Origin of the sequence: Bacillus sp. FSL R9-9492, from assembly GCF_038007365.1 — a bacterium.
Classification (GTDB): Bacteria; Bacillota; Bacilli; order Bacillales; family Bacillaceae_G; genus Bacillus_A; species Bacillus_A mycoides.
This window is the reverse complement of record NZ_JBBOXC010000001.1, coordinates 1174387-1232057: the sequence shown is the minus strand read 5'-3', so window position 1 is coordinate 1232057 and position 57671 is coordinate 1174387. Positions and strand designations below refer to the sequence as shown.

Annotated in this window: 56 protein-coding genes and 4 pseudogenes (1 of these 60 running past the window's edge); 20 read left to right on the top strand and 40 right to left on the bottom strand. The window is 35.2% G+C overall.

Translation table 11 applies throughout. The features are described from left to right. From katB to asnB, 3 genes and pseudogenes are all read right to left on the bottom strand, one after another. A protein-coding gene (gene katB / locus MKY70_RS06210; protein ID WP_341023693.1) for a catalase KatB crosses the window boundary here: on the bottom strand, positions 1–1433 show its 5' portion. It extends 34 nt beyond the left edge of the window; the window shows 1433 of its 1467 coding nt (coding positions 1–1433); its start codon is at positions 1431–1433; its stop codon lies off the left edge, out of view. 59 nt (positions 1434–1492) lie between these two features. After that, positions 1493–2097, bottom strand: a pseudogene (locus tag MKY70_RS30790) (ferrochelatase). Positions 2098–2286: 189 nt separating this feature from the next. Further along, on the bottom strand, positions 2287–4134 hold the full coding sequence (asnB, locus tag MKY70_RS06195) for an asparagine synthase (glutamine-hydrolyzing) (protein ID WP_061675293.1): 1848 nt from the start codon (positions 4132–4134) through the stop codon (positions 2287–2289). 242 nt (positions 4135–4376) lie between these two features. On the opposite strand from asnB, the gene MKY70_RS06190 reads away from it, so the two are divergent. Then, entirely contained in the window at positions 4377–4931 is a 555-nt protein-coding gene (locus MKY70_RS06190; RefSeq protein ID WP_002011254.1) for a DUF2777 domain-containing protein, read from the top strand. 57 nt (positions 4932–4988) lie between these two features. Here the strand turns inward: MKY70_RS06190 and MKY70_RS06185 are convergent, their stop codons facing one another. Continuing rightward, positions 4989–5354, bottom strand: coding sequence for a YisL family protein (locus MKY70_RS06185; protein WP_000233497.1), 366 nt, complete (start codon positions 5352–5354; stop codon positions 4989–4991). Between the two features lie 150 nt (positions 5355–5504). Between MKY70_RS06185 and rocD the strand changes: the two genes are divergently transcribed. Both rocD and MKY70_RS06175 read left to right on the top strand, forming a co-directional pair. Further along, positions 5505–6695, top strand: coding sequence for an ornithine aminotransferase (rocD, locus tag MKY70_RS06180; protein WP_000616665.1), 1191 nt, complete (start codon positions 5505–5507; stop codon positions 6693–6695). A gap of 107 nt (positions 6696–6802) precedes the next feature. Then, complete coding sequence (locus MKY70_RS06175) at positions 6803–7087, top strand: hypothetical protein (RefSeq protein WP_000925332.1); 285 nt, start codon at positions 6803–6805, stop codon at positions 7085–7087. Between the two features lie 34 nt (positions 7088–7121). Here MKY70_RS06175 and MKY70_RS06170 read toward each other — a convergent pair whose 3' ends face one another. Next, the gene (locus MKY70_RS06170; protein ID WP_002125896.1) at positions 7122–8024 is read right to left on the bottom strand and encodes a fumarylacetoacetate hydrolase family protein; all 903 of its coding nucleotides are present in this window, start codon (positions 8022–8024) and stop codon (positions 7122–7124) included. Between the two features lie 243 nt (positions 8025–8267). Here MKY70_RS06170 and MKY70_RS06165 point away from each other — a divergent pair, with 243 nt between their 5' ends. The 7 genes from MKY70_RS06165 to gerPF all read left to right on the top strand — a co-directional run bounded on the left by MKY70_RS06165 (position 8268) and on the right by gerPF (position 10528). Continuing rightward, complete coding sequence (locus tag MKY70_RS06165) at positions 8268–8447, top strand: aspartyl-phosphate phosphatase Spo0E family protein (protein ID WP_002087032.1); 180 nt, start codon at positions 8268–8270, stop codon at positions 8445–8447. A 96-nt stretch (positions 8448–8543) separates the two neighbouring features. Beyond that, the gene (gerPA, locus tag MKY70_RS06160; RefSeq protein WP_001111190.1) at positions 8544–8765 is read left to right on the top strand and encodes a spore germination protein GerPA; all 222 of its coding nucleotides are present in this window, start codon (positions 8544–8546) and stop codon (positions 8763–8765) included. Positions 8766–8779: 14 nt separating this feature from the next. After that, entirely contained in the window at positions 8780–8986 is a 207-nt protein-coding gene (gerPB, locus tag MKY70_RS06155) for a spore germination protein GerPB (RefSeq protein ID WP_001012505.1), read from the top strand. Positions 8987–9053: 67 nt separating this feature from the next. Further along, positions 9054–9668 (top strand): spore germination protein GerPC, encoded by a 615-nt coding sequence (gene gerPC / locus MKY70_RS06150; RefSeq protein WP_001070757.1) that lies wholly within the window; start codon positions 9054–9056, stop codon positions 9666–9668. A 6-nt stretch (positions 9669–9674) separates the two neighbouring features. Continuing rightward, the gene (gene gerPD, locus MKY70_RS06145; RefSeq protein ID WP_001052805.1) at positions 9675–9869 is read left to right on the top strand and encodes a spore germination protein GerPD; all 195 of its coding nucleotides are present in this window, start codon (positions 9675–9677) and stop codon (positions 9867–9869) included. 14 nt (positions 9870–9883) lie between these two features. Then, on the top strand, positions 9884–10270 hold the full coding sequence (locus MKY70_RS06140) for a spore germination protein GerPE (protein WP_002030295.1): 387 nt from the start codon (positions 9884–9886) through the stop codon (positions 10268–10270). A gap of 42 nt (positions 10271–10312) precedes the next feature. Then, complete coding sequence (gene gerPF, locus MKY70_RS06135) at positions 10313–10528, top strand: spore germination protein GerPF (RefSeq protein WP_001141570.1); 216 nt, start codon at positions 10313–10315, stop codon at positions 10526–10528. Between the two features lie 50 nt (positions 10529–10578). Here the strand turns inward: gerPF and MKY70_RS06130 are convergent, their stop codons facing one another. The 8 genes and pseudogenes from MKY70_RS06130 to MKY70_RS30785 all read right to left on the bottom strand — a co-directional run. After that, positions 10579–11286 carry a DNA alkylation repair protein gene (locus tag MKY70_RS06130; RefSeq protein ID WP_016119808.1) on the bottom strand — a complete coding sequence of 236 codons (708 nt, stop codon included), beginning with the start codon at positions 11284–11286 and terminating at the stop codon, positions 10579–10581. A 217-nt stretch (positions 11287–11503) separates the two neighbouring features. Continuing rightward, the gene (locus MKY70_RS06125) at positions 11504–11782 is read right to left on the bottom strand and encodes an RNA polymerase alpha subunit C-terminal domain-containing protein (protein ID WP_088030979.1); all 279 of its coding nucleotides are present in this window, start codon (positions 11780–11782) and stop codon (positions 11504–11506) included. Positions 11783–11805: 23 nt separating this feature from the next. Continuing rightward, positions 11806–15531 (bottom strand): helicase-exonuclease AddAB subunit AddA, encoded by a 3726-nt coding sequence (gene addA / locus MKY70_RS06120; RefSeq protein WP_341023690.1) that lies wholly within the window; start codon positions 15529–15531, stop codon positions 11806–11808. Further along, entirely contained in the window at positions 15528–19043 is a 3516-nt protein-coding gene (gene addB, locus MKY70_RS06115) for a helicase-exonuclease AddAB subunit AddB (protein ID WP_016093092.1), read from the bottom strand. The genes addA and addB overlap by 4 nt, the downstream gene beginning before the upstream one ends. 117 nt (positions 19044–19160) lie before the next feature. Then, complete coding sequence (gene lepB / locus MKY70_RS06110) at positions 19161–19724, bottom strand: signal peptidase I (protein ID WP_002011277.1); 564 nt, start codon at positions 19722–19724, stop codon at positions 19161–19163. Positions 19725–19934: 210 nt separating this feature from the next. Continuing rightward, the gene (locus MKY70_RS06105) at positions 19935–20528 is read right to left on the bottom strand and encodes a TVP38/TMEM64 family protein (protein ID WP_002011278.1); all 594 of its coding nucleotides are present in this window, start codon (positions 20526–20528) and stop codon (positions 19935–19937) included. 335 nt (positions 20529–20863) lie between these two features. After that, the gene (locus MKY70_RS06100; protein ID WP_002011279.1) at positions 20864–21445 is read right to left on the bottom strand and encodes a competence protein ComK; all 582 of its coding nucleotides are present in this window, start codon (positions 21443–21445) and stop codon (positions 20864–20866) included. A gap of 49 nt (positions 21446–21494) precedes the next feature. Next, positions 21495–21581 (bottom strand): annotated as a pseudogene (locus MKY70_RS30785) (RNA-guided endonuclease InsQ/TnpB family protein); the annotation flags it as partial. 293 nt (positions 21582–21874) lie between these two features. Between MKY70_RS30785 and MKY70_RS06095 the strand changes: the two are divergent. Beyond that, the gene (locus tag MKY70_RS06095) at positions 21875–22060 is read left to right on the top strand and encodes a hypothetical protein (RefSeq protein ID WP_002011281.1); all 186 of its coding nucleotides are present in this window, start codon (positions 21875–21877) and stop codon (positions 22058–22060) included. 49 nt (positions 22061–22109) lie between these two features. Here MKY70_RS06095 and MKY70_RS06090 read toward each other — a convergent pair. Together MKY70_RS06090 and cspA are read right to left on the bottom strand one after the other, a co-directional pair. After that, positions 22110–22362 (bottom strand): annotated as a pseudogene (locus MKY70_RS06090) (hypothetical protein); the annotation flags it as partial. 26 nt (positions 22363–22388) lie between these two features. Then, complete coding sequence (gene cspA / locus MKY70_RS06085; protein WP_002011282.1) at positions 22389–22592, bottom strand: RNA chaperone/antiterminator CspA; 204 nt, start codon at positions 22590–22592, stop codon at positions 22389–22391. A gap of 276 nt (positions 22593–22868) precedes the next feature. On the opposite strand from cspA, the gene MKY70_RS06080 reads away from it, so the two are divergent. Then, positions 22869–23363, top strand: coding sequence for a DUF6584 family protein (locus MKY70_RS06080; protein ID WP_002011284.1), 495 nt, complete (start codon positions 22869–22871; stop codon positions 23361–23363). A gap of 136 nt (positions 23364–23499) precedes the next feature. Here MKY70_RS06080 and aceA read toward each other — a convergent pair whose 3' ends face one another. From aceA to MKY70_RS06035, 9 genes are all read right to left on the bottom strand, one after another. Beyond that, positions 23500–24777 (bottom strand): isocitrate lyase, encoded by a 1278-nt coding sequence (gene aceA / locus MKY70_RS06075; protein WP_002125874.1) that lies wholly within the window; start codon positions 24775–24777, stop codon positions 23500–23502. A gap of 25 nt (positions 24778–24802) precedes the next feature. Next, entirely contained in the window at positions 24803–26392 is a 1590-nt protein-coding gene (gene aceB / locus MKY70_RS06070; protein WP_088030984.1) for a malate synthase A, read from the bottom strand. A gap of 179 nt (positions 26393–26571) precedes the next feature. Next, positions 26572–27249: an S-layer homology domain-containing protein gene (locus MKY70_RS06065; RefSeq protein WP_088030985.1), complete on the bottom strand. Its 678-nt coding sequence runs from the start codon at positions 27247–27249 to the stop codon at positions 26572–26574. 348 nt (positions 27250–27597) lie between these two features. Next, positions 27598–28254, bottom strand: coding sequence for an S-layer homology domain-containing protein (locus tag MKY70_RS06060; RefSeq protein ID WP_088030986.1), 657 nt, complete (start codon positions 28252–28254; stop codon positions 27598–27600). Between the two features lie 401 nt (positions 28255–28655). Continuing rightward, positions 28656–29552, bottom strand: coding sequence for a DMT family transporter (locus MKY70_RS06055; protein ID WP_078184071.1), 897 nt, complete (start codon positions 29550–29552; stop codon positions 28656–28658). 96 nt (positions 29553–29648) lie between these two features. Then, the gene (locus MKY70_RS06050) at positions 29649–30914 is read right to left on the bottom strand and encodes a M48 family metallopeptidase (protein ID WP_002188715.1); all 1266 of its coding nucleotides are present in this window, start codon (positions 30912–30914) and stop codon (positions 29649–29651) included. A gap of 222 nt (positions 30915–31136) precedes the next feature. Next, the gene (locus tag MKY70_RS06045) at positions 31137–31436 is read right to left on the bottom strand and encodes a hypothetical protein (protein WP_001006056.1); all 300 of its coding nucleotides are present in this window, start codon (positions 31434–31436) and stop codon (positions 31137–31139) included. Positions 31437–31519: 83 nt separating this feature from the next. Further along, entirely contained in the window at positions 31520–31657 is a 138-nt protein-coding gene (locus MKY70_RS06040) for a hypothetical protein (RefSeq protein ID WP_002140784.1), read from the bottom strand. A 234-nt stretch (positions 31658–31891) separates the two neighbouring features. Further along, entirely contained in the window at positions 31892–32740 is an 849-nt protein-coding gene (locus MKY70_RS06035) for a CPBP family intramembrane glutamic endopeptidase (RefSeq protein ID WP_341023686.1), read from the bottom strand. 139 nt (positions 32741–32879) lie between these two features. On the opposite strand from MKY70_RS06035, the gene MKY70_RS06030 reads away from it, so the two are divergent. Then, the gene (locus MKY70_RS06030) at positions 32880–33581 is read left to right on the top strand and encodes a response regulator transcription factor (protein ID WP_002011226.1); all 702 of its coding nucleotides are present in this window, start codon (positions 32880–32882) and stop codon (positions 33579–33581) included. Positions 33582–33590: 9 nt separating this feature from the next. Further along, positions 33591–35333, top strand: a complete 1743-nt coding sequence (locus MKY70_RS06025) for an ATP-binding response regulator (protein ID WP_113733995.1) — start codon at positions 33591–33593, stop codon at positions 35331–35333. 153 nt (positions 35334–35486) lie between these two features. Here MKY70_RS06025 and MKY70_RS06020 read toward each other — a convergent pair whose 3' ends face one another. Beyond that, positions 35487–36389 carry an AraC family transcriptional regulator gene (locus MKY70_RS06020; protein ID WP_002030329.1) on the bottom strand — a complete coding sequence of 301 codons (903 nt, stop codon included), beginning with the start codon at positions 36387–36389 and terminating at the stop codon, positions 35487–35489. Between the two features lie 136 nt (positions 36390–36525). Between MKY70_RS06020 and MKY70_RS06015 the strand changes: the two genes are divergently transcribed. Together MKY70_RS06015 and MKY70_RS06010 are read left to right on the top strand one after the other, a co-directional pair. Further along, positions 36526–37011 (top strand): RNA polymerase sigma factor, encoded by a 486-nt coding sequence (locus MKY70_RS06015; RefSeq protein WP_341023682.1) that lies wholly within the window; start codon positions 36526–36528, stop codon positions 37009–37011. Between the two features lie 5 nt (positions 37012–37016). Then, the gene (locus MKY70_RS06010; RefSeq protein ID WP_341023680.1) at positions 37017–38141 is read left to right on the top strand and encodes an anti-sigma factor; all 1125 of its coding nucleotides are present in this window, start codon (positions 37017–37019) and stop codon (positions 38139–38141) included. A gap of 75 nt (positions 38142–38216) precedes the next feature. Here MKY70_RS06010 and MKY70_RS06005 read toward each other — a convergent pair whose 3' ends face one another. Continuing rightward, the gene (locus MKY70_RS06005; protein WP_341023678.1) at positions 38217–39152 is read right to left on the bottom strand and encodes a helix-turn-helix domain-containing protein; all 936 of its coding nucleotides are present in this window, start codon (positions 39150–39152) and stop codon (positions 38217–38219) included. Between the two features lie 106 nt (positions 39153–39258). Here MKY70_RS06005 and MKY70_RS06000 point away from each other — a divergent pair, with 106 nt between their 5' ends. Genes MKY70_RS06000 through MKY70_RS05990 form a run of 3 tightly spaced genes read left to right on the top strand, consistent with a single transcriptional unit; the run spans position 39259 to position 42026 of the window. After that, positions 39259–39867, top strand: a complete 609-nt coding sequence (locus MKY70_RS06000) for an MptD family putative ECF transporter S component (RefSeq protein WP_341023676.1) — start codon at positions 39259–39261, stop codon at positions 39865–39867. Positions 39868–39882: 15 nt separating this feature from the next. Further along, positions 39883–40554 carry an energy-coupling factor transporter transmembrane component T gene (locus MKY70_RS05995; protein WP_341023674.1) on the top strand — a complete coding sequence of 224 codons (672 nt, stop codon included), beginning with the start codon at positions 39883–39885 and terminating at the stop codon, positions 40552–40554. A gap of 11 nt (positions 40555–40565) precedes the next feature. After that, positions 40566–42026, top strand: coding sequence for an ABC transporter ATP-binding protein (locus MKY70_RS05990; protein ID WP_341023672.1), 1461 nt, complete (start codon positions 40566–40568; stop codon positions 42024–42026). A 316-nt stretch (positions 42027–42342) separates the two neighbouring features. Here MKY70_RS05990 and MKY70_RS05985 read toward each other — a convergent pair whose 3' ends face one another. Together MKY70_RS05985 and MKY70_RS05980 are read right to left on the bottom strand one after the other, a co-directional pair. Then, positions 42343–43320, bottom strand: coding sequence for an HD domain-containing protein (locus MKY70_RS05985; RefSeq protein ID WP_088030994.1), 978 nt, complete (start codon positions 43318–43320; stop codon positions 42343–42345). A 133-nt stretch (positions 43321–43453) separates the two neighbouring features. After that, on the bottom strand, positions 43454–44560 hold the full coding sequence (locus MKY70_RS05980) for a metallophosphoesterase (protein WP_341023670.1): 1107 nt from the start codon (positions 44558–44560) through the stop codon (positions 43454–43456). A gap of 34 nt (positions 44561–44594) precedes the next feature. Here MKY70_RS05980 and MKY70_RS05975 point away from each other — a divergent pair, with 34 nt between their 5' ends. Then, positions 44595–44786, top strand: coding sequence for a TetR family transcriptional regulator (locus MKY70_RS05975; RefSeq protein ID WP_341023669.1), 192 nt, complete (start codon positions 44595–44597; stop codon positions 44784–44786). Between the two features lie 913 nt (positions 44787–45699). On the opposite strand, the gene MKY70_RS05970 is transcribed toward MKY70_RS05975, so the two are convergent. The 12 genes and pseudogenes from MKY70_RS05970 to MKY70_RS05910 form a co-directional block, all read right to left on the bottom strand. Continuing rightward, positions 45700–46548 carry a hypothetical protein gene (locus MKY70_RS05970; protein WP_341023668.1) on the bottom strand — a complete coding sequence of 283 codons (849 nt, stop codon included), beginning with the start codon at positions 46546–46548 and terminating at the stop codon, positions 45700–45702. 154 nt (positions 46549–46702) lie between these two features. Beyond that, entirely contained in the window at positions 46703–47140 is a 438-nt protein-coding gene (locus tag MKY70_RS05965; RefSeq protein WP_341023667.1) for a WapI family immunity protein, read from the bottom strand. 252 nt (positions 47141–47392) lie between these two features. Then, complete coding sequence (locus tag MKY70_RS05960; protein ID WP_341023665.1) at positions 47393–48322, bottom strand: hypothetical protein; 930 nt, start codon at positions 48320–48322, stop codon at positions 47393–47395. Between the two features lie 135 nt (positions 48323–48457). Next, positions 48458–48922: a DUF6882 domain-containing protein gene (locus MKY70_RS05955; protein WP_341023664.1), complete on the bottom strand. Its 465-nt coding sequence runs from the start codon at positions 48920–48922 to the stop codon at positions 48458–48460. A 288-nt stretch (positions 48923–49210) separates the two neighbouring features. Further along, positions 49211–50137: a hypothetical protein gene (locus MKY70_RS05950; RefSeq protein ID WP_341026362.1), complete on the bottom strand. Its 927-nt coding sequence runs from the start codon at positions 50135–50137 to the stop codon at positions 49211–49213. 82 nt (positions 50138–50219) lie between these two features. Next, the gene (locus MKY70_RS05945) at positions 50220–51893 is read right to left on the bottom strand and encodes an outer membrane protein assembly factor BamB family protein (RefSeq protein ID WP_341023663.1); all 1674 of its coding nucleotides are present in this window, start codon (positions 51891–51893) and stop codon (positions 50220–50222) included. Further along, a complete protein-coding gene (locus MKY70_RS30780; protein ID WP_445662062.1) occupies positions 51881–52012 on the bottom strand; it encodes an HNH endonuclease in 132 nt (43 codons plus the stop codon). Before MKY70_RS30780 ends, MKY70_RS05945 begins: the two co-directional genes overlap by 13 nt. A 248-nt stretch (positions 52013–52260) precedes the next feature. Next, positions 52261–52585, bottom strand: a pseudogene (locus MKY70_RS05930) (RHS repeat-associated core domain-containing protein); the annotation flags it as partial. 176 nt (positions 52586–52761) lie between these two features. Further along, positions 52762–53190: an Imm44 family immunity protein gene (locus tag MKY70_RS05925; protein ID WP_341023662.1), complete on the bottom strand. Its 429-nt coding sequence runs from the start codon at positions 53188–53190 to the stop codon at positions 52762–52764. 345 nt (positions 53191–53535) lie between these two features. Next, positions 53536–54069: a hypothetical protein gene (locus MKY70_RS05920; RefSeq protein ID WP_341023661.1), complete on the bottom strand. Its 534-nt coding sequence runs from the start codon at positions 54067–54069 to the stop codon at positions 53536–53538. Positions 54070–54288: 219 nt separating this feature from the next. After that, positions 54289–54750: a hypothetical protein gene (locus tag MKY70_RS05915; RefSeq protein WP_341023660.1), complete on the bottom strand. Its 462-nt coding sequence runs from the start codon at positions 54748–54750 to the stop codon at positions 54289–54291. 541 nt (positions 54751–55291) lie between these two features. Next, a complete protein-coding gene (locus tag MKY70_RS05910; protein WP_341026360.1) occupies positions 55292–56800 on the bottom strand; it encodes an RHS repeat domain-containing protein in 1509 nt (502 codons plus the stop codon). Between the last annotated feature and the right edge of the window lie 871 nt (positions 56801–57671).

The following is a 57671-nucleotide window of genomic DNA, read 5'->3' as shown; positions in this document are numbered from 1 at the left end:
TCAACATTTAACGCCCCTGCTAAACGCATTCCGTAGTCATGATCTGCGCGGAAGAAGTTGCAAATAGCTAGTAATTTCGTTTGCTCATTTACGCCTTTTAAGTCGTTTGTTAAGTTCGCAATTAAGTTGTCTTGCTCTTCTTTAGAGAATGAACGGTAACGCTCACCCGCTTGTTTGAAGTCATTTGGTTTTTCAATTTTTTCACGAGATACGTAGCCTTCTACTTTCATAGTTGAATCGCGGTAAGCTGGATCCTCAACTGGATTTTCAGTATGACGGCTCGGTTCGTAGTTTATTGTAGATGGGTTTTGATCCACTTGCATCGCACCATCACGTTGTTGATTACGAACAGCAGCGTATGGGCAGTTTACAGGAATTTGTAAATAGTTTGCACCAAGGCGATAACGCTGCGTATCTGGGTAAGAGAATAAACGACCTTGTAATAATTTATCTTCAGATGGTTCAATACCATTTACAGTTGCACTTGGAGTAAACGCCGCTTGTTCTACTTCCGCAAAGAAGTTTTTCGGGTTACGATTTAACGTCATTGTCCCTACTTCAATTAATGGGAAGCGATCTTCTGGCCATACTTTCGTCGGATCTAGTGGATCGAAATCTAAAGAATCCGTTTCATCTAGTTGCATTACTTGTACGTGTAAATCCCATTTCGGATAGTTTCCTTTTTCGATTGCATCGAATAAATCACGAGTTGCATGATTGAAGTCTTTACCTTGCACTTGCTCGACTTCTTTTGCACTTAAGTTACGTACACCTTGCTGTGGCTTCCAATGATACTTAATGTAAACGATTTTACCTTCTGCATTAATCCATTTAAATGAATGTACGCCGAAACCTTCCATTTCACGGTAGTTTGCCGGTGTACCATAATCAGAAAATACCCACGTCATCATATGTGTAGATTCTGGAGTTAACGTCATGAAATCCCAGTAACGATCTGGCGTTTGAACATTTGTATCAGGTGCTGGCTTTAAAGAATGCACCATGTCAGGGAATTTAATTGCGTCACGAATGAAGAAAACTGGTAAGTGGTTACCTACGACATCGTAGTTTCCTTCTTCTGTATAAAATTTAACAGCGAACCCACGCGGATCACGAGCTGTCTCTGGAGAACCTTGACCATGAATAACCGTTGAGAAACGAACGAATACAGGTGTTTCAGTTCCTTCATTTTGTAAAAACGCTGCTTTCGTATATTGCTTCATGCTGTTTTTCGTTACGAATACACCGTGAGCACCTGCACCACGTGCATGCACAACACGCTCAGGAATACGTTCACGATCAAAGTGAGCAAGTTTTTCTACTAAATGATAGTCTTCTAACAATACCGGTCCACGGCGACCAGCTGTACGAGAGTTTTGGTTATCTCCAACTGGAGCACCTTGGTTTGTTGTTAAGCGCTTATTTGGATTCATCAAGGGTGATCCTCCTCTTTTCTTCATAGTAATTATTATTTATTTAAAATTATTATAAACTAATTATTATTCAAAATTAAATCCTTGTCAACTATTTCCTTCATTTTTTTGGAAGCAATTTCAGCTAAACAATCAATAAATACAGATTGTGAATTGGGCATATTTAGTCTAAAATATGCGGCATTTAATTCATCAGTTACAACTTTACATTCATAATCGGTGTCATATAAAGTGAAACTTTAATCAGTGGGGGGTGTTCATCCCACACTGATTATTAGTTGAACCAATCGGGCATTTACGGGCAGTTGATCTCCCACCTAACTTCCTTGCTCCAGCTGAATTTTGAGGTGGCAGTTTTACTGCCCACAAATAGCGGGATAAAACTCCTAAATCGAGCAATGTGTTTTAAACCTAAGTAACAAACAAATTCATACTCTGTAAACATTTTATTCATTGAATCTGTTAATTTATGCGCCTGCTCTTTCATTATTTTCCCAAGCGGTGAAATTCCACCAATCGCTTTATACCGTCCGATTAAATTTTGGAGCGCTTCTTCAGATGGCTTACGGCCATGACGAATGTGAGTATAATAAGCTTCTACATCATCTAATGACTCCGGTGTTCCATATGCCATTACAAGCAAACCTATTTTCTTCTTCGTCATCTATATAGCACCTCAATTTTGGAAATGAGAATCTTTTTCAAGAACATTTGTTTCCAATTATAACAAGCAATAATAAGTACGTCAAAATAATAATTCTAAATAAGTATTATTTCTAATATGATTTCGAATTTTATATGACAATTTATTTAAGAAAAAGAGCGGCTCACATAAATATAAGCCGCTCTTTCCCTATTCCTTAATATTTACCCCATACTCTTTAAACCAAACATGAATTTGCGCTAAATGAGCTAAAAGCTGCGGCCCAGTCATTAATTGACCAAACCATGGTTTTTGAAATGCACTGCCGCCAGACTGGATCAATCCGCTCAATTGCTCCTTATCGAACAATTCATGCAAAATTGAGCCTTTATCCGTTAATAAATCTTGGAGCCATACTGTGACTGCTTTCGTATAGTGCGGGTTATGCGTTTTCGGATACGGACTTTTCTTTCTATACAATATATCATTTGGAAGTAATCCTTCTAAAGCCTTACGCAATAGACCTTTTTCGCGGTTTTTATACATTTTCATTTCCCAAGGAATATTCCACGCATATTCGACAAGTCGGTGGTCCGCAAATGGAACGCGTACTTCTAAGCTTGCCCCCATACTCATACGGTCTTTTCTGTCTAATAATGTTGTCATAAACCATACCATGTTTAAATAAAATAATTGTCGTCTCTTCGCTTCTAATGGGCTTTCTCCCTCTAAAATAGGAACTTCTTGAATGGATTCTTCATAGCGTTGTTGTACATATTGTTGTAAATTTAATTTATTTCTCCATTCTTTCTTCAGAAGTTGTTCACGCGCTTCTGTAGAACGCATCCACGGAAATGCACTTGATTGTAAATCATCTTCTCTATAAAACCACGGATAACCTCCGAATATTTCATCTGCACATTCTCCAGATAGACCGACGACAAAATCTTGTTTTATTTCACGGCAAAACCATAATAATGAAGAATCAATATCTGCCATACCAGGCAAATCGCGAACGAGTACTGCTTCTGTTAAATACTGTGCTAGTTGTTCATTAGAAATGACGCAGCGATGATGAATTGTTTGAAATGTCTCTGTCATTAAATTAATAAATGGTGCATCTGAATTTGGCTGAAACGCATTCGCTTTAAAATATTTGTCGTTATCTTCATAGTCAACAGAATACGTGTGCAATTGACCTTTCCCTGATCTTTCATACTCTTTCGCGGCAATTGCTGTGATAGCACTTGAATCTACACCTCCCGATAAAAAAGTGCATAGTGGTACGTCAGAAACTAATTGTCTCGTAATCGCATCTTGTAATAAAAAACGAGTTTTCTCTACTGTTTCTTCAAATGAATCTTCATGTTTTTTACTTTCTACATTCCAATATCTCCATATGCATAAACCGTCTTTTGAGAACGTCATTGCATGACCCGGACGCAGTTCTTGAATACCAGCATATACACCGTGACCAGGCGTTCTAGATGGTCCGAGGCCAAATATTTCTGACAACCCTTCTAACGTTACTTCCGCCTTCACATCTGGATGCGCTAGTATCGCTTTTAACTCTGAACCAAATAATAATCGTCCGCTATCATATTTATAAAAAAGCGGTTTTACACCTAATCGATCTCTGGCAATAAAGACTCGTTCATTTTTCTCATCCCATACTGCAAACGCATATATACCGTTTAAATGATCGACACATTCTTCTTTCCATTCAATATAAGATGCCAATAGTACTTCTGTATCGGAATGCCCTTTAAATGTATAACCTCTTCTTAATAACTCTTTGCGAATATCTTCTGTATTGTAGAGCTCTCCGTTATAGCAAATCGCATAACTCGTTTCGTCTTTTAAACAAGTCATGGGTTGTTTACCACCTTCAGGATCTACAACGATTAACCGTTTATGCCCAAATGCGACGTTCCCTTTAATCCAAACTTTATTATCATCTGGACCGCGTTTCGCTAGCGTTTCCGCCATCTTCGTCACGATGTCCCTTTCCCCTTCTAATGAGCGTTTATAATCCACCCATCCTGTAATCCCGCACATAAGAATCATCCTTCCTAATCTAATATCTGTTTCTGAACGTGCAGTAATCCCCACCCTATGAGTGCGGATACATAAAAACAACAAACTTGACGATAACTAACTATCCACATATGGAATAGCAGTTTCACAGTGTAAAGCGTGTTTTATTGTATGCCCATCTATCTTTAGGTGTGTCTAGTTATAAAGAACGTACGAACTGTCCATAACAAGAATAACTATTTCTATAAAAGGAGAAATGAACTATGATACAACGCAAACATATTTTGTATAACCAACCGCGTGCTCATACAGTCGGTAATGTAGAATATATAAACAAAGAATGGGTATTCTTTGATGATGAAAATGATGAGGCTTTTCTATTAGAAGATATTGCTGAAGATGGTTTTGAAATTTTATATAACAACAATTGGCTACCAGCTCGTTTTTATGAACAAGACATATTACAAATTGCAAATGAACAACATTCTCTCCAAAACGGGGAAATGATACGAATTCGAAAAAAATTACTTCTTAGCTATAATGAATGGCTTGAGGAATTACCTGACTCTGTCTTTACATTATTAACCGAATCATTGCAATCACTTAATTACTCTTTATATGATTGCATGTATTGTCATAATTATTTATCATTCTTGCCAAAAGAGGAAGCATGCGAAGGAGTAAATATTCTTTTATTTGATAATGAAGAGATGATTTGTACATTGCAGCATCATTTTGTACGCCACTCTTCCTCTAATAAAAATATTTTGCGATTTACGAAAGTAAACGGAGAAGAGTTGCATATTGATGCGACATAAAATAAAAACCACCTTATCTCCCAAATATTTGAGATCATAAGGTGGTTTTATTTTTTATTAGAATACTTGCCAACCAATCGGTAATTTCAGTCCAAGGTAAAATACCGCTACTAGTGCAACAATAAATAATCCCCAAAATGCCCCTGTTGCTTTGTTCTTGCTCATTTTCACAAGAACCATTTCCATTCCAGCGATTACTAATATACCAGCTAGCATTTTCATGCCGTACCACATGTGCATGCTACCTGTTGCCGTCTTCACAATACTCATGTACAACATGAAACCTGTCACAATAATGATAATGTACATAAGGCGAAGCCCCATATGTACACCTTTACCTTTTCTTCCTGCTGAATAAAGTGAATACGCAACGAAGAATAAAATTAATCCTAACGCCCATGCTGTAATATGCATATGTACCATCGTATCCCTGCCTCCTCTTTTTCACACTTTTTCACTCTATATGATAACATGTTCATATATTTTCAGGAAATGTTTCGCTTTTTTATATTTAAATGCTATAATATTTAGAGTATTTACAAACTTCTTGTAATAACAAAAGGGGGAACAATCATGATTCAAACTAAGGATATTATCGAACTTACAGACACATACGGGGCAAATAACTACCATCCACTTCCAATCGTTATTTCTAAAGCAGAAGGCGTTTGGGTAGAAGATCCTGAAGGAAACCGCTATATGGACTTATTAAGTGCATATTCTGCAGTAAACCAAGGTCATCGTCATCCAAAAATCATTAACGCTTTAATTGACCAAGCTAATCGAGTGACGTTAACTTCTCGTGCTTTCCATAGCGATCAATTAGGTCCTTGGTACGAAAAAGTTGCGAAACTAACAAATAAAAATATGGTACTTCCTATGAATACAGGTGCAGAGGCTGTTGAAACTGCAATTAAAACAGCTCGTCGCTGGGCTTATGATGTGAAAAAGGTAGAAGCAAACCGTGCAGAAATCATCGTTTGTGAAGATAACTTCCACGGACGTACAATGGGTGCTGTTTCTATGTCATCAAACGAAGAGTACAAGCGCGGCTTCGGTCCAATGCTTCCTGGCATTATTGTAATTCCTTATGGTGATTTAGAAGCGTTAAAAGCTGCGATTACACCAAATACAGCTGCATTCATTTTAGAGCCAATCCAAGGTGAAGCAGGAATTAACATTCCACCAGCTGGTTTCTTACAAGAAGCTTTTGAAGTATGTAAAAAAGAAAACGTTTTATTCGTAGCAGATGAAATCCAAACAGGCTTAGGCCGTACGGGTAAAGTATTTGCTTGCGACTGGGACAATGTAACTCCTGACATGTACATACTTGGTAAAGCACTTGGCGGCGGCGTATTCCCAATCTCTTGTGTTGCAGCAAACAGCGACATTTTAGGTGTATTCGAGCCTGGTTCTCACGGTTCTACATTCGGTGGTAACCCACTTGCATGTGCTGTTTCTATTGCAGCTCTTGAAGTATTAGAAGAAGAAAAATTAACAGAGCGTTCTCTTCAATTAGGAGAAAAACTAGTTGGGCAATTAAAAGAAATTGATAACCCAATGATTACTGACATTCGCGGTAAAGGTTTATTCATCGGTATCGAATTAAACGAGCCAGCTCGTCCTTACTGTGAACAACTAAAAGCAGCTGGTCTATTATGTAAAGAAACACACGAAAACGTAATTCGTATTGCACCACCTCTAGTAATCTCTGAAGAAGATTTAGAGTGGGCGTTCCAAAAAATTAAAGCTGTACTATCTTAATCATAGTGAGGTTGTCCTAAATATAGGACAACCTCTTTCTTTTTTTAGTAATTTATCGTAAAATAAAATTGAATATTCTGTTTTTTTGTTAAAAAGGGGGTAACTGTATGCTATTGAAATACGGTAAACACATTAATAATTTAGCTACAATTTTTATTTCTATGACATTCATCGGCTTCATATTATCTACAACTTTACTCAGTCATTATTCAACTCCTAATACATTCACACTACTCAAAACATCATTTTGGGCTGCTGTTTTCCTTACAATTATCGGTTTTGGCCGTGAGAGAAGCGCACTTGCAGTTATGCTAATTGGAATTTGTACTTTAGCATTAATCGGATTGTATATTTTCGCCATCATAGATTACTCCGTTAATCCACGCCCATAGAAAAGAGCTATCTTTTCACAAGATAGCTCTTTTTTCATTTCACTATATTTCTTAACGTACCAATTCCCTCTACTGTAATAACAACTTCATCACCAGCATGTAAAAACTTCGGTGGTGTAAAACCTTTACCAACACCAGCTGGTGTCCCTGTTGCAATGATATCTCCTGGCTCTAATGTCATGCCTTTACTTATAGTTGAAATAATTTCTTCTACTGAAAAAATCATTTCTCTCGTATTTGAAGTTTGCCTTACTTCTCCATTTACCACTGTTTCAATGTGTAATGCATTCGGCGTTCTAACCATCGATTTATGAATTAAATACGGTCCCATCGGACAAAATGTATCGAAACTTTTCCCTAGGAAAAATTGTTTATGTTTTCTTTGAATATCTCGAGCAGTTACATCATTTATAACTGTATATCCAAAAACATGATCAAGAGCTTTTTCTATTTTTATTTGTTTCCCTCGCTTACCGATAACGATTGCTAGTTCACCTTCGTAATCAAGTTCATTCGTCGCGTGAGGGTGACCATTAATTTGCTCATCAATTCCAATCACTGTTGTTGGCGCCTTTGTAAAAATCATTATATTTTCAGGGATAGACTCTACTCCGCCCATTTCTACCGCATGCTCACGATAGTTCTTTCCAACACAAAGAATATTTTTTCTCGGCCTTGGAATCGGTGCTAATATTTTCACCTCTGCTAACGGATAATACGCCGATCCCGCATTTTCCTTCGCCCAATTTACAATATCGTACACTTTCTCAAGACATTCGCTTCCTCTTTCAATACACTCTAACATGGTAATTGGGATAGTAACCTTTTCCCCTTTTTGTCTTTGCGCTTCTCTTAAATGTAATACCTTTTCTTCCTCTTCATCCACAATACCTACAAATACTTTTTCTTCTTTCTTCGCCGTTACAAAACGCAACATTTCCACTCTCCATCCTAAAACTCATACCCTATAATTGTATTCGCATCCTTAAGAAAAAAACCTTCTTACACACGCTAATTTTTACAATATTCAACCATTCTTACATTTGTTCCTCATCCGTTATTTGACATAAAATGTAGAAATTATACTTTTTTTAGCGAAGATGTTTCTTTTTTATGGAATTTTTGTATAATATGTACTACATATATACATAAAATTTATTGAGAGATGGAGCCGATTTCAATGTTTGAGCAAGCTATCGAAAAAAAACGCGAAAAAATGATCTATTTTGCTGAACGCTACGGAATGACTTCTCAAAAAACAGTAGATTGTAGCCAGGAATTGGACAGGCTCTTAAATGTTGTTTGGCCTATACATACAGATTGCACACATACTCAAATGTTCGAAACACATACGCAATAACGTATGTGTTTCTTTTATTTCGAAAAAATACACATTTTATTGAAAACGCCCATACAATAGTAGAAAAGAAAATTTTAAAAACGAAAGGTGTTTTGTATGCCAGCTATGGTCGGACATATTCGTATCGTTAACATTGGATCAAGTGGTATTTTTCATATTGGAGATGTATTTGCGATTAGGCCTATTAGTTATTCACGCGCTTTTGCCGGAGCCGGTTCATTTAATGTTGGGGATAACGTCTCTGTCTACAATTATCAAAGCTCAACGACCGTCAATGATTCAGATGTAATTGATCAAGCAATAATTGGTTCGAACTAAAGGGGGCGATTGCATTGAATTTTTATGTGAACCAAAGTATCATCATTAACAGCATTAAAATCGATAGCATTACGACCTCTTCCGTTTTTCAAATTGGAACTGCAGGTAGTATTAAGGCTCTTTCTAAATTCTCAAATTCTGGCGGATTTACAGAACCGCTTCGCCCTTTACATGCGAAAGGACAAATTATTTCCATCAAACCATCAACTAGTTCTTCTTAAGGTATCCTTGTCATAAATATATAGCAGGAATATATTTCCCCTCCCTATTGAAAAGGAGGTTTCACAAATGAATCAAGATATATATACTTACCTACACCAACTTCAACAAGCTCTCCAAATACAGCAGCAAACTATTCTAAACCTTGAAGAGCAAGTTCGCCTACTACAAGAAGAGCTTAATGAGTTAAAAAGTCGTCCCTCCTCTTCTATAGGAAAAGTGGAATATAAATTCGATCAATTAAAAGTAGAAAATTTAAACGGCACTTTAAATATTGGCTTGAATCCATTTTCAACAAAAGGGCAACAAATTGAAGATTTTCAAGTGGATACAGAAACATTAAAAGTAAATCCTGAAACAGAAACAAATCCAGACTTTTATCAAGGTATCCTCCAAGAAATGCATCGCTATTTAGATGAAGAAGCGTATAGTCGAATTCTCCATTTTGAACAAGAAGAGAGAACGCCGCTTGATGAGATGTATCGACAAATGATGGTGGATGACATAAAAAAACAGATGGAACATAGACTTCCATATTATTTATCACAAGTTCAATCGTATGAGGGTATTTCCACAGATCCCGATTATTTACGAGACATCATTATTCAAGCGATGAAACAAGATATTGACAAGGCGTTCCTTTCCTTTATTCAACACATACCGGGCAATTTCCGAAAGGAGTGAGTATGTATGAATTTAAATGTTGTAAACCGCGAGTTAAAAGTAGGCCAGATTAAAATGAACGGGGTTTCTTCTTCCGCATTATTTTTAATTGGAGATGCAAACCTTCTCATCCTTTCTTCTATTCTTGATACGCCATTCGAATCTGTTACAGAGGGACCATTTGTACCATTAGTAACAGATGTCCCTCCGACTCCAGGTTGAGGAGAGGAAAAATTATGCTCCGTCATACTTCAATTGTACAAAATGTTTCTATCGTTTCTATGGGGGTTGCAGCTGTCTTCCAGGCCGGGGATTCTAATCAAATAGAATTAAAAAATAGAGCACTTATCGTTCATCGAGAAATCCCTTGTTATATAAAAGGTGAAGGTCGTTTTGATGCGTTTGAAATCTTTACAGATGAATACATTACAATTCCAAAGCGAACAACAGATGTAAAAATGAATATTGTAAATGAGTGCCCTTTTATTGAAGTAAATGATGTTCACTTGCGAACCCTTTTAAATTCCGCGTGCTTCCAAATCGGCAATGTTGACTATGTTTTTAATAATTCTCGTACGCTACAAATCCGCCAATTTATTACTGATGAACCTTCCTCTAAATAATTCATATAGTAATTAAAAAGCTTAGTAAAGTAGGTGGATGGTATGCCTTCGGTTGTAGGAAATCTCGTCGTTCAAAACAGTAACGGCTCTTTCAACTTAGGAGATTTTTATAACGTGTCTCCGAAAGAAAATACGAAAGCTTATAACGGATCTGGGGCTTCCAATGTCGGATTTGTCGTTAACACTTTTAGCGGCGTTAGTGCAACAAATACATTCGATTCGGACGTTGCAGACCAAGATCAAATTGGAACAGCGTAAAAAAAGCATTAGCTCTTCTTGTATAGAGCTAATGCTTTTCCTTCTGTTTTTTAACACCTTACATATTTACGTTTGAACCCCAGTCTTCCTCTATCAAGTCCTTTATGAATACTTTCGTAAGCGTTTAGAAAACTGCTTTTCTTGTTGTCCCGTTTTAGTTCTACTATGCCTACTTCCTTTGCGGTTTCAACTGCCTTTTCATGTAGCGGCACATATGAAATCCCCACGGTGTTTAGAAAATTATTCATAGCGGATTTCGTTCGTTCTGGCGCATCGTGAATTGTATTTTTCACAACTTCTAGCATATTGGTAATCTTACTTTCGGAAAATTCATGGTCTTTTCGATTCCCTAAAAGCCAGCAGTAGCAACTCCAGCCCGCGGACATTCTTAGCTCGTCACCACTTGCAATCCATTTATCAGCAACGTCTTGTGCAAAATCTGACTCTGATAAAGTTACTGCTACCACATAATCGGACAGCATATAAAAGTACGCCCCATCCATCCAACGATCAAAATCCGATTCTTTCATAGTTTTTGGATCTGCAATAATGCCTGCAAAGTACATCGCATCATAGTTACCTGTAGCATAAAGCTCTTCAGCTAAACTTTGATTGATTTTTATTTTCTTCGCGATTGGTTTCATAGCACCTGTAGCTACGCCAAAAAGTGGCTCCTTTGCACCATTAGATATGTATATTTTTTTAGTTCGTTCCTTGCCGAGAATTTCAAGCTCTTGCATTACTGTTTCAAAATCCATCGTGTTGCACTTCCTTCCTTACTATTATAATCAATTCACTTATATTCTTTATCAAGTTCTCTACACTTCATAAATTCATCTGTTAAAGCGTTTTGTCCATCGATTTAAGATTTTCAAAATGAGATTTCGTTATATGCGTTTATCCAGCTAATTAATACCGATTATATAAACTAATCATTAGTTAAGATGCCACTCCTCGCTAATGATTAGTTTTTCTTTATTTAAATGATAATCCCTTATCTTCTAAAGCCGCTCTCAATTTAGGTAAAGATGCTGGCCCTATACCGTGCAGTTTCAAAATTTCTTTTTCACTATTCTTTGAAAGTTCTGCTTCAGTCGTTATTCCATGGTGCTCTAACGCTCGCCTTGCTGGTGCTGAAAGAAGAGAAAGAAAGCCTTCTTTTGGCTTTCTCTCTTTCTCACAGGTTGGGCAAGTTGGACAATCGCTACTTTTGTAGTACTCGTGTCCTTGATCACAAGTTCTTAACGTCGCCATAATCCATAACCCCTTTCTAAGCTCTATTCGTCAATATTTACAACATGATTTCCATCAAAGAAATATAAACATTTCTCTTTCACAGGATGTTTTAAGCTTTTCTCGAGTGCTTTTGCATATAGTGAAAGCTGTACTTTGTATCGGTCTTCTAAAATTGGTTTCGCTTGATCAAATCCGCCTGGGAACTTTCCTTCAATCGTATCTGTTTTAAAGTCGATTAAAGTAATTCCGTCTTCCTCTTCGATCATGCAGTCGATAACCCCTTGGACAAGTATTGATTCGCCTTTCTTCCCTTGCCAATCTTGATACGCTTCTTCTGCTGAAAGCATCATCGTAAATGGTACTTCGCGCTCAACACTTTTTGCTGCTAATACCCTTTTACCTAAGTCACTGTCAAAGAATGAAATTACCTTTTCAATCGCTATTTCTTCAGCTTGTTCAAATGTTAATAGTTCTTTATTTACCATTCTTGCAATTTGTTCTTGAAGAACTTCAATCGTAATTGGTTTCTTCAAATCTACATGCTGCATAACGGCATGGACTGCTGTCCCTCGCTCTGCGTATGTTAGCCCTTTTTTCTCCATAAAGCGCGGACGTGTTTTAATTGGTGCACGAAGTTTTTTAATAAAGGCGTTATCGCTACCTTCTTCAGATTGATAATTTCTCTTTATTTCTGTAACAGACTGTTTCGCACGGTGAGATGTCGCGTCCGTATACCCGTATTCCCACATCAATCTGTCGTACACTTCTTCTTTCCGTTCACTTTCTAACGGAACAGCTTTTTTATCACGAAGCGCTTCTAATAACTCTTGTTTCTCTTCTTGAACTGGTTCTGGTGCAAGTAAATCTTTCCCTTCAACAACTTCTACTTTCCAGCTAGCACTATATTCATAAATTTCGCCTGGAATATTTCCTTGTCCTAATTCAAGAAGCATTTCACTATCACGGTGTCTATATAAGGAAGGTGCAATCCAGTCTAAGTAGCAAGACGCTCCGGCACGAATATGGTCTGGTAATAACCATTCACTATGCTCTCTTGCATCGAGCCATTTTTCTATTTCTTTATTTGCATCTTTAACTGTTCCAATTAAAATCAACTTCTCTTTTGCACGTGTTAATGCTACGTATAGTACGCGCATTTCTTCCGCAATTAATTCCATCTTCATTTTACGCTTAATCGCTAGTTGCGATAATGTCGTATATTTAATTCGTTTACGAGGATCGATAAATTGTGAACCGAAACCGAAATCTTTATGAAGTAAGAAACGCTTCATTAAATCTTGTGTATTAAAACGGCGACCAAGTCCAGCTACAAATACGACTGGGAACTCTAGCCCTTTACTTTTATGAATCGTCATAATGCGAACAACATCTTCTTGTTCTCCGAGGGCTCTCGCCGTTCCCATATCATCTCCGCGTTCTAAAATACGCTCAATAAAGCGCAAGAAGCGGAATAATCCTCTAAACGATGTTGCTTCATATTGTCTTGCACGGTCATATAGTACGCGTAAGTTTGCCTGCCTTTGCTTTCCGGCTGGTAAACCGCCGACAAAGTCGTAATAGCCTGTCTCACCGTACACTTTCCAAATTAAATCAGAAAGAGATTGTTGACGCGCAAATTCACGCCACCCTTGCAGTAAGTTATAAAACCACTCTAATTTATCATGCAATTCTTGTTCTTCTTCAAGCGGCGCTCCCTTTAAGAATGAGCTCATCACTTCATAAAACGAGCCTTTCTTTCCATGAGCACGAAGCGTCGCAAGTTCTTCGTCATTTAGTCCAACGATCGGTGAACGAAGTACAGCTGCAAGCGGAATATCTTGCATCGGGTTATCAATGACGCGGAATACGTTCATCATAATATTTACTTCTGTCGCTTCAAAGTAACCAGTCGCAAGGTCAGCATATACCGGAATTCCTTGTAGTTTTAACTCTTCCATAATTTGCGGCGCCCATGGCATGGAGCGAAGTAAAATAACGAAATCACGATATTGCACTGGGCGCATACTATCAGTTTTACGATCATACACTGCATAGCCTGAATCGACCATTGCTTTAATACGCTGCGCCATAAGACGAGCTTCAAGCTGCGCTTTTTCTACTTCGGCACCTTCTTCACCGTCTTGCACTTCTTCCTCAGTTTGCTGAATACATAATAGCTCTGCCGCTACATCTTCACCTTCTGGATAGCTAGCACCTAGCTTTAATTCAGCGTCAGCATCATAATCGATTTCGCCGACTTCTTCGCCCATAATTTGTTTGAAAATAAAGTTCGTACCTGCTAGCACTTCATGACGGCTACGGAAGTTTTTCGCTAAGTCAATCTTCATTCCGCCGCCCGATCCTTCTTGTGTGAAACGTTTATATTTTCCTAAGAATAAACCAGGCTCTGCTAGTCGGAAACGATAGATTGACTGTTTTACGTCACCAACCATGAACAAGTTTCCTTCACTCTCAGAATCTTTCGTTACGAATTTAATAATTGATTCCTGTACGAAGTTCGTATCTTGATATTCATCAACTAGTACTTCAGCAAATTTATTACGATATTGAAGTGCTACTGCTGACGGCTTCATTTCACCGCCTTCACTTTGCTCGCTTAAAATTTGCAAACAGAAATGCTCTAAATCTGTGAAATCGACCATTCCTTTATCTCGCTTAATCGCTTGGAAACGCTCTGTAAATACTTTTACAAGCTTCACGAGTTTTTCTAATACAGGATGCATATCTTGAAAATCTCGTAAGAAACTTTCGGGTCTGCGGCTAAATAGCTCTTCTTGTAATTTCTTCACTTCATCTTTCGCTTTATTACGAAGAGAATCTACTTGTTTTACAACATCTTCGTTGTAATCACTTTTTTTAATACGCTTTAACGTTTGCCACGATACATTTTGCATCGCTTCATAAACGCTTGTCCACGATCCACTCGCTGCTGAGGATAACGTTCCAAGTAAAGCTAAATCCGCTTGTAAAGTTTCAACGCGAGGCGCTGGACCATCAGGAAGCATTGCGAGTTCAGTCGCCTTACGAATATGCTTTTCCGCTGTTTCAAGCTGAAACTTCACATCTTCTAATAAGTAAGAAGCGTACACTAAATCTTCAATCGTCTTTCCTTCAACGTCGTATGCTTCTACTAATTTATCAAGCCACTTCTCCGGGTTTGGATGCGCTCTTGATTCTGTATGAAGCGCTAAAATCATTCGTTGTAAGTCATCGTCACTACGGTCACTCGTATAACGATCAACTAGTTCAAAGAAAATACTATTATCTTCGATTCCATATTCTTCTTCTAATATGTCATCTAGCACTTCTTCTTTTAATAACTCATTTTCCGTTTGGTTCGCAATACGAAAACGAGGATCGACATCAAGCATGTAATAATATCCTCTAATAACTTGTAAACAAAATGAATGAATTGTTGAAATGGAAGCTTTATTTAATAAGCTAAGCTGCTTTCTTATATGCTGTGAACCTGGCCCATCAATTAATACTTTTTCTAACGCTTCCCCAATTCGATTTTTCATTTCTTGCGCTGCTGCATTCGTAAATGTTACAACGAGCAGGCGGTCGACATCGACTGGATTTTCCTCACTTATAATCTTTTTAATAATACGTTCGACTAATACCGCTGTTTTCCCTGATCCAGCTGCCGCTGCGACTAAAATATCACGTCCGTTCGCTACAACCGCTTTCCACTGGTCATCTGTCCATTGACTACCTTCTGGTTTCTGAGGCCAATTTTCTATCATTCTCCGCCAACCTCCTCTCTAATTTTCTCCATCGCTTCGCTATCTTTCATATCTTTTAACGTACGGAATTGGTTATCTTCAAGTGATTCATCAAATTGACAAACAGATTTGAAGTTACAGAACGTACATGCCGCTTTATTCCCCTTTTTGTAAGGAGCAATATCGATAACACCTTCTGTAATGTCTTTTCCGATATTTTCAAACGAGTGGTGTACATATTTTTGAAGTACGTTAAACTCTTGTTCACTTGCAATGCTAGAACGCGCACTAAAACTACCATCTTTTTTCAGACCAGCAGAAATAATATCAGAGCTTCCTGTTGAAAGTTTATTATCCATTAAACGCACAACGTCAGCATCTCCTAGTACGAGACCTTTCATTTTAAATTTCTTTAAAATTTCTTTCTCAATTTCTTCTTCAGATGCATCGCCTTTCATCTCAACAATCGGGTTATGAATATGGAAATACAATACACCCGCCGGTGATGCAGTACTGCCCTTTTTCATCCACGTATGTGCATTTGAAGTAACAACATCTAAATACGTTAACATTTGAAGTGCGAGTCCGTAATACACTTCTGTTAAATCTAACGCTTTCGAACTTGATTTATAATCAATAATACGAAGGAACGTACCACTCTCATCTTCCGCCTTATCAACACGGTCAATACGGCCAACTACTTCCATCTTCACACCATTTGGCAACGCAAATTCCATTGGCGGAAGAGATCCAGTCCCGCCCATACCGAACGGTACTTCTAAATCAACTGGTACAAATCCACTCGACTTCGCATGTTCACGAAGAATAAGTGACGTACGGAAAATGATTTGTTGTAGTTTTTGCTTTAAATAGAAATGACGGTTCGAACTTAATAAAATTTGTCTTTGTAATAACGGTGCAATTTCTTCTATTACTAAAGCAGAAAGGTGTTCACACTCTTTTATTGATAAATCCGCCCAAGTCCGATTTTCACGTAATAGCTTGTCTGCAATTCTCTTCAGCGCTGCATGGAATAATTCACCGATATCTGGCGCATCAAGTTTGAAAATATCACGCTCTCTTAGCGATAAACCGTGCTGAGCAAAATGAGCATACGCACAGCGATTAAATAGTTCCATACGAGAAACGCTTCCCTTAATTGTATCTCCATATAAATCCCTACTTACATCTGTACTTAGTTTCTGTGCACGATTTCGGTAGAATAAACTTGATAACACACGGCTACTTTTTTGCTTCCATTCATCTGAAGTAACGTAGAAGTTATATACGTCCCACCAAAAGTCTAAATTGCCTTCAAATCCGTATCGCTTCCACGTTTGCAGTTGCTGCATGACATAAGACAACGTTACTTCTGGCGTTGCTACATATGAGATTTGTTCCGAACGCGATAAGTCATTTACATCATTCGTAATAAACGATTCTTTCACATCAGGGAACATTCTTTTTATTTTTTTAATAAAACTAGAAGCAAGTAACGTCTTTCCTTCTTCATCCGCAAGCGGACAGGAAATGTATAACTTCTCAGATGCTCTCGTCACCATTTGATACATAACGAACTGTTCTTCTAATAAAGTTTGTCTCGTCGTTGGTGCTAATTCGATACCTGCAGCGGTGAGAACATTTCTTTCCTCATCAGAAAGCATCCCTTCATCCATAGGCGCTGCTGGAATCACTCCTTCATTTACTCCAATAATGAACGTCGCTTTAATATCTGATAATCTAGAATGATCAATGTTAGCAACTAACACTTGATCTAGTGACGGCGGAATGTTCGCAAATTGAAGTGCCTCAAGACCTGTCGACATAACCTCCGTAAACATTGAAAGGGACATCTTCTCTTCGCCAAGCATCTCAACGAACGTATCAAGAAGATTCATCACTTCTTCCCATACTTGCTCATGGTCTGTCGCAAATAAGAAATCTCCATTTTCTTCTGCACGAACACGTAATTCTTCTAGTTTTTTCGGAACGTCAAGCTCCTCTAAAAATAAATATACCGCTTCGCACATTTGCATAACTGTTCCAGCACGCTTCAGTCTTTTTTGCATACGAATAACTGGCGTTCTTACAACGTCGCGAAGTCGATTTATTTTCTCTTCCATTTCACGCTCACTGTCTGTTATCATTTCGCTCGCATCATCAAGAGAACGATAACGACGATACATCCACGGATCTTCAGAAGTCCATCTCTTCCCTTGTACACCGTACGCTAAACAGTAGTTTTCAAACTCATCCATCTCTTCGCGCATCGCTTCTTTTCTTACATCTAATGGATATAAAAGCTCTGTTTTCACGCAGCGGAATACTGCATCATAACGCCAATTCCCGCTAATAATCTCGAGTGCAGAACGAATACATTCTACTAGCGGATGATGTGACATTGGGCGTTTTTCATCGATGAAATGCGGGATATTATAATCCGTAAATAACGTTCGCATTACGTCGTAATAACTTTCTCCGTTACGAAGAAGGACTGCGATATCTCGGTAACGATAGTCTTCATCCGCCACAAGTCTTCTAATTTCACGAGCTACACCTTCTACTTCAGCTCGTAAATTAGCTGCTGTACTAATTGTTACACTCGCTTCACCATGATACTTTTCATTCGGACGCGCTTCATAATGCGTTTCTAAATGAGCTAATGCTGGAGAATGAAAACGCGGTTGTTCCATAAGTGGAATTGTTTTTTCAATTTCTATTTTCTCTTCACGCGCTACTTGTTTTATTTTTTCATACGTTAACGTCGTTTCATAAAATAAATCTAGTTCATTCACTGGCTGCGCTAACGTTTTTTCATCTATCGTTAATGTTATTGTTACTCTTGTTCCTAATCTCATTAGCCCTCTAACGATTTCTAGCTCTTGAGGAGAAAATGAATGGAATCCATCTATATAAATTTCCGCGCCTTTTACATACTCAGAGTCTGAAAGCTTCTCAATTAATAATTGTAAGTAGTCTTCTGAATCTAAATACTTTCCGATTAAAGCACGTTCAAAATCATCATATAGTAACTGTAAATCATACACTTTATTCGCTAGTAGCTTTTGCTCTGCACTACTGCTATGCGTGTCTAATTGTTGCCACATTTCATATACGTTAGACGGCGTCACATTGTAACGTTTAAACTCAGCAATCATACTACCAAGATGTTCAAAGAAACCGTTTTGCTCCGCTGCTTTTTGAAACACAGATAGTCCATCTTTACGAGATTCTACAATTTTACGAAGCAACATATGTACACCAGCTTCATCAATATGAAGACGACTCGCTCCGCCAACTTCTTGCAGCACCTTCCACGCTAATCGCGAAAAACTAAAAACTTGTGCCCGAATAGAACCTCTTACATCTTCGCTCCCAATTAACGCCTGCTGCGTTTGGAATGTCATCTGTTCTGGCACAAGATATAATATTGTTTTCCCTCTTGGGCGCTGTTTTAACTCTTCTTGCACTTCGTGTAAACAAAGTGTACTTTTTCCACTTCCAGCTCTACCAATCACAAATCGAAGTGACATGAAACCCCACCTTTCACTTACATAACGAACGTTAGTTTGCTATCACAATTGTATTATAGGACGATAAAAAAGACAAACATACTCGTTTGTCTTTTCCTTATACTTCATTTTATTATATCAGCCTTTTGAAAAATTCGTTTGTACCTCTTGAATCGGCCAATATCGTAAATCAACTTTACCGACAACTGTATCAGCTTTCACAAAGCCGAAGTGCCTACTATCCCAGCTACCAAGGCGGTTGTCACCAACTACAAAAATAGAACCGGGTGGTACAAACTTTTCTTTCGTTAACTCTTCTAGTTTAAAATCGCCTGTTAATTGCCGTCCATTTGTCTCTTTCTTATACGTCTCTAAATAAGGTTCATCCACGAATTGTCCGTTTATATATAATTTATCATGCTTATATTCGATATGATCCCCAGGTAAACCGATAATTCGCTTTACATAGTCCTCTTTTTTATTCGCATGAAAAACGACGACATCAAATCGATTCAAGTCCCCTACTTGATAACTCACCTTATTTACAACGAGCATATTTCCATCTTGCAATGTCGGCATCATTGACTTCCCCTCTACAACGTACGTTGAAAAGAAAAACGTTCGAAAAAATACAGCTAATAGTACACCAATTAAAATTGTTCTTACCCACTCTAGCCCTTCTTTTTTCAAAGTTTTCTTCATTCGCTTCTCCCCTCGCCCTTTAATGATGAAGCTTGTATTTATAAAGTGAAACTTAATCGGTGGGGGTTTTGTTCATCCCCCACCGATTATGAGCCCGCACCAATCGGGCATTTACGGGCAGTTTGATCTCCCACCTAACTTCTTTGCTTCAGTCGAATTTTTTGGTGGGAGTTTTACTGCCCTCAAATAGCGGGACAAAGAAGACTTTTCCTAATGTAGTTCTAACTTTACTTCAATTTTTTTACCGACATACCATAAAATAAAAATAACAACGCCCACAATAACCGATTTCACCGGCTTATGAATAAATGACACTAAATCATGACCGATATACGTTAAAATAAAGATCATAACAAGCTTTCCAAATGCTAATGCTAGTCCAAACTGTTTTACGCTAATGCGAGACAAACCAGCTACAACATTTATAAGCGCAGATGGTGTGAACGGAAAACAAAATATAACAAAGATTGGCGCGAACCCTTTTCTTTCAATCCATCCCATCGCTTTTCGCACTCTCTCATGCTTATTTACAAAAGAAAAGAAACGACTTCTTCCAAAGCTACGAATAATGAAAAATACAAGCATTGCACCAATTACTGACCCAATCCATGAATAAAGAAAACCGAACCAAAAACCAAATGCAACAGCATTCGCCAACACAAACACAATGAGTGGCAATGCCGGAATAAGCGCCTCTATCATCGGTAAGCCAATACCGAGAAGCGGTCCGAACGCACGATAACTTTCAACAATATGATCCATATTTTCTGGTGAAAAATACTCTTTGATCGTTTGAAAATCCATTCTACACTTTACCCCTTTACTCTAATTACTACCTCTACTGTATCATTGCTTAAATGAAAGAGGAAATGGTAGATACGACATATGGAGATGTATTTATTAAAGTTTCCATATCATTCGCTAGAATTCCTTCATTATTATGCTATGATAATCTTTCAATATTCGACAAGGTTTGTTGTACGTTTGGTTGTTTGAGGAACAATATTTTTTGATGATTTTTTTCGGTAAATGAAATTACAGCGGTGATTTTCTGAATACATCGACCACAATTTGATTTTTATCGACTTTCCGACAAAAACAGACAAATAAAAAGGATGAGTCTCCCCATCCTTTCCCTCTCACACTTCGCCTTCCTTCACAAAATACACTTTCTCATATGCTGGTGTTAATTTAGATTCTTCATTTTTATCAATCTCTTTAAAGCAAGGATTTCCTTGTTTTTTCTTACGATCTTCATACTCTGTCCGTAATTTCGCTGTACGATTTTGCTGATTTTCAAAGCTACTTTTTGACATTTCTAGTTTCACAGCGAAACCATTTATAAATCTAATAATAAGATTTCCATCTTTTAATTCTTTATTATCTTCAATATGAAAATGAGATAACCACGCACACTCTTTTCGAGAATAAGAATACGTAGGGAAAAAATAAAGTTGATCTGTCGGGCTAATTGCGATAGGAGCTTTATGTGTAATACGAGTTAACTCCTTCGTTCCTTCTTTTCTTCCAAAGAAACTAGAACCATGCTTCCGGCAACTTCTCTCTATAATATCAAGAGGCTTTTGAAATACGAAAAAAGAATCTTCCATTTCTACAATTCGCGTAACAACTTTCTTTTCTCCTAGAACAACAGGAAGTAAGGCCATTGTATTTTTGCTTACAACATAGTTTTCGACATAACGTTCTACTTTACTTTCCATAGTCTACTGTCTGCTACTACAAATATAGGCAAATGTATATCCTTAGAGTATGTAGTTTTTGCACGCTAAGAATACTTTTATCTATACTCGCTCTTTTGTTAGTAACAGATTTTTCACCTCTCTTTTTTAAATTTTCGATTGCTATTTAATTTCCCTTCTTCATTTCCCTTTTATAGTAGCACCTACGAAAAGGAAATGGTTTACATTCTACGATTCTTTACAAATACTTATAATAAATCAAATATAATACAAATCTGTTAATAATGATATATGAATATCAAAGGAATAATCTGTATAAAAAGAGGATTCTATATACGAAAAAAGAATTTATATCATTTGTAATATGTTTAACACATTCCCCTTTTCATATAATTACAGCAATTAATTTTGCTATAATTAAAATATAAATCAAATATACGGAGGTCTCTCATGGAAGAAAAGCAAGATCATCCAACAATTCAAATGAAAAATAGTAGCATTGTTATCGTAAAAAATTCAGCGAGTATTATATTCGGTTTATTTTTTATTTTACTGTTCTTCGCGAAGCCTTTTCGTAAATCTAAATGTCCAGAATGCAAGAAACGTGAAAAGAAAAAAGCTGTGAAAGAACACTAAAAGGCCTTCCTTTACGGAAAGCCCTTTTTACATACTGATTGCCATTTCCTTCATTCTCAAAAAAACCTACTATTTTTTCTTCCAATATTCTCTGTATCTCTTTCAACCTGTACTATGATTATATATGGTTCTTGATCTAAATACCGAGAATGAGACTTCCTCAAATCAATTACCGTCACTTTATCATTTTCATAAGTTTTCGAGTACGCCTTTATTTCTTCAATCGTACTTTTTAGGCTGTCTTTATTACTAATATAAATATCGTATATCTCAACAACAAAAAAAAGGATGGCATAAGCCATCCTTTTTTCTATAATAAACTATAAAATTATAGTTTGATTACGTTTTTAGCTTGAGGTCCACGGTTGCCATCTTCGATTTCGAAGCTAACTTTTTGGCCTTCTTCTAAAGATTTGAAACCATCAGTTTCGATTGCAGAGAAATGTACGAATACATCGTTTTCGCCTGGAACTTCGATGAAACCGAAGCCTTTTTCGTTGTTAAACCATTTTACTTGTCCTGTAACTGTCATAATTATTTCCTCCTACGAAAATACATTTTATTTAGTCTTCATGTATAAAAAAAGAATCCACACATTATCAAATTCGAAACATAAACTAGTTCTCACATACTTTTTCCCGTTTGTTTTCGGCATTTGATAATATATGGATTGCTTAATTTAATTATTCAACTGGTATTATCATAACATACTTAAAATAGAATGTACAATCCTTTTTAAAAATAAAATTTCTAAATTTTAGTATTTCTTATAAAATATAACCACACCTATTCTAATAAGGAGGCGTGTATGACAGAAATAATCCCTAAAAAAACATTAAAGAGAATTGAAAAAGATATTGAAAATAACAACCTTGGAAAAGCAAGAGATAGATTACACGGATTAATCACTACTTATCCGAATGAATTAGCACTTAGGAAAAAACTCGGTGACATTTACTTTACATTACAATACCCAGAAATGGCTGGACGGTATTGGTATCTTGAAAAAGAGAAAACAGATGTTATGCACGCGGCATGTCTACAATTTGAAAAATCGATGGGAAACGACTCTTATCATATTGTACGTGCTTTAAAATTCAAAGGAGATCGTAACATTATTACAGGACTACACACCGAACGTCCCTTACAGCCATTGCAGAAAAAAGTGATAGAGGAACTAATTGATGATTATGAAGAAACATGGAAAGACAAACTATTTACATGGGGCTGTCTATCATTATTCGCATTCCTTCTTTTCACTGCTATCGTTGGTATATTCACTATATTGGATTGGATATTTTAAATAGAAGTGAACGTCCCACAATACGACGACAAATAAAATTACATCAACTTTGCGACAAAGTTTAACAATGTCAGCGACGTAATAATAAATAAGAAAAGTGCCCCAAAAATATTTTTTGGGGCACCTACTTATACCTTTATTTCGTAAACTGTTCTTCTTCTGTGGATCCTTTTAGAGCAGTCGTTGATGAAGTACCGCCTGTAATCACTTGTGCTACTTCATCAAAGTATCCTGTTCCTACTTCGCGTTGATGGCGCGTTGCAGAGTAACCGTATTTCTCTGCTGCGAACTCTGCTTGTTGTAATTCAGAGTACGCTGCCATGCCGCGCTCTTTATAACCACGCGCTAATTCAAACATGCCGTAATTTAATGAATGGAATCCAGCAAGCGTTACGAACTGGAATTTATAACCGTACGATGCAATTTCTTTTTGGAAGCTTGCAATCGTTTTTTCATCTAATTTTTGTTTCCAGTTAAAAGAAGGGGAACAGTTGTAAGCAAGTAGCTTCCCTGGATATTTTTTATGAATTGCGTCCGCAAAGCGTTTTGCATCTTCTAAATTTGGCTCCGACGTTTCACACCAAACGAGATCTGCATACGGAGCATACGCTAAACCACGTGCAATTGCTTGATCAAGACCTGCTTTCGTATGATAAAACCCTTCTGGCGTTCTTTCACCTGTAATAAACTCTTGATCAACTGGATCGATATCGCTCGTAATTAAATCTGCCGCATCTGCATCTGTTCTTGCGACGATAATTGTTGGTACACCCATTACATCCGCAGCAAGACGTGCCGAAATTAAATTACGCACCGCTGTTTGCGTCGGTAATAATACTTTTCCGCCTAAATGCCCGCATTTTTTCTCTGAAGATAATTGGTCTTCAAAGTGCACGCCAGATGCACCCGCTTCAATCATCCCTTTCATTAATTCAAATACGTTTAACTGTCCACCAAACCCAGCTTCAGCATCCGCCACAATTGGAACGAAATAATCCGTATCACCGCTACCTTCCATATGCTGAATTTGATCAGCACGTTGAAGTGTTTGGTTAATTCGTTTTACAACAGCTGGCACACTGTTCGCTGGGTATAAGCTTTGGTCAGGATACATATGTCCAGAAAGGTTCGCATCTGCCGCTACTTGCCAACCGCTTAAATAAATTGCTTTTAATCCAGCCTTCACTTGTTGCATCGCTTGGTTTCCTGTTAATGCCCCAAGTGCATTAATATAATCTTCTGTATGAAGTGATTTCCAAAGCTTCTCTGCACCGCAGCGCGCTAACGTATGTTCAATATCAATAGATCCGCGCAGACGAATTACATCTTCAGCTGTATATGGACGTGTTATCCCTTTCCAGCGCGTATCTAATTCCCAGCTTTCCTGCAATTTATCAATTCTTTCGTTTTTCATATGTTCCATCCCCTTTTCTTGTTTCTTATAAAATTTCATAACCCGGTAATGTTAAAAACGGCATGAACTCGTTATTACGAACAAGGTTTGTAAACAGTTTTTTAGCTTCTTCAAATCTCCCCTTATTAAATGCTTCCTTACCAATCTCTCTTTCTATTTTTGCTAGTTCTTCTTCTTTCAATTCTTCCATTAATTTAAAAGTGATATTACGGCCATCACTTAGCTTTCCACCCTCATGACGAATCCACTGCCATACTTGTGCTCTTGATATTTCTGCTGTTGCTGCATCTTCCATTAAGTTATAAATTGGAGCTGCTCCCCGCCCGCTTAACCAAGATGCAATATATTGAATACCGACGTTAATATTCGTGCGAAGACCACCTTCTGTAATCGTTCCCATCGGTACTTCTAATAAATCCTTTTCTGTTACACGTATTTCTTCACGCTTTCTAAAAATTTGATTTGGCGTTTTCATTATGTGATTAAATACTTCCATTGCAACCGGTACAAGTCCCGGGTGGGCAACCCAAGTCCCATCATGACCGTCTAAAGCTTCGCGCTCCTTATCAGCACGCACTTTCTCGAAAGCTGCCTCATTTGCTTCTGGATCATTTTTAATTGGGATTTGCGCCGCCATCCCTCCGATTGCTGGCGCGTTACGACGATGACACGTTTGAATAACTTTCAAAGAATACGCGCGCATAAACGGCGCTGTCATCGTGACTTGCGCTCTATCCGGAAGTAAAAATTCATTATGATTACGGAAGCTCTTTAAGAAACTAAATATATAATCCCATCGTCCGCAGTTTAAACCAGCAGAATGATCTCTTAGTTCATACAAAATTTCATCCATTTCAAATGAAGCGTGAATCGTTTCTATTAACACAGTCGCTTTAATCGTTCCGTTCGGAATACCGATATACTTTTGAGCGAATACGAAAACGTCATTCCATAATCTTGCCTCTAAGTAACTTTCCATTTTCGGTAAGTAAAAGTACGGGCCACTTCCTTTTGCTAAAAGCGTCTTCGCATTATGGAAAAAGTACAAACCAAAATCTACTAAACTGCCAGACATGTTCTTGCCGTCAACTTGCATATGTTTTTCTTCTAAATGCCACCCTCTCGGACGCACAATTAATACAGCTGTTTTACTATTTAAACGATATTCTTTTCCGTTTTCATTTTTATGTGAAATCGTTCCCTTACTCGCATCTCGTAAGTTAATTTGACCTTCGACAGCATTTCTCCAAGTTGGTGCATTCGAATCTTCAAAGTCTGCCATAAAAAGATGTGCTCCTGAATTTAAAGCGTTAATGACCATCTTTCTATCCACCGGCCCAGTAATCTCCACGCGGCGATCCTCTAAATCTTTCGGAAGCTGGGCAATTGTCCAATCCCCTTCACGTATATGCTTTGTTTCTTCTAAAAACGTAGGAAACTCCCCTGCATCAATTCTTTTTTGTTTCTCCACACGCTTTTTTAAAAGTTCCGTGCGGCGTTCATTGAAATTTTCATGCAGTTCCTTTAAAAAACTAAGCGCCTCAGGTGTCAATATTTCGTTGTACGCTGGTAACATTTCTCCGGCCAGTGTAACCCGTGAAGTTTGCGTCGACATATTAGCATCCCCTTCTTAAACTGTCTTATAACAGATTTGATTTTATGTTTTATATTATATAACAAATCTTCAGAAAAGGAAGTTTTTTTTGAAAATTCACTTCGTTTTTTTTCAAACCGCCTTTCTTTCGCGCAAAAAAAGGCCACTGCTATACAACAGTGGCCTTTATGTATTATTTTTTATTGCTGTGCCATATCATTCGAAATGGCTCTATATAAAAACTGTGCGTATTGTTCGCGCTTTACGCTCATAGACGGACCAAATTTATTTTCTCCTATTCCAATTGTAATATTATTTGTTTGTATTGCGCTAATTGCATTGTTTGCCCATGAATCTGTTAGAACATCATTAAAAGTATGAGGTCCCTTTGCTTCTAATTCAAAAGCATTCGTAAGAACCTGTGCCATTTCCGCACGTGTTAGCGTATCCTTCGGTCTAAAGTTCCCAGTTCCATCACCTTTTAAGATACCTACTTCTGTTAATACTAAAATTTCTTCTATGAACATTGTTGAGTTTTCATTAATATCTTTGTATGGATTCTCAAGTACGTCGCCTTCCTCAAACACTTCGCTAAAATCAATCGTACGATAAATTAAAGCCGCTACTTGCTCACGTGTTACATCATCACCAAAACCAAACTTCCCATCTCCATAACCATTAATGATTCCCCAGCCTGCTAGAGTGTGAATAGCTTCAAAAGACCAATGACCTTTTGGTACATCTTTAAATACAACAGAATTTGCTTGTTGTTGTTGCTTCACAACTACTTCAGCATTTACTTTAGTACCTTCTGCACTTAATACAACTCCACCCATAATTGTTAAAGCCGTTGCTATTTTTAAAAACTTTTTCTTCACCGCATTTTCCCCCTAAAAACATACTTTTTTTCTACTATAAAGAATTAATAAAAACGTATCAATATACTTATTTATATAAGTTTTGTCTAATTTGTGAACATCTTTTCACATACTTTCCTTTACACTTCGTTGATAATAAAGTTACTAAATAATATCTTTTTCTTATGAATTGTCACTTTAACACACCTGTTTTTTTCATTTTTGGTAAATTCATGTTTTGTATTAAAGTGAATAAATATATATGAATTAAATAAAAAAAGCGCAAAACTTTTGCACTTTTTTCAAAATAACATATTACTATAATTAAAATATTTTCACCTTTCTATTAAACAACTTTTGAATTTCCGCTTAATACTTCTCATCTTTCAAATGAAAATTAATAATAGCCTTATATAAAAATGCTGCATATTGCTCACGTGTTACAAATTTATTTGGTTCAAATTTTCCATTCCCTGTTCCTATTATGACATTATTAGATTGCAATGCACTAATTGCATTTTTTGCCCAATAATTATTTGGTACATCTGCAAATGTATGTTTCTTCTTCACTTCAAATGAAAATGCTCGTGTAAGGACTTGTGCTACTTCTGCACGTGTTATCGTTTCCCCCGGTCTGAAATTCCCCTTCTCATCGCCTTTAAAAATACCATGTTCTGTTAATGCTAAAATTTCCTTTGGAAACATTGTTGATCTTTCAGAAATATCTTTATACGGATTATGTAACGGTCCTTCATGTTTTATATTAAGTGCGCGATACAGTACTGCCGCCACTTGTTCTCGCGTTACATTATCGCCAACACCAAATTTCCCATTTCCATAACCTAGCATAACTTTATTATATGCAACCTCTATAATATATTCATATGCCCAATAGCCTACTGGAACATCATCAAATACAATCATTTCTGGATACTCTTCTGCTTTTATATTAGGAACATTTACATTTAATAATAAACCACCCATAATAGTCGCTACCGTCATTATACGCAACATTCTTTTCTTCATTGCCCTCTCTCCTTCATTTCCATTTTATTAAAATGGAAAATAATAGACTACATTCTTTTTCCATATTACATATGCTGTATTTGCAAATCTCATGTAATACATTCATTTTTAACATCTATTATTTTGAAGATTACTACTAAAGGGAAGCAAATCCGTCCTCATTTCAATTGGTATACCGAATCATAGACAAATTATTATGACGTATACTCTGTAAATCCTTCTTCAGTTTCAAAGGATTTACAATGTTGTACACTAACATATTCTATAAGATTTTCATTAAATCCTTTGCTTATAAAAACTTCATTTTTCAGACAAAAAAAGTGCAAATATTGTCCATTTGCACTAAAAAACATTCCACCTATTAACGTTAATGACGTAGCTACTTTTAATCCCGGTAAATATTATGCTTCTGAGTACACTTTCACTCTTTCATCCCTCGGCTTCCAGAAAGTAAATGCCATTCCTACAAATATTAAGGCAATCCCTACAATTTGCATACTCGTCGGTCTGAATCCAGTAAAGATCGTATCTAACAAAATTGCAACAGCAGGATCTAAAAACACTAATACAGAAATAAGTCTCGTCGGTAAATCTCTTAAACTGTCAAAAAATAAGTAATATACAAATCCCGTATGTATAAGTCCTGTCGCTGTGATCATCATCCAGTTCATCTCTGTTAATCCTTGAAACTTCCCGAAGTCTACGAATGGTAGCAATAAAAATATGCCTAAAAACGTTTGTAAAAAGGTCATCGCATATGCACTCGTATGCTTAATTCCTTTTCCGAGCAACGTTGTAAAAGCATAAAATAAAGCCGCAAGAAGTGCCCATACCATTCCAGATGACATTAATTTCTCAAGCGACATACTACCGTCCACTCCAGCTACTAACACTGTGCCGATAAAACAAATAACAATGGACATAACAGCAAATACTGTTAGCCTCTCTTTAAATACGATACTACCGATCATTAATACGATAATTGGAGCGAGATGATACACTGAAATCGCAATTGTAATCGACATGAGTTCAAACGCTTTAAATAAAAACACCCAGTTAAAAACGAGAAATACGCCACACGCTAATATTTGTACAATTTCTTTTTTATTCCATTTCTCATTTTTATATTGTCCTGTTGCAAACCAACATAGCGTTAAAAATAAAGTCGCACAAATACAACGAATAAATACTAATTCAAAAGATGGTAAACCCGTTTGGACAGAAAAAAATCCAATCGATCCGAAAATAGACATCGAAAGGATCATTTTTATAGCCGGCATTGATTTTGAATGAAACAAAATATTAACCTCCTAAATATTTAACTGAATATTCTACGTATTATACACTATAATTTTCCAAAACTCGAATCATCCACAATAAAAAGAAGCAGTACACTACTGCTTCTTCTCTTTTTCATATTGTTCAAACGTATGAATTCTTTCGAAAATTGGTGGATGTGTATATAAGAAAAACTTCACTAACGCAGGTGGATTTACTTGGCTTAAACTTGTTTTTGATAAGTATTGAAAAGTTTTCACACCTGATTTTCCATCTTTCGTCATATCTAAAGCGTATTGATCTGCCGCTCGTTCCTCTATACGAGAAACATAGTTTGTTGCTGGTTGTGCTGCAAAAGATAATAAAGAGGAAATTAAGAAAAATAAAGGTAAAATTGAGAAACATGCTAATTTTGGAATTTGCAGTGTATCTCCCCATTTTCGAATACACATATTTATAATACGACTAATTAAATACATACCTATAAACGATAGCAACACATAGCTCGCAACGCCCCAATATATATGTTTCATAACATAATGCCCTATTTCATGGGCCATAATAAATAAAATCTCTTTATCTTTTAATTGCTTAAGTGTTGTATCCCACATTACAATACGGGCGTTAGGGCCAATTCCCGTTACGTACGCATTTAACGAATTCGTTTTTTCCGACATATTTACTTCATATACGTGTTTAGCTGGAATATCAGCTTTATCTGCGATCGCTAAAATTTTCGTTTCTAATTCCTTATTTTTCAGCGTTGAAAAATCATTATAAAGTGGATCAATTACAACAGGTTGCACAAACGTTAAGAAAATCGTAAACGGAACAGAGAGCGCCCATCCTGCTAGCCACCATCTCTTCGGGAATTTACGGATGAGCCATAACAAAACCGTAACAATGAGTAACATAGTCGCATAGTTCACCCAAAAATCGATGACATGATCTTTTATCCAGCTTTGTGTGCTTTGCGTAGATATTCCGTAATCAACGGACACTTTACGCCCGATCCATTGCATCGGTAATGCAAGAACTGTTGTTAGTAGTGATAAATAAAAGAAATAAATCGCAACTTGTAAGACATTTATTTTGGTCGTTTCCTTCGACCATTTCTCAAACTTTTTTGAAATACCGAGCACGAGTACAAATAATAAAATAATCCATTCAAGAGGCGTCGCTAAAAAGAACAGTAAATTTTTCACACGCGAATAATCTTGACTTAGCGTAAGCTCCCTCGCATTCATAAAGGTTTCTGGATCTGCACTCGTTCCTTTATACATGTCCGGAATGAGTTCATGATTCCATCCAAATAAATACCAATATATAAGTAACGCAAACCCAACGTATAAAAAAAGCGACCACCCAATAACTTTCCTCACGCTATTCCCTCCTCTATGCTGCCTGTCTATTATTATTGTAAGTTCGTACTTTCAAAATTAGAACAAGCTAATCGTGATAATTGCTCTAGCTCGTTCAATTTACATAAAAAAACTCTTCTATTACAAGAAGAGTTTCACCGGCTCATAATCTGGTATAAGAAATGTACTTACAAACCAGTGCCTTTTACATATCGTATATATTCATAGTCCTTAAAATCCTTCTTAAGGAAGTACATCTATTAACAAACTAAAATCTTGCAAAGAAAAAGAACTATATTTCATAATACCTTGTACAGTTAAAAGTAAAATAAGACCCATCACACACATATAATTAATACTTTCTTCATGCTTTTTCTCAGCAACTACTCCGCCCGTTATGCATAAAATCCCTAATAAATGGAGCGCTAAATACATAAAAAAGTAAGCCTCCTCCCAGCGAAGAACAACATTTACTGTCGTAATCAATACTAAACTCAGTACAATCAAATAAAAAAACTTATTTGACGATATTGTTTCATTCATATAATTTTATACATCCCTTTCAAATTTCGAATTAATAATGATTTAGTTTTCATAAAGTGAAACTTTAATCAGTGGGGTTTTGTTCATCCCCACTGATTATTAGTTGAACCAATCGGGCGTTTACGGACAGTTAATCTCCCACCTAACTTCTTTGCTCCAGTCGAATTTTGAGGTGGGAGTTTTACTACCCGCAAATAGCGGGATAAAATCAAAGTCCCCATCACTTTCTCCAACATTTTATGGGTCCTAACATAATTCACTTCATTTCTACATATTGTCTGAAGATGCGCTTCATCATTTCTTCTATAATAAAGCTGACTATTATTAATGTCCCTAACACGATAAAAAGAAAAATAATATTTCCTGTATCATTATTGATGGAAAAGTACTTATATCTAATAGAAGTACAATAATCTATCATTTCCTTCAATATTTTCTCAAACGTCTTCTCTACCTTATTTATCTCCTATTATACTTGAAAAGTTCTTCTCCCTCTCCGCATATATAACAGGCACTTCTTTACTCCAATATTTGCGATTCACAAATAAAAAGATGAGCACTAAGTTTAATCCTGTCATAAAAATAATTAATCCTGGAAAGAATGTCGTATAGTTCGAAAAATCGGCAAAACTCATTATCTTTTCTCTACTTACTAAAAAAGAAGAACTAAGCACAAGCGCATTGTTTAACATATGAATAGCAATTGGCATGAGTAAGCTTTTCGTACGAATATATACAATTGATAGTACGATGCTAAACACAACTGCACCAAGGAAATCAACATGTAAGCAAGCAAATAAAAGTGCTACAACGACCATTGCTATACTAGTACCCCATTTTGCTGCAAAACGCTGCAGTAAAAACCCTCGAAAAACAAACTCTCCGACAATAGGCGCGATAAATACAACCCTAATAAATTGAAATACATATCCCCCGGTACTATCTATAATCGGTTCATGCAAGGCATTCATAATAAAATCTGGTGTAATCCATGCAAAGCTGTACATATATAAAATAAGATAGCCGTAACTAAACATACAAAGCATAATCGCGATGTACAAAACTTGCACTAGGTTAAATGTTTCGTTTCTATTAATAAATAATGAAAATGAAACACGATGCTTTCTATATCCGTAAAAAAGCCATATTATTGGAAAGATATAAAATATAAGCATATTTATAAAAGATGAATTCTGTATATGAAATGTATTTTCTAGCACTTCATTACTACTTCGTGCTATTAAAATTAGTAATGCAAATACAATTAAAAAATATCTAGCTCGCATCGTTTGAAACGGATTCACATTCATCTCCTCCCCATGTTACTTTTATCATATCATTTGAATCTTAATTTTTTGTGAAAGAAAACCTTAAAATTTCCTTAAAAATTCCATAAGTTACAAAAAGATGATATGATATTCGAGGAAATTAGGAGGGATTCATATGTATCACGCAAATATTCTACTCATTGATGATGAAACAGCAATTTTACAATTACTAACTACCATTCTTGAAAAAGAAGGTTTTTCTCATATTACAACTGCAACATCTGCGGAAATAGCCTTATCTCTCACCGAGCAAAACAATTACGATTTAATTATTTTAGATGTAATGCTTCCTGGACAATCCGGTTTTGACATTTGTCCAATCCTTCGCCAAAAAACGGATTGCCCTATCTTCTTCCTAACAGCAAAAACATCTGATGTAGATAAAATTTCCGGATTTTCATACGGTGCGGATGATTACATTACGAAACCATTTAATCCACTAGAAGTAGTCGCTCGTATGAAAGCTCAACTCCGAAGACATATGAAACAAAACATACAAGAACAAAGAATATACTCCTTTTCTTTTGGGAGATTTGAAATTGATCAACATTCTGCGGAACTAACAGTAGATGGAAACGTTGTCGAATGTTCCGCTCAACTCTTTCAACTACTACTATTCTTTTGTGAGAATCCGAACTACGTATTTTCGAAGGAAGAATTATATGAAAAAGTTTGGGGAGCACCTGCCTATAATGGAGATGATAATACTGTTATGGTTCACATTCGAAAACTACGTGAAAAAATTGAACAAGATCCAAGTAAACCAGAATACATAAAAACAGTTCGTGGACTTGGCTATAAGTTCATTACAAAGTAGGTTAAAGATATGAATTTTAATAAACGACTTATAATCCAGTTTATTTTACAACACGTTTTTGTCTTAGTTACGTTACTTATCGCAGTAATTGCTTCTTTTTCTTATTTAATTTTTCTTCTTAATAGTACTTTATATGAACCTAATATTTCTGATTATGATACCTTTACAATCTCCGAATATATTTCTTCTGAAGACAATAACATTACTTTAAAATCTGAGGTAAAAGATTTAATAACAGAAAAGAGTGATTGGCTTCAAATTGTAGATGAAGATGGAAAGGTCCTTTACAACTTTAATACGCCTAACGATGTTCCGACCTCTTACACAAAGACATCCTTACTTACGTATTTACAGAATAGTAACAACAATATTTATAAATTTAACTATTGGGAAATTAAATTAGAAAAGAAACCAGTGATCGTTATTTACGGTGCCAAACTAAAAAGTAATGCATTACTAAAAACGATACAACAAGGACACCCTTCTTTATCATTAAATGAATTTGCATTAACTGAACAAGAAAAACAATTACTTTCTAAAGAAAAAGCAACACTGCAAATATTTAATAACAATGGCGAAGAAGTTTTTTCCTATCCAACTGGGAAGAAAAAAACATTTTCGGCTATAAAAACGGCTCTTAATGAAAAAGAACCGTGGAATTATAAAGAAAATACATCTAGTTTTTACGATTCAAATAGCGGTCATCTCGTCGTTGTATCCGCCCCAAACGCTCATTATTATCCAGATGATGAATTAGATGATATATTTACCAAGAAACTTCTAATCGGATGCAGCTTAATCCTCCTTATTGTGTTTGCTTATTTAGTCATTCTTTCAATTTGGTATGGAAATAAGTTTGGAAAGCCTTTATTACACACGATGCGCTGGCTTAAAAACATAGCCGGAGGAAAATATGAAGAACCTGTTAGTAAAAAAGGCAAACCTGTTCGGTTTCGGCGCTCCGGTAAAGAAAAATGGTCGTTCCGCATATTTAAAGATGTTACAAACTCACTAGAGCACCTTTCTATTACTTTGAAAAAGAACGATGCAATGAGAAAAGTACTGCAACAAACACGTGAAGAGTGGATTAGCGGCCTGACGCATGATCTAAAAACACCGCTTAGCTCTATATACGGCTATGCATTATTACTAGAATCGAAGCAATATAATTGGACTGATCAAGACATTCAACAATTTGGCCATGTAATGAAAGAAAAATCTCAATATATGACTACATTAATTGACGACTTAAGCTTAACATATCAATTAAAAAATGATACTCTTCCTGCGCAACACGTAAATGTTGAAATTAATCAGTTCGTCCGAAAAGTACTATTACAATTTATTAATAACCCGACACTACAAAATCAAAACATTGAATTCGTGCCAAGTTCAAGCAAAATCCAATATTTTATTGAAGAAAAATGGTTCCAACGTATTATCGAAAACCTACTCGCAAACGCTGTAAAACATAATAATGAAACGACAAACGTAATCGTAAAACTTTCGCAAAATGCAAATTCATTTACACTATCTATTTCAGATAATGGAAAAGGTATGGATGATAAAACGAAAGAACTTCTATTCGAGCGATATTACAGAGGAACGAATACAGAAGAAAGCAACATCGGAACTGGACTTGGTCTCGCCATTACAAAACAGCTCGTTCATGCCCATAACGGAACGATTTTCATTGATAGTGAAGTTGGAAAAGGAACGACGATTATACTTGTGTTTCCATTTAGTTCGTAGGAAAAGGTGCTTTTATAAAGCACCTTTCTCTTTTCGGAGCAGCGCGCTAGTAAATGAAATTATATCGACTTAACTATAAAATACAACAATAGTAGCAACCTATTAATAAAAGAAGACCGTCCAAAAATACCTTTTGAACGGTCTTTCTTTCTATTATTTCTTCTTCACCGGTATCCAAAGTTCAATTTGAGCGAACTCACTTTTGTCTGCATGGGAACGTTCATCGTATAGCTCAAACTCATTAACGCCGCAATGTTCGTATCCTGAATGCGGGAACCATTCTGAGAATACTGCATTCCACGTTTGGTGAATAGACGATACCATTTCTTCATGAGGAACTTTCGGCGTTGTAAATACTGCATATGTCGCCGCTGGGAATGTACGCTTTGCAACTGCATTTGGTACATTTTCAAAGTCTGTAACTTCCATTCCGATAATATAAGTGAAGTCCCCTGTTTCTAAATTAAAATCAGTACATAATCCAAGTTCTACCCATTGGCTCGTATCTTTACGATTCGGAATCGTCGTTCCAAGATCTTTTTGTAAATATTCTTGCCAAAATGCTGGAATGTCTTGATGGTTTTTTCCTTCTTTACTTGTAGTCTTCAGCTCATAACCCGCCATTAAAAATTCTGGTTTATTTACAATACGATATTCCATTTGTATGCCCCCTAAATATGGATTTAATTTTCTTTGTTTTACATTCACTCTATAATACATTGGTGTTTCGATTTCTTGTTTTCGATATTCACTTGGTGTCATTTGAAATAATTTTTTAAAGGCTCTCGTGAACGTTTCGTGAGATTGAAAGCCATGCTCAAATGCGATATCAATAACTTTTTCATCCGTATGAGAAAGTTGATAAGCTGCCCGGGCTAACCTCCTCTTTCGAACATACTCCATTACTGTATCGCCTACTAACGCCTGGAATACACGATGAAAATGCGACTCAGAAAAACCTGCAACACGTGCTAAATTACGCAGCGTTTGTTTTTCCATTACATCTTCCTCAATATAATCAATTGACCTTTGAATTTGTGTTTCATAGCTTTCCATCTCTGTTCACCCGCCTTATATGTATTATGATAAAAGAGAATCCTATCCAATTCTTGACGTTTTTTACTATAATTCCATAAAAATTGTAACTTTTTTATATGTATTTCGTTGTTATGTATGAAGGGAGGGAAATGTAGTGAAACGCAAACAATCATTAGAAGAAATTTACTCCGAGCATATGCAAGATTTATTTCGCTATCTTCTCTCCCTAAACGGAGATTCTCATAGTGCTGAAGATCTCATGCAAGAAACATTTTACCGAATGCTCGTCCATATTGACTATTATAAAGGAGAAGAAATTAGGCCGTGGTTATTTACAATCGCCTACAACGCCTTTATCGATTGGTACCGAAAAGAAAAGAAGTATAAAACAACGCAAATTGAAGAATTCCATTTACCAAACGTGCCAAGTACAGAACACTCTTATTTCGTAAAATATGAGATTACTAGTTGGTTACAAAGTATATCCTCTCTTCCGCTCGAAAGACGAAATGTGTTACTACTACGAGATTACTACGGATTCTCTTATAAGGAAATAGCAGAAATGACTGGTCTCTCGTTAGCAAAAGTAAAAATTGAATTACACCGAGGACGAAAAGAAACGAAAAGCATAAAGGAGTGATACAGATGGGTTGTGCAGAGTTTAAAAAACTGTGGACGAAATACGAAAAAGGAACACTCACACATGACGAACAAGAACAGTTAGAAAGTCATATAGAAACTTGTGCAGAATGTGAAGCTCATTTAGATGAATTGCTTGCGAAGAGTGAACCCGTAAAGAAAAAATTACCGCCAAAAGATCTTAAAGTTCCTTTTTGGAGAATTAAGTGGAAACATCGGTTACAAACGTTTGGTTTTATATTATCCATTTGCATCGTTATATATATAATCGGCGGGGTATTATCAGCCTTTTATTTTCAAGCTAATAATGATAAAAGGCTAGAAGAAATTAGAGAAGTTCCTTCGCTTGCACTTGAGGCAACTATCCCAAATAGCCGTGTTATGGGGGGCGGAACAAGTGTAGAAGCTTTTTTCCGTACGAACAGCAGCTTCGATTTAGTAAGAACCGTCGGTAAAAAAGAAATGCCACTCGGTACAGTAGAAACAAAAAGCTTCTTATCATCTGTAGATGTCACGAAACAAACTTGGATGAATCCGTTCTATCAACCAAAACTCTTCTTTGTTCATCCCAAAACAAAGCAGGGTGATTATTTAAAGGATTCCTCAAAAAAAGTATGGGATACACTTGCAAAAGTACATGATGGAACCGTTGCAGAAGTAGCAATTTCTTTTGATAAAACTTACACTTTAAAAGAATTAGAACCGCTTTTATATAGTATATTCGAAGCACAAGAACTCCCTCCAACTCCTGTATGGTACGCTTTAGATACAGGACAAGAAAGAAAAAATGTAGATGACTATATCTTACATGGCGGAGAAGCTATAGGATTTCCAGAACATGTAAGATTTCTAGATAGTAACGCAGACAAGTACAAAACGCCAGAAGATCAAGTAATCGAAATGATGCGCGTCCTTTCTATCCATAAAAAAACGGTAAGTAAAATAGCAGCACTTCCTGAGAAAGAACTCAACTTAGATAAACGTTATAAATATGTAAAAGATAACGGCGTAAAAGTATACGGAATTGTCATTACTGGCCCGTCGAAAGAACTATTAAAATTACAAAACTCACCGCACGTACGTTATGCGACTCTCGGAGATATTGAGGTTTGGAATTGGTTTGATAATTAATAAGAATATTATCGATACTACTGAAACGATAGTTTAGATACCTAGAAAAAAATACCCCTTAATGAGATAAACTCATTAAGGGGTATTTTTTTCCATATATTTCTTCCGATAATGCAAAGGTGTTTCTCCGTATATTCTCTTGAATATTTTTGCAAATTTACTCGGGTTATCGTATCCAACTTGCATTGAAATTTCAGTAATAGATTCATTCGTATGAATCAGTAATTCCGCTGCGTACTCTACACGTTTATGTTGGATATATTGATAAACCGGCATCCCAAACGACGCTTTAAAATAACTTTGCATACTCGATTCACTAATATTCGCCATTTCGGCCAAATGCTGAACTTGAATCGGTAGGTGAAATTGCTGATGAATTACATCGAGAATTCCCTCAATTCGTTGATTTACAACTTCTGGCCAAATTTTTTGAAGACTATGCGCTAAAAACTCTAAAACTTTCGCTTTAATTAATAAATGGTTCATCGCATTTTCTTTAAATTCGGTTTGTAAATAACGTGCAATAGAACGATGAATGGTTTCGCTATTTTTTTGAAAAATATTTTTTTGAGAATGAAGAAAAAACTGTTCAATTTCCTTCCAACTATCGAGCTGATTTTCTTGAATAAGATAACGTTCCAACCAGTCTAAATCGAGAAAAACACTCGTTCCTGTTAGCTGATCATATTGAAGTTGTTCTTCAATTTCATTAAAGAATAGCAATGTTTTCGAGTCATATTGTGCGGAAAATAACGGTTTTCTTTTTTGGTTAATTTGTCCATCCAATATGACTGTAATCTCTAATATTTTTTTCAATATAGGCATTTTGGGACGTTGAAATGTACAGTTATCAAAAATCTGAATTTCAACCCCTTCTTCAATATACAACCGTCTGACTTTACCATTTACAAAATGATAAGTCGCCCCTAGCCAGCTTTCGTAATAAGTTGCATCGTTCATTCTTTTTATTTCTGTAAAAAAGGCGTTTAATATGTTTTTCAATTTTTTCACCTCCGCCTCAAATTACGATTTCGGGCTATTTTTTCGAGATTGGAGTAGTTAGAACCAATGATAATGTTTATCATTCAATTTATCAATCATTAGGAGATGAATCGAAATGAATATAAAAAAATTTGCAGCAAAAGATTTAATTACAATTGGATTATATACCGTTCTCTTATTTATCGTACAGTCTATCGTCATCGTGGTCGCGAGTCCGCTCATGGCATTTGCACCACCACTTACTCCCGCTATCGGTATGTTCTTTGGCGGCATAGTCTATATGTTAATGGCCTTGCGCGTGAGTAAAAGAGGCACACTTTTATTAATGGGGACATTAACAGGGATTTTCTTTGCATTAATGGGAACACCTATTATTCTACCTTATTGCATTCTAATTGCTTTCATCGCTGAACTTACGTTACTTAAAGGCGACGGTTCGCAATATAAGAATCGTCATCGTCAAGCTGTTGCATACGGAATTTACGGCGCTTTCTTCAGCATTGGTTCATATATAACAATTTATTTACTCGGTAGTAGTCAGTTAGAAAAGATGCGTTACTCAAAAGAAGCAATCGACGAATTAATTTATTTTGCTTATTCACCTATATGGATGACAATCGGCCTTATCGGCGGATTCATTCTATCCTTGTCTGGCTGTTACTTTGCAACAAAACTATTACAAAAACACTTTGTTAAAGCTGGCTATTTATATATAAAGAAATAATTAGGAGAGGTTTTTATGTTTGATGCTCGTTTACAATTTACTCTATTAATCATCTGTGGATTTTTAGCAGTTTCCGCTACAAGCACCGGTTCACTTATGCTCGCAGCGTTTGCTATTCTTTTACTCATTTGTCAAAACCAATATCGTTTAGGCTTCAAATGGTTCATTATATACGGTTGTTTGTTCTTTGCACACTATTTCATTTCAACTTATATGAATGCTTCCATTTTAAATGCGTTTTTATTAATGCTACTCATTGCCTTAAAAACTTTACCTACGTTAATTATCGCATCTGGATTATCGAAAGTCCCATCAGGGCAGCTACTAGCAAGTTTACAGAAATTAAAAATTCCCGAAAGTATTTTATTAACACTTACCGTTGCACTTCGGTTCTTTCCTATTTTACGTGCTGAATCCAAAATCATCGGAGAGAATGTGCGCATTCGTGGTATTTCATTAAAAAGCCCGAAAAATTGGCTTCGTTTAAATCAAATGTTTGAATATGCGATCATTCCTTTATTGATGAGAACAATTCGACTCGCTGATGATTTGAGTGCTTCGGCAACAACTCGCGGAATTGATGCGCCTTGCAAAAAAACAAGTCATTACGCGATTGCCTTCCGTCCGAAAGATAGTATCGCTCTCCTTCTCGGTTTATGTATGTTTGGCACGCTTTGGATTTCATAAGGAGAATAGCTATGATTACACTCAAAAATGTTCAATTTGAATATCAACCTGGAAAACCCCTTTTAAAAAATATAAATGTAACGATTCATGAAGGTGAATGCGTCCTCATTACCGGACCTTCTGGATCTGGAAAAACAACTCTTGGACGAATATTAAATGGTTTAATACCAAGCTTTTATGAAGGAAACTTACAAGGTGAAATCATCATTGAGAGTGTCCATACGAAGGATGCCCCGATATGGGAACTTAGTAAAAAAATTGGTAGCGTCTTTCAAGATCCTAAATCACAATTTTTCACCTCTATCGTTCAAGATGAACTTGCTTTTGAACTTGAAAATCATGGAGTTGAAAGAACTGTAATTCAACACCGATTACAAGACGTTTTACAACAAATGAAATTAGAATCTATACAACATAAACCCGTCATGAGTCTTTCTAGTGGCCAAAAACAAAAGGTGGCAATTGCCGCATCACAGCTGATTGACCCATCCCTATTTGTAATGGATGAACCTTCTGCGAATTTAGATTTACAAGCAACGAATCTTCTCAAAGAAGAATTAGTCTCCTTACGAAAAAAGAATAAAACGATTGTCATTGTAGAACATCGGCTTTATTACTTAATGGATCTTGTGGACCGTATAATCTATATGGAAAATGGCGAAATCAAAAAAGTCTACACGCCAAAAGAATTGCTCGCTCTCTCTTGTGAAGAAATACAAGCGCTAGGCTTACGTTCTCCCTTTATTGAAAAAGGAAGAATGAATGACCGTACTTCTCCTTCAAAATTAGAAAAAATGCAGATTGCAGGCTTGCACGTCAAACATAAGCGAGCAAAAGATTGGGTACTGCAAGATTTAAACATTACGCTTCATGCAAATGAAGTAACCGCATTAATCGGAAAAAATGGCGCAGGTAAAACGACGTTCGCTCGCACATTAACAGGATTAAAAAAAGAGAGCACTGGCAACATTCACATTGATAACGTACGGATAAAAGCAAATAAACGAATGCAAAAAATTTGGTTCGTTATGCAAGATACAGTGTATCAACTATTCACCGATAGCGTATGGAATGAAGTGTTACTCAACAATCCTAACCGGGAGGAAATGGCTGAAAATGTTCTAAAAGACCTCCATCTATGGCATTTGAAAGAAAATCATCCTGCCACCCTTTCAGGTGGAGAAAAACAACGGCTCGTTCTCGCAATTGGCTTAATGAATGACGCCTCTATTTTCATACTAGATGAACCAACTTCAGGTTTAGACGGTATGAACTTACAACGTGTTATCGAAGTAATTCATCAACTTGCCAAACGTTCCTGTCACGTACTCGTGATTACGCATGATTACGAGCTCGTAGCTGGTGCTTGCCAGCGTATTATAAAACTAAGAGACGGAAAGATTACAACTGATGTTCAGGCCAATACATTCTCTTATCGAGAACTTGTAGATTTTATGTATGAGCTTGAGTAGTTTAATAAAGGATTAACCGTTGAAACACCTTACTATAAATATACAAATTAAAATCCTTTTTTTAGAAGGAAGAGAGCATCCAGCCATGCATAGAAGTGGTCAAAGCCTTTTTCTATCACACGCGAAGTAAGAACAAAGAGACCAAATGCATGTGGATTCCTTTTTTTTATGCATCGATATGGTTTATTTATATACCAAAATATCAAATTTAATTTATATAACAACTAGGGGAACAAATAAAAATAATAGGTTGAAACAAAAAAGGTTGCCAAAAAATAGCTACATCACTACTTTTTAGTAACCTTTTTTCTATAAATTAATTAGAAATCACTTTCACATACATCCCTCTCACCGCTTTTTCATAAGCGATATCACTCATTTGTTTTATTTTTTCTGATACGACAGACGACTGAATAATTTTCCCTTCACATAGTAATGGAGGGTCAATGAGACGCACTTTATTTTTATGATGTAAATCATAATTATCGCTATCTTCTTTTACTTCTACACTTGGATGAACTTTTCTTAATAAAGCATCTACTTCTCGATCTTTACATAGCTGTAATTTCGAAATAAGCTCATGATCTTCAAGAAGGAAATCATCTGAATGGATTATCTTTTTATGAAGAGCTAATTGTAACGTTCTAGCTAACATATCATTTCCATAAACATTAATTGGTTTCATGAAGAAATCGATTACTTCTTCGTAATACGTCTTTGTAAACCATTCTGCAATTTTGATATTTTGAAGGGCCATTTTCCCATTAACTTCGATTACATCCTCTAAAAAGTTGTGAACTTCTTCTAAAGAAATATATCCGTATGTATACATATCTCTTAAAGTATAATCTACTCGGTCTGCACATAATTCTGGTGCTGATCTTTCAAGTAAAGTCCACTTCGAATCATCTAACAAAATATCTTCATAGTTATAACCATGTTTTAAAAGGATTACTGGAATCTCCGAGTTTTTTACGAAAGTGCTAAATATTTCTTCATGATAACTTTCATCTTTATTATCGAAAACATAATCAATGACATGAGAAAAAGCAGTGTGCGATACATCATGCAGTAAACCAGCAATTTGTTCTTCTACTGAACCACCAAGCTTTTTAATTAACAACATAACACCAACTGAATGATCAAAACGCGTTACATTCCATTTCTCATTCATTAAATAACTTGCGCCGGCCTGATGAATTCCTTTCAGTCTTTGCACAGACTTACTTAAAATCAACTCTTCTAACACTGGATCCACTTCACATTCTCCGTATATTACATCTGCTATAACCACTTATAATCCCCCTTTATCTCAGCCGAGTCTTATAATCGTACCTCTTTTATGAAATTATCACCAACAGAGATATTTATTGTTATTTGTTTTTATTGAAAAAAATAGAGAACCATCAGCTCTCTATTTCATAATCCTATTCAAATGTAACCTCTACCTGCACAATCTCCGACCTACTTCCAAGTCTAAGCGGCGGTCCCCAAAATCCGAACCCAGAAGAAACAATGGCGTGGAATGCACCTTTTTGTACGTATCCCCAGTCTAATTCGTACATTCTTCTCGTCACAATATGATTCGGCGCCATTTGTCCGCGGTGCGTGTGACCGGATAATAGTAAATCTACGCCGGCATCCGCTGCCTGCTTTAATTCAAATGGCTGGTGATCCATCGCAATAACAGGAAGCGATAAATCCACAGTACTCATTAAACTTTCAAAGCTTTGACGATCACGCTCTGTTTTATCTCTTCTTCCAACGAGATAAAAGTCATCTTCAATTGTGATCACTTCATCTAAAAGAATACGAATATCGATTTTATCCATCTCCTGCAAGAATTCCGGAACCGCTCTGCCGTAATATTCGTGGTTTCCTAACACACCGTATACGCCTAATGGAGCTTTCATTTGTTTCATAATAGGCCCCATGTTTTTTTGAATGAATACTCCTGGATGGTCATCTATAATATCACCTGGCAGTAAAATAATATCAGGCTCCATTTCATTTACATGACGAACGAGTCTTTTTAAATGAGCAACACCAGACAGTTTACCGAAATGCATATCAGAAGCCATCGCAATACGTAAACTTTTACGTCCTTCTACTTTTTTCGGTATGTGTACATCATACTTTCTTACAACCGGGCTATATGCATTAAATACTCCATACGCAAAGATAAAGACGAACACGAGTAAAACGACCGTTCCTGTCCAAATAATTGCCGTCTCTTTCTCCACTGAAAACTGCAGTAGGAAAACTGCAATATCGGCTAACGGCAACAACATAAGCGCGTATTGTATAACCGCAAACCAAATTGAACCGACCGTTCGCAGGAAAGGAAGGAATTTAAACACTTGTACGAGAATGTACGCATATGAAATAAATCCGACTACGAAAGCGTAATATCCCCAAGATTGCCAGCCGAATACTGTATGAAGCCAAACCCATCCGTTCCAGCCGATGTAAAACATAAGTAGTGTGTATACAATTAACATAGTAAACATATTGAAATAACGAAGATTCTTCACAGCCAGCCTCCTTATTGATTTCTTCTATTATATCTTGTTATGCACGTTTAACGTAAATATTAAGCACATCAATCTTCACAATAAAAACATTGATAAGCACATCGTTTTAAAATTTTTAGGAACTGCTGTAATAGGCATTTTAGAATCTTACGTATTAGACGAAATTGATAATGATGTTGAATATGTTGCGACGCAGGTTGGGGAATTGATGAGGCGGAATATATAAAGGTTATGAAAAAGTGCATCCAATAATTTGGGTGCATTTTTTCATAATCTAGAAGCTTCATGTTTTGTGGCTTTTATTTTATTTTATTTTATTCTAATCTATAATACTCTTTCATATAGCATTAGAAGTCCGCATAAGGTTTGCTGTTTTATTTAAAATAAAAAAGTGTATCTCAAAATCAAACTATCTGTTTAGATTTTAAGATACACTGAATCGACTTTACTTTTCTTTTATAAAATCCCACTGGCTATACCAACATACATACATAGAAAAACAGTCCGTAAGAACGGTAAGTGGTGCATAGTTCACTGACGAGAAGATTCATAATCAAACATAATACATGATAGTATTAGCAAAAATATTACACCACTATATTGTATAGCAAGGGGAATACCATTTAAAACAGACGCTAATATGTCTGTAAATGTAACAATAAAAAGTAGTGTAAGTATCGTTAACATAAGTGCGGCTGAAAATAAGAAACCTTGTTTGATACATTTAAAAATCCAGCCGATTCCAATACATATTAAAATTATACGTACTGGATACTTTAAAAGTATCCAAAATAAATTATCTACACTATTAAAATTCATCATCAAATTCACCAAGATCACTTTCAGGATTCTTTATTATTTTAACGATATTTTTTATATGTTTGTTTATGTCCTTTGTATACTGCCTATTCAAAACATAAGCATTTTCTATTAATCTAACGCCCACAAATGCTTTGAGACCTAATTTTAACCTGCTTTTCTAGCAGCTTTATTCACATATTCCTTGTTATAGGCTGGCCTATTTTGCTGTTTATAATTATGTTTACCTGTAGAATACCAAAGATAAAACCCTGCGTATAAAGACAACCCTTTCTCTTAACATTGCAATTCTCTTTAAACGTTCGCTCACGTTTATCCCCTCATGTATTAAGTAACTCAACATAATAAAGCGTATCATCCGTCTGAAAATACATAATAGATCCGCGGCTGTAATAATTAACAAATTGAACCTGCTCTCCTAGCTCATTACAAAGATTACTATCATACACATGATTATTGTTTAAATCATAAACAACCAACTTTTTATCTCGAGTAATGAATACTACTTTATCTTGAGCGAACGCAAAACTTTCCGACCATATTTCCCTAATTGAATTTATTTCATTCCATAACATATGGAAGTTTTTATCTTTCATTTGAACTAAAGGGAATTCTGAATAATAATAGAGCCAAACGTCTCCATCTATAACGTTCATTGCATAACAATCATCTATATACGGTATTTTATATTTTTCTACATATTGATCATAACTATCAAAAATCAATTGACCTTTTGAATCAAAAGCAACTATACCATTTACTCCAATTGGGCACTCTCCGAAAACCCCTTCATCACAATAACTAACCCATATATCTTCATTCGAATCAACCTGGCAATCTCGAATCCCTTCTCCGGCATAAAACTTAACATATTCACTTCCGTCCGGATTATAAATAACTGCATTATCATCTTCATAATTAAATATAAGTAACCATCTCTCTCCGATTCGTTGAATACATAGCACGGATTCAACATCTATATCTACGTTTAAATTGAATTTACTTATATTCACATTATTTTTATCCAAATAAATAATACAAGGTTGATTCGTATTATCTTGTACTAGTAAAATCACATTTTGTTTATAATCCAAACTCATTTTTTTTAACTGATAAGCTTCAACAATATCCTTAAAACTTACTAACTCTTTACATGCAATATCTTTCATATAGATGAAAATCCTCTCATTGATTCTAAACATAAAAATAAGCGTCAAACTTCTATACTTTTAATAAGTTTGACGCTCGCTCTCAATTATTATTTTAAATACTACCCTTTCATTCTCCTAATCCCACTCCCAGATTGGTGCGGCAGAAAAACCTTCAAGACTCATTTCCATTAAATTTAAAAGTGTTTAAAAACGAAGAAAGCTGACTTTTAATACTAAGTATATATTCATGGAATTCATATATATAACAACTTAGCGTGCTATCTCCTTCAAGCTCTTTAAATCTAACTGAAATTTTGAAAGATGCATCAATATCCAAGTGACAAGTTAAAGATAACTCATTTGATTCTGATTTAAAATGTACTGTTCCAAATCCCAAGGTATATATTTTTTGGAGGTCTTTGTAAAAGTGATATAAATCATTATTGTCAAAATAAAATGATGTCGTTTTCACTTTGAAACCAGAACAGCCTAGTTCACATTCTCCTTTGAAATAAGCTCCACCAAAATAACTATCTCCTTCACCTGAAAAGTCAGTTATAACAATCTTGATGAAATTATCATCCTGCTCGCCTATATGAAAACATTCCATTATTTATACCTCCCTATAATACGTATAACAGCTTGGCTAATAAATAACTAATCTAAAGTATAATTGTGGAAAATTTATATTTATAAGTTCATCTAATCTCTTATTGGTAATGAAGGTTTCTGACCTTTTTTTGCTTTAGAATTATAATAATAGTATAGCGTTTATCCTTATGTTTTTATAGCCAACAAAAATTAATGTGTACAAAAGAGAGAAAAATCTACATCAGCTTTTCTCTCTCAATCACTTCTCTATTTATTCTCCCTCTTCTAAAATCCCATATTGCTCCCAACAAAATATTCGTTTCCCTTTAACAGCATATATTGTTTGATCCCTTGAAAAAATATACTCAAATTGAATGGAATTTCCATCACTATCTACTATTAATAAAGTTGATAATTTTTTATTTACAAGTGAATATGCATGTATTTGATTAGTATCTACACCAAAGATAATAGTATTTTTTATTTTTAAACATAGTGATGTATGATTCAATGTTGTTTCATAAAGGCTATCTTGTTCATATCGTTCTTTATTAATCTGTGTGAATGTATATGTTCCTTGCTCATTATAGTACGACATTAGAATATTACCTGTCTTCTGTATATTTATTGCTGTACAATCACAGACAGATCTTTTTATTGAATTATTGAATTCATTAGTAATTAAATCGCCATTCTTAGAGAAAATAGCTAATCCGCTCTTTTCAAATTTATTAATATCATATATATTTTCCCAATCTATCGAATCAAACTCTTCATCTGAAATAAACAATTCATCTACAGAAGTAAATATACCTTCTTCACTATACCCAACCAATAAATGTTCTTCTTCATCAACTTGAAAATATTTTATTCCATTTCCTAAGTAATATGAAGCAATGATGTTTCCTTTTTTATCAAAAATTGTAGCCGTTGTATCTTCCTTTTTCTCAACGAAACTTTTAACCAAAATCCAATTTTCTCCTAAAGGTTGAATGAAGTTAAAATATTGATTATTTTCTATAGTATATTCTTTCAAAACGCCAGCTTTCAACAAGTGTATAATTTTATAATAATAAGTGTCTGTAACCTTTTTATCCAATACTAAAATTATAATATCTTGTTTGTTTCCCGTTGTAATACAGAGAATTTCTCCTTCTATATATGAAAAATCCATCCGCTTATTAAATACTAGTTTTTTCATAACTAACAGACCTCCAATGAATTGATAATACTCTAATTCAGTCGGAATGCTCTCACTTCCACCAGATAATAGAAAGAGCTTACGTTAGCTCCTCCTTTTTCATTCTACCTTATCCATATTTTTAGTAGGCTCTACTTACAATGCATCAGGTAACATAACAGCCATAAACAAATCACTTCTTTCACCTGGTGCTATATATATTCCTTCTGCATCTAAATATTCAATGGAAAAGGCTGCTAGCTCATACGCCATTTCTTGATCGCATTCAAAAAGTGAATGTATAAAAAAATCACTTCCTGTGATTTTTTGTAAATCCTTCAAACCGTTAGACTTACTTCTTGCATAATCAGTCATATTCTCATTAGCCCAAGACCACATCCAACTGTTACTCTTTCCAGACCAAGAACCTATAAAAACAACACTAAATTCAAGTAAAACTTGACCATTTTTTTTAAACTGTAATATACATTGATCTTGATCATACCAATATTCATCAAAGTTATCGATATTATAATCCGAAATGAAGTTTTGCTGTTTACTTTCTAATCTGTCATAACACATATCAAGATAACTCTCGAATTGTTCATTTGTCATTGCCACTTATCACATGCTCCTTTACTTCAAGATTCCCAAGTAATATTGATTTGTTCAAAGGAAGCTTTACTTTCTTGTAACCCTTCCACATTATCAGTTCCAATCATCACTATCTCATTTTCCGAGAGCTTAATTACCTTATTAAGAGTTCTAATTGTTCTTCAGTGAATTCATTTTCTTCTTCTAAATCATAAAACCCTCTCATTGATTCTAAACATAAAAAATAAGCGTCAAACTTCTATAATTTTAATAAGTTTGACGCTTGCTCTCAATTTAAATTTAAAATAATACACCTTAATCTCTCAAAGCAAATGTTAAATCCCATTGTTTTTGTCTATAATTTATTGGATTCATCTTTTCAAATGTTTGATTTTGAATGCTAAAAGCTACCTTCTGTATATTTACTTTTGGATTGAATAAAAAATCTCTCAAATCAATATACTCTTCATTTGCAAACACAGCCCCTTCCATAATAGAAAGATTCTGTGCTCTTTGTTCTATATCTATATTTAAAATACATTGATATAAAATATCCTCATCATTTAATACTAAGTCCGCTTTTATATGAAAATCCGCATTCCCGAATTCAAATATATTTGTAACAACAGACGGGCGAACCCACGTCTCGTCTTGGTAGTCTACACTTTCATTCTCGTGATCCCACTCCCAGATTGGTGCGACAGAGAAATCTTCAAGGCTTAACTCTGCTATTGGTTTTCCATTAGTTGAACCCACCAGTGATCCTCCCTCTTTAACTACTTTAGGAATAAGATTACTAAAGTACATATTTCTCTCATCCGTTATCGATTCTTTAATAATGGGATATAAATATAAAGTAGCCATCGTTCTGAAACCATTACTCGCTCTTAATTCTAATTCTATTGCTATAGAAAAGGTCCTTATTGATAAATAACTAATTCGGATGTTTCCATTAAGGACCGTAAAAGTTTCTCCCTCTATATTAAATTCCCATTCTTGAAAATTAAACTCTTTATAGTAATAACTTTGTTCCTTATGAATAAAATCAGGATACTTATTTAAATATATATCCAAAAAATCATCTTCTACTAAAGTCTTATATGTTGGACATACAATTTTAAACTGTAACTTTCGAGATTTAGAATCCACAACAATAAAGTTATCCTGTATTATACAATACACCCAAGGTATATAAAGTTGATTTCCCTCTATGATGAGCTTTGAAGGCTCTCGTTTTAACATTGATACCACCGCTTGATCCTCTTCCATTATTTACTCTTGCTGAATAGATATTGGTTCCCCTCGTTTTTCTGTAAATACCTTGTTATCTTTCGCGTACTTCAAACACATTTCCACTAATACAAGTAAAATACAATAAGTTATTTGTTTTAATTACCTCATATATGGAATCAGAATCCAAAATAAACTTTGGTAAATATAATGTGAATTCTACCTTACCAGATTTTATGTCTAAGCATTTTACTTCAAGTTCATGTGAAGACATATAGACCTTATCCTCCACATATCTCGGAGCTCTTATCACATCATGTTCAAACCTTGTTTCCCACTTAATTTGGTTATGTACTAAATCTATACAATAGACTTTTCCATTATCCATAACTGCAAAACACACATTATCAACTAAGTTAGGCTCAAGTTGTATTTCACCTGATAATAAGCATTGATATATTTCCTTACCATCGTCTACTCCAAAGAATTGAAGACATGTTTTCGGTTCTGCTGCATCCTCCATATCATATATAGACCTAACCAAACCTATCTTTAAGTTATCAGCTATCACATATAAATAATCAGCTTCTTCAATCTCTATCTCTAAGATTAATTCTGGTGATTCTTTTTTCAAATTCCACCTTTGAATACTCTCCTCTCCCACTATTAAAGCCGTGTGACTTTCTATATATGTAGGAGTATTGGGGCGACAATCAATATTTTCTCTCCACAAAATATTATTATTATTTAAGTCAACAGCTGTCATACAAACTATATAGGGATCTATTGTTTCTCCTTCTTCATAACATTCTCCTATCAGAACATAATAATCAGAAAACAGTCGAACCTTCAAATTTTCTCCACCAATTCCAGTATATACAGTCTGTTTTTCTTTTCCTGTTTGAATATCTAATATGATATTCAAACCATAATCCATCACAACCATCACGTCTAATACATTATTTGGTAGGAGATAAACCGCTTTTATTTCTCCTTCCAATTCTAACTCCCATAATTTCTTTCCATCTTTTGCAGACATGCACACAAGTTTTGATTCTTCCTCTTCTCTACTAATATCTCCTACAAAAACCTTATCATCTTGTTGACAAAATACAATTCGACTCTCAACAAAATTGAGATGTTCAGTCCAAAGTGTTTTTTTATTCAACATGTCTATTTTACTAAACTTATGCGCTGGTCCATTTCCAACATATAAAAAATCGTTGTCTCTTGAGAATTGAGGAAGAATTTCTATATTCCTTTCATTTTTCAGGTCACTCCAGCTTATTTCATAACGACTTTCACTTGAATATTCCCGATAAACATTCAAGTTTCCAGTAGTAATGAAGTCCTCATCTAGCTTTTCTAAGTCAATTATCTGTTTATAAGCGGCATTCAACTTAAAATCTTCTGGTACTTTACTAATTAATTTCTCTATATGCTCCTTACAAAAATCAAATACAACATTAAAAAACTGTACTCTTTCAACTGAAATAATTTCTTTACTACTACTAATATTAATCTGATTTTCTTGTTGAATAAATTTTAAAGTCTTCTCATAGTTATCTAAGAATAATGTACCCTCTTTATACTTTAAAAGATTTACCCACACATCAAAAAATTGTATTAAGGGCTCTATAATATTAGTCTCTTCTTCATAAATAATTTTTTCGTCTATGAGGAAAATTATTTTACCTCTTAACATTTCCAACTCGTCTTCATTAAAATATTCCAGTTTTATATTAAATCCTTCTTTTATTTTCCCCATAATGCTCTACCTCCAGTATGTCCGGTTTTTTGATGAATATTGGTGTCAACTAACTGCATTGTTCCCGGCTCTTGATGGTGATGCCACGTATAACCTTTTGGATTTTTTCCAGACCGCATTAGTGTTAACTCAGCTTTATTAAACTTACTTTGATATTTCTTATATGCCTCTTTATTTAAATAACCAAATTGGGATGCATTACTTTTTTTTCAATAAGATTTTGGAAAGCTCATAGTAATTTTAGACTTAAATTTAGGAAATCCTTTTTTATGAAATGTCACCTTCGTTACTGGATGTTTCTTACCAGCCAAGTGTGCATTAACAATTTTGGGGCCTCCTGATTTCTTTCCAGTAGATTTTGTTCCGCCTGATTTTTTTGCTTTATTTCCATCTTCATCTATTAGCATAATCGGGTTGTTATCCGCATACGTATAACCATTCATTGTAATCGGATCATCTTCATCACCGGGATCTGGATCCACCGATAAGAACACACCATGGTCCGGATTGTAGTATCTCGCAATCAAGTAATACATACCAATCTCTTTATCATACATGTATCCCGCATATCCAAATAGATTATCTGCTGCGATACCTTTTGCGTCACTCTTTAATACGTTATCCCACGAATCATATTCATACGTTGCTACAACTTCTCTATTTTGATCTGTCATTGCAACCACATCTCCACGAAAGTAAAAAAACTATGTGAATGAATCTAATGCAATAAGGCTCTTACTTTGTCCATAAATCCACAAAGTAAGAGCCTTATTTTTTCTATTCACGACTTATTTTAAACTTGATTTCTCAGAGGAGTAGACAAAAACATCCATTTTAAAAAGGAATTCAAAATTACTTTTAATGAATGTCATCCTTCTGATAATTCGAGAAAACTTTCTTTGATATCAAAAATTTGTAAAATATCTTGTTCTAACCTCAGTGCATTAAAATCAGACTTTGCCCTTTTACCCAATATCCTAATAGATTGAATAATGTTTTTGATTATTAATATTTTTCTCCCTGAATCATCTGCCAACAAAAATGTTTCATAATCAATCCTTAATCTAAAATCTGCTTCTTTACTCTTCCTTTTAAAGAGCTTTCTTTCTTTATGAAAACCCGCATCTTCATATTCCAGAGTTATGTTAACTACTATAGGGATTATAGCTATTTTTTCTACTTCGCTACCATAATCATTACTATTTAATCCTTCAAGTTCACTACCGATTTCTGAAATTATATTTATAAATTCCTCAGCAATATCCCCTTCTAATTCACCACTTAAAAAAAACCTCATAATCACTCACTCTTTTCAATAGTCACTTTTATTTAGTGGAGGACGCTTTCCATCTTCATATAAACGTTATTATACTTGTAAAATTTTTGTGGCCTTCATCTTTTGATTTAGCATTTTTTTGCTGCGTTCTTGTTCACCTTTTATTAATTGTAAAAGAAATTTAATTATGCGATACCTTTCGTATCACCCTTTAATATATTCAGAAAGAAGAGTCAAAACCAGCCCTTCTTTTTTACAAATCATTCTTCTATTAGCGTTATTTCTATAAAACACTTAAAAGCTATTATACAAACTATCCTCTAGTATCTTCTTGTGCTAAGAAAACCATTTTATAACTTTTTATTTTCATGTTGCACAAATATCAAAATTATTACTAGCAATTGTTAAAAGCGCGCCATCATATTGTATAAATGCACATGCCGATGATGGAACCAGTTCAATTTGTGGTACAAAACATTCTCCCAGTAAACACTTCATAAATTCACTTTGATTTATTTTCTCTAATTTGATGCCAACGCTATTTCCTAAACTGATAATAGCAAAAGTATTTTCTATACTTACACCATAAAACAACTTGATTATATAGGGTACTTCTCTCCTTGGTATAGAATCAAATACAAAGAAAATGTTCCTTTTTCCCAAATCAAAAACTGTATAGGAAATACCTTTAGACTCTATTTCTTCTTTTAGATTTTTCCCCTCAGATTTATCTACATGTACAATAAACTGATTAATCCTCTCTTGAACAAGTAAACTTAAATTATCAATATTACGATTAGAATCATCAAATAAATCTGTTTCATAAATATCAGTTACATTCCTAACACGATATATATTTTCATCTTCAATACATTGAATCTTTTCGAATATAAAATCCATAATGCACCTTCTTTCCTCGATCTATGTTTTCCTATAACTTTATTTTGTTATCATTTTACACCAAAAAAACAGTAATATCGTAGGGACGCACATGATATCACTGCTTCTTATGAATTTAATATTTTCTATTTTTTGTATAGTGCATTTCCTTTTCACCTTCATAGTTCTTTGATAACTAAGTTTATTAAGCTATCCACATAACTATAATCAAACTCCCGCTTATCTACCACTCTCAAAATAACCATACAAGGTAATTTCCTCATTATTATAATAAAGATCAATAATTTCAGCTGGGAAAAATTCATTTTGTTGTTCTATACACTCTACTAACTTATACATCGTATAATCTATTGCATCAAAATAAAAATCAAAAAATAAAGTACCATTCCTATAAACTATACTCTCTTGTATTTCCTGAGAAAAAGGAACATTATTAATTTGCAACCTCTCTACACACCATATATCTTTCCAATAAGCTGGTTTATCGAGAACAATTTCTACCTTCTTTTGTGTTAGTAACTTTTCCATAGCATGCAGCATTCTTTTAGCACCCTGCTCATCGAAGCTTAATGTCAAACCATGTATTTCACCCACATACGTATAATTTTCCTCTCCAAATAAAAATTCACCATGTTCTTTTATGTCTTCTTCTGTATACGTATCTATTTCTAACAATATCATTTTTGGTTTCCTTTCTTTGTACTATATCTAACATGAATATTTTTTGTTACAATTCCTCTTTTCTTTAAAAATTCAAAGCGAACATGAGGCATACCACCTTTATGTCCTCTTACATTATTATCATTGGTCATCAAAGTATTTTTCTTTCTTGTCGGTTTAAAATAGGTAGAGATTTTCTTCCTTTTCTCTTTCAACCAATATTGAACGGCTATCTCTGATGGATCTGTAATTGGCTTTCCTTACAAAGATTACTATCATACACATAATTATTGTTTAAAACATAAACAACCAATTTTTTATCTTGAGCAATCGCAAAATCCGCTCGTTTATTCTAAAATAAAAAATAAGCGTCAAACTTCCTTAATTCTAATAAGTTTGACGCTTACTCTCAATTATTATTTTAACTACTACATTTTAATCTCTTAAAGAAAATGTTAAATTCCATTGTTGTTTTCTATAATTTATTGGACTCATCTTACTCATAATAATAAAATAACTTCTAACTAATATACTAACCTCAGTTATCTATTAAAAACTATCTTCACCTTTTTTTAGCAGCCTTTTTATTACTTTTTGTATTTTTCTTCTTACTACTTACATTTTTAGTAGAACGATTATCACGATATGCAGTAGCAAAGGTTAATCCTAAATAACCTTTACTTCCAGTCATGGAATATGCTACATCTCGAGCCTTACCTTTTCCACTATAACCACTTTGTCCTTTTCTTTGTACACCACTTCCAGCATTCGCTACAGCATATCCAGGTACTGCTGTATGAGTACTAACAAATAAACGAACCCCTTTGCCTAAATGCCTAGCAACATGACCTCCTGATCCTCCTATAATACCACCGGCTATCCCCCAAAGGAAATCCTTACCCAGTCTTTTATAATTCATTCCTTTTAAAGTTTTATGTTTTGCATAATGCCCTATTACATAACTGCCCACATTAGCAATTCCACCAACAGCTCCAGAAACAACCCACCATGCAAGATGTCCATCCGGATCCACTTTCATTACTGGATTATTATCCGCATACGTATACCCATTCATTGTAATCGGATCATCTTCATCCCCTGGATCAGGATCCACCGATAAGAACACACCATGCTCTGGATTATAATAACGCGCAATCAGATAATACATGCCAATCTCTTTATCATACATGTATCCCGCATATCCAAACGGATTGTCTGCTGCGATACCTTTCGTGTCGCTCTTTAATACGTTACCCCACGAATCATATTCATACGTCGCTACCACTTCTCTGGTTTGATCTGTCATCGCGACCACATCACCACGAGGGTTATAGTGATAGTATAACGTTTGTCCTTTTGACTTCATTGCTAGTCGTACGCCACTTGTAGCGTATACATATTGACGAAGTACAGTTCCACTACCATCCGTCTCATATAACGGGTTAATACTGTCTCCATCATAGAAGTAACGTGTTACTGTTCCACTTATATTCTTTTCAATACGACGATTATCCTCGTCATACTTATATGTTGCAAATGCATTGCTCTCACCTTGTTTCGTGATCGCAATCATTTGGTCATCTTCATTCCATGTATACTTGTACTTCCCATCTGATGTACGATTGCCATTTGCATCATACGTTAACGATTCGTTTCCGAATTTTACAAGCTGATTTCCTTCATTGAATGTTGCGGCTATAGACTTTGTTTCTTTTCCATTCTCTACAACTTTCACACTCGTACGGTTTCCAAATCCATCATATGTGTAAGATTTACTTGTTCCGTTTGGTAATGCTTCGTTTAGTAGCTGGTTAATCGGGTCATATACAAAGTTTGTTTCTGTTACTTTCCCGCCCGCACCTTCATGTTTAATCTTCGTACGATTGCCTGCTTGGTCATATTCATATCGTTCAGATAGAAGAATACTGTTTGACGTACCTACTACTAAATCTTTAATTTTGTTCGCATGGTCATAGTTGAAGGTAGAACCTGAACCATTTCCAGCTGTATACGTGCGAACATTTCCTTGATCGTCATAGTCAAATCGATACGTTTGAGAGCCATCTGTCACACGTATATTTTGATCTAACGTGTTGTAATCATACGATACTTTATTTGTGTATCCACCTTGCGTTACTGTTTGTTCTTTTAGTTTTTCTGTCTTACTGTTTGCTTTGTCATGGTATGTCCAGTCAACTTTTCCGCCTCGGCTATCCGTTGCACTTGTGACGCGGTCTGTCTTATCGTATGTTTTTGTGCGTTCTACACCATTGACAAGGTCTTTTACTTTCGTAACTTGTCCATTTTGATCACGTTCGAGTGTAAATGAATCTTTTCCAATAGATATTAAGTATGAAAAGAAAACTGGGAATTGGCGTGAAGAATATATAGATAGCATATAAGGGTATGCAATGAGAGGGCTCCAAAAATGGAACCCTCTCATTGCGTTATTGGAAATGTACAAAATGTTTTTTAAATCACATTATATTTCTATATCTCTGTTAAAATCTTGAAATTCAATTTCTGTTCTGCATTTAACTGATTTGCTACGTAATGATTTATAAGTAGATTAATTATTTCATGTTTTTCATTAACTATCTTTCCATTTTTCTTTTTACGTATAATAAATTCATTTGTGATATGATCATAAATGAAATTTAAATGTGCATCGGCATTCCTAACACTTCTATTAATTTGTTTTGTTAATTTTTCACACTTGTTATTAGTAATTAAGTCAAACAATTTAACTTTTTATAATAGTTAATTCATAAGTTTGTTTTCATACGAATATCATAAAAATTTCATCTGAAATTACACATTTGTTAAAAAACTCACACGATATATTGCTGCCAAACTCCCTCTTATTAATAGAGGTTAAAAAAAGAACGCTACCTAAGTGCGTTCTTTTTCTGTTTAAATAAAAATGTACTAAAAACATATTT

Coding starts and splice junctions, on each gene's coding strand:
- asnB (WP_061675293.1), bottom strand. CDS start 4,134: ATGTGCGGGATTACAGGATGGGTGGATTATAAACGCTCATTAGAAGGG.
- MKY70_RS06190 (WP_002011254.1), top strand. CDS start 4,377: ATGATACAACGCAAACATATTTTGTATAACCAACCGCGTGCTCATACA.
- MKY70_RS06185 (WP_000233497.1), bottom strand. CDS start 5,354: ATGGTACATATGCATATTACAGCATGGGCGTTAGGATTAATTTTATTC.
- rocD (WP_000616665.1), top strand. CDS start 5,505: ATGATTCAAACTAAGGATATTATCGAACTTACAGACACATACGGGGCA.
- MKY70_RS06175 (WP_000925332.1), top strand. CDS start 6,803: ATGCTATTGAAATACGGTAAACACATTAATAATTTAGCTACAATTTTT.
- MKY70_RS06170 (WP_002125896.1), bottom strand. CDS start 8,024: ATGTTGCGTTTTGTAACGGCGAAGAAAGAAGAAAAAGTATTTGTAGGT.
- MKY70_RS06165 (WP_002087032.1), top strand. CDS start 8,268: ATGTTTGAGCAAGCTATCGAAAAAAAACGCGAAAAAATGATCTATTTT.
- gerPA (WP_001111190.1), top strand. CDS start 8,544: ATGCCAGCTATGGTCGGACATATTCGTATCGTTAACATTGGATCAAGT.
- gerPC (WP_001070757.1), top strand. CDS start 9,054: ATGAATCAAGATATATATACTTACCTACACCAACTTCAACAAGCTCTC.
- gerPD (WP_001052805.1), top strand. CDS start 9,675: ATGAATTTAAATGTTGTAAACCGCGAGTTAAAAGTAGGCCAGATTAAA.
- MKY70_RS06140 (WP_002030295.1), top strand. CDS start 9,884: ATGCTCCGTCATACTTCAATTGTACAAAATGTTTCTATCGTTTCTATG.
- gerPF (WP_001141570.1), top strand. CDS start 10,313: ATGCCTTCGGTTGTAGGAAATCTCGTCGTTCAAAACAGTAACGGCTCT.
- MKY70_RS06130 (WP_016119808.1), bottom strand. CDS start 11,286: ATGGATTTTGAAACAGTAATGCAAGAGCTTGAAATTCTCGGCAAGGAA.
- MKY70_RS06125 (WP_088030979.1), bottom strand. CDS start 11,782: ATGGCGACGTTAAGAACTTGTGATCAAGGACACGAGTACTACAAAAGT.
- addA (WP_341023690.1), bottom strand. CDS start 15,531: ATGATAGAAAATTGGCCTCAGAAACCAGAAGGTAGTCAATGGACAGAT.
- addB (WP_016093092.1), bottom strand. CDS start 19,043: ATGTCACTTCGATTTGTGATTGGTAGAGCTGGAAGTGGAAAAAGTACA.
- lepB (WP_002011277.1), bottom strand. CDS start 19,724: ATGAAGAAAACTTTGAAAAAAGAAGGGCTAGAGTGGGTAAGAACAATT.
- MKY70_RS06105 (WP_002011278.1), bottom strand. CDS start 20,528: ATGGATTTTCAAACGATCAAAGAGTATTTTTCACCAGAAAATATGGAT.
- MKY70_RS06100 (WP_002011279.1), bottom strand. CDS start 21,445: ATGGAAAGTAAAGTAGAACGTTATGTCGAAAACTATGTTGTAAGCAAA.
- MKY70_RS06095 (WP_002011281.1), top strand. CDS start 21,875: ATGGAAGAAAAGCAAGATCATCCAACAATTCAAATGAAAAATAGTAGC.
- cspA (WP_002011282.1), bottom strand. CDS start 22,592: ATGACAGTTACAGGACAAGTAAAATGGTTTAACAACGAAAAAGGCTTC.
- MKY70_RS06080 (WP_002011284.1), top strand. CDS start 22,869: ATGACAGAAATAATCCCTAAAAAAACATTAAAGAGAATTGAAAAAGAT.
- aceA (WP_002125874.1), bottom strand. CDS start 24,777: ATGAAAAACGAAAGAATTGATAAATTGCAGGAAAGCTGGGAATTAGAT.
- aceB (WP_088030984.1), bottom strand. CDS start 26,392: ATGTCGACGCAAACTTCACGGGTTACACTGGCCGGAGAAATGTTACCA.
- MKY70_RS06060 (WP_088030986.1), bottom strand. CDS start 28,254: ATGAAGAAAAGAATGTTGCGTATAATGACGGTAGCGACTATTATGGGT.
- MKY70_RS06045 (WP_001006056.1), bottom strand. CDS start 31,436: ATGAATGAAACAATATCGTCAAATAAGTTTTTTTATTTGATTGTACTG.
- MKY70_RS06040 (WP_002140784.1), bottom strand. CDS start 31,657: ATGGGGACTTTGATTTTATCCCGCTATTTGCGGGTAGTAAAACTCCCA.
- MKY70_RS06030 (WP_002011226.1), top strand. CDS start 32,880: ATGTATCACGCAAATATTCTACTCATTGATGATGAAACAGCAATTTTA.
- MKY70_RS06025 (WP_113733995.1), top strand. CDS start 33,591: ATGAATTTTAATAAACGACTTATAATCCAGTTTATTTTACAACACGTT.
- MKY70_RS06020 (WP_002030329.1), bottom strand. CDS start 36,389: ATGGAAAGCTATGAAACACAAATTCAAAGGTCAATTGATTATATTGAG.
- MKY70_RS06010 (WP_341023680.1), top strand. CDS start 37,017: ATGGGTTGTGCAGAGTTTAAAAAACTGTGGACGAAATACGAAAAAGGA.
- MKY70_RS06000 (WP_341023676.1), top strand. CDS start 39,259: ATGAATATAAAAAAATTTGCAGCAAAAGATTTAATTACAATTGGATTA.
- MKY70_RS05995 (WP_341023674.1), top strand. CDS start 39,883: ATGTTTGATGCTCGTTTACAATTTACTCTATTAATCATCTGTGGATTT.
- MKY70_RS05990 (WP_341023672.1), top strand. CDS start 40,566: ATGATTACACTCAAAAATGTTCAATTTGAATATCAACCTGGAAAACCC.
- MKY70_RS05970 (WP_341023668.1), bottom strand. CDS start 46,548: ATGAAAGATATTGCATGTAAAGAGTTAGTAAGTTTTAAGGATATTGTT.
- MKY70_RS05965 (WP_341023667.1), bottom strand. CDS start 47,140: ATGGAATGTTTTCATATAGGCGAGCAGGATGATAATTTCATCAAGATT.
- MKY70_RS05960 (WP_341023665.1), bottom strand. CDS start 48,322: ATGAAAAAACTAGTATTTAATAAGCGGATGGATTTTTCATATATAGAA.
- MKY70_RS05950 (WP_341026362.1), bottom strand. CDS start 50,137: ATGTTAAAACGAGAGCCTTCAAAGCTCATCATAGAGGGAAATCAACTT.
- MKY70_RS05945 (WP_341023663.1), bottom strand. CDS start 51,893: ATGGGGAAAATAAAAGAAGGATTTAATATAAAACTGGAATATTTTAAT.
- MKY70_RS30780 (WP_445662062.1), bottom strand. CDS start 52,012: ATGCGGTCTGGAAAAAATCCAAAAGGTTATACGTGGCATCACCATCAA.
- MKY70_RS05925 (WP_341023662.1), bottom strand. CDS start 53,190: ATGAGGTTTTTTTTAAGTGGTGAATTAGAAGGGGATATTGCTGAGGAA.
- MKY70_RS05920 (WP_341023661.1), bottom strand. CDS start 54,069: ATGGATTTTATATTCGAAAAGATTCAATGTATTGAAGATGAAAATATA.
- MKY70_RS05915 (WP_341023660.1), bottom strand. CDS start 54,750: ATGATATTGTTAGAAATAGATACGTATACAGAAGAAGACATAAAAGAA.